52 protein-coding genes and 7 pseudogenes (2 of these 59 running past the window's edge) are annotated in these 56,595 nt (G+C 59.9%); 31 read left to right on the top strand and 28 right to left on the bottom strand.

The features are described 5' to 3' along the window. Window positions 1–266 carry the 5' portion of a hypothetical protein gene (locus NKG95_RS17010; RefSeq protein WP_353041600.1) on the bottom strand. Its footprint begins 19 nt before the window's first position, so the window shows 266 of its 285 coding nt (coding positions 1–266); its start codon is at window positions 264–266; its stop codon lies off the left edge, out of view. Between NKG95_RS17010 and NKG95_RS17005 the strand changes: the two genes are divergently transcribed. Beyond that, window positions 256–537: a hypothetical protein gene (locus NKG95_RS17005; RefSeq protein WP_352844817.1), complete on the top strand. Its 282-nt coding sequence runs from the start codon at window positions 256–258 to the stop codon at window positions 535–537. The genes NKG95_RS17010 and NKG95_RS17005 overlap by 11 nt on opposite strands. A 7-nt stretch (window positions 538–544) precedes the next feature. Here the strand turns inward: NKG95_RS17005 and NKG95_RS17000 are convergent, their stop codons facing one another. Beyond that, on the bottom strand, window positions 545–796 hold the full coding sequence (locus NKG95_RS17000) for a DUF6074 family protein (RefSeq protein WP_352449758.1): 252 nt from the start codon (window positions 794–796) through the stop codon (window positions 545–547). Window positions 797–871: 75 nt separating this feature from the next. Between NKG95_RS17000 and NKG95_RS16995 the strand changes: the two are divergent. Further along, window positions 872–1,086: pseudogene (locus NKG95_RS16995) on the top strand (transposase); the annotation flags it as partial. Window positions 1,087–1,385: 299 nt separating this feature from the next. Here the strand turns inward: NKG95_RS16995 and NKG95_RS16990 are convergent. Then, window positions 1,386–1,601: a hypothetical protein gene (locus tag NKG95_RS16990; RefSeq protein WP_353041597.1), complete on the bottom strand. Its 216-nt coding sequence runs from the start codon at window positions 1,599–1,601 to the stop codon at window positions 1,386–1,388. A gap of 101 nt (window positions 1,602–1,702) precedes the next feature. Between NKG95_RS16990 and NKG95_RS16985 the strand changes: the two genes are divergently transcribed. The 5 genes and pseudogenes from NKG95_RS16985 (at window position 1,703) to NKG95_RS16965 (ending at window position 5,844) form a co-directional block, all read left to right on the top strand. After that, the gene (locus NKG95_RS16985; protein WP_353041595.1) at window positions 1,703–1,900 is read left to right on the top strand and encodes a hypothetical protein; all 198 of its coding nucleotides are present in this window, start codon (window positions 1,703–1,705) and stop codon (window positions 1,898–1,900) included. A gap of 329 nt (window positions 1,901–2,229) precedes the next feature. Continuing rightward, window positions 2,230–2,355 (top strand): annotated as a pseudogene (locus tag NKG95_RS16980) (DUF982 domain-containing protein); the annotation flags it as partial. 652 nt (window positions 2,356–3,007) lie between these two features. Next, a pseudogene (gene ligD, locus NKG95_RS16975) lies at window positions 3,008–4,076 on the top strand (non-homologous end-joining DNA ligase). 107 nt (window positions 4,077–4,183) lie between these two features. After that, a complete protein-coding gene (locus NKG95_RS16970; RefSeq protein WP_353041593.1) occupies window positions 4,184–4,918 on the top strand; it encodes a helix-hairpin-helix domain-containing protein in 735 nt (244 codons plus the stop codon). Beyond that, entirely contained in the window at window positions 4,876–5,844 is a 969-nt protein-coding gene (locus NKG95_RS16965) for a PHP domain-containing protein (protein ID WP_353041591.1), read from the top strand. The genes NKG95_RS16970 and NKG95_RS16965 overlap by 43 nt, the downstream gene beginning before the upstream one ends. 21 nt (window positions 5,845–5,865) lie before the next feature. On the opposite strand, the gene NKG95_RS16960 is transcribed toward NKG95_RS16965, so the two are convergent. From NKG95_RS16960 to NKG95_RS16945, 3 genes are all read right to left on the bottom strand, one after another. Next, window positions 5,866–6,504 (bottom strand): hypothetical protein, encoded by a 639-nt coding sequence (locus NKG95_RS16960; protein ID WP_353041589.1) that lies wholly within the window; start codon window positions 6,502–6,504, stop codon window positions 5,866–5,868. 523 nt (window positions 6,505–7,027) lie between these two features. After that, on the bottom strand, window positions 7,028–7,591 hold the full coding sequence (locus NKG95_RS34305; RefSeq protein WP_502913964.1) for a helix-turn-helix domain-containing protein: 564 nt from the start codon (window positions 7,589–7,591) through the stop codon (window positions 7,028–7,030). Further along, on the bottom strand, window positions 7,591–8,055 hold the full coding sequence (locus NKG95_RS16945) for a cyclic nucleotide-binding domain-containing protein (RefSeq protein ID WP_353041587.1): 465 nt from the start codon (window positions 8,053–8,055) through the stop codon (window positions 7,591–7,593). Before NKG95_RS16945 ends, NKG95_RS34305 begins: the two co-directional genes overlap by 1 nt. A 412-nt stretch (window positions 8,056–8,467) precedes the next feature. Between NKG95_RS16945 and NKG95_RS16940 the strand changes: the two genes are divergently transcribed. Continuing rightward, window positions 8,468–8,644, top strand: coding sequence for a hypothetical protein (locus NKG95_RS16940; RefSeq protein ID WP_352844808.1), 177 nt, complete (start codon window positions 8,468–8,470; stop codon window positions 8,642–8,644). 53 nt (window positions 8,645–8,697) lie between these two features. Here NKG95_RS16940 and NKG95_RS16935 read toward each other — a convergent pair whose 3' ends face one another. Together NKG95_RS16935 and NKG95_RS16930 are read right to left on the bottom strand one after the other, a co-directional pair. Continuing rightward, complete coding sequence (locus NKG95_RS16935) at window positions 8,698–9,042, bottom strand: hypothetical protein (protein WP_352844807.1); 345 nt, start codon at window positions 9,040–9,042, stop codon at window positions 8,698–8,700. A gap of 463 nt (window positions 9,043–9,505) precedes the next feature. Then, window positions 9,506–9,859 (bottom strand): hypothetical protein, encoded by a 354-nt coding sequence (locus NKG95_RS16930; RefSeq protein ID WP_353041585.1) that lies wholly within the window; start codon window positions 9,857–9,859, stop codon window positions 9,506–9,508. 176 nt (window positions 9,860–10,035) lie between these two features. Between NKG95_RS16930 and NKG95_RS16925 the strand changes: the two genes are divergently transcribed. Then, window positions 10,036–10,338, top strand: a complete 303-nt coding sequence (locus NKG95_RS16925) for a hypothetical protein (RefSeq protein ID WP_353041583.1) — start codon at window positions 10,036–10,038, stop codon at window positions 10,336–10,338. Between the two features lie 484 nt (window positions 10,339–10,822). Here NKG95_RS16925 and NKG95_RS16920 read toward each other — a convergent pair whose 3' ends face one another. Continuing rightward, entirely contained in the window at window positions 10,823–11,140 is a 318-nt protein-coding gene (locus tag NKG95_RS16920; protein WP_353010301.1) for a KTSC domain-containing protein, read from the bottom strand. Between the two features lie 174 nt (window positions 11,141–11,314). On the opposite strand from NKG95_RS16920, the gene NKG95_RS16915 reads away from it, so the two are divergent. The 13 genes from NKG95_RS16915 (at window position 11,315) to NKG95_RS16850 (ending at window position 24,429) form a co-directional block, all read left to right on the top strand. Then, complete coding sequence (locus tag NKG95_RS16915; protein WP_352838351.1) at window positions 11,315–11,548, top strand: hypothetical protein; 234 nt, start codon at window positions 11,315–11,317, stop codon at window positions 11,546–11,548. A 975-nt stretch (window positions 11,549–12,523) separates the two neighbouring features. Further along, the gene (locus NKG95_RS16905) at window positions 12,524–14,551 is read left to right on the top strand and encodes a conjugal transfer protein TraG (protein ID WP_353041580.1); all 2,028 of its coding nucleotides are present in this window, start codon (window positions 12,524–12,526) and stop codon (window positions 14,549–14,551) included. 120 nt (window positions 14,552–14,671) lie between these two features. Further along, the gene (locus NKG95_RS16900; protein ID WP_352458763.1) at window positions 14,672–15,085 is read left to right on the top strand and encodes a CopG family transcriptional regulator; all 414 of its coding nucleotides are present in this window, start codon (window positions 14,672–14,674) and stop codon (window positions 15,083–15,085) included. After that, window positions 15,082–16,050, top strand: a complete 969-nt coding sequence (gene trbB, locus NKG95_RS16895) for a P-type conjugative transfer ATPase TrbB (RefSeq protein ID WP_353041578.1) — start codon at window positions 15,082–15,084, stop codon at window positions 16,048–16,050. Before NKG95_RS16900 ends, trbB begins: the two co-directional genes overlap by 4 nt. Window positions 16,051–16,061: 11 nt before the next feature. Further along, window positions 16,062–16,370: a TrbC/VirB2 family type IV secretion system protein gene (locus NKG95_RS16890; protein ID WP_023680310.1), complete on the top strand. Its 309-nt coding sequence runs from the start codon at window positions 16,062–16,064 to the stop codon at window positions 16,368–16,370. Next, on the top strand, window positions 16,370–16,642 hold the full coding sequence (locus NKG95_RS16885; protein WP_023680309.1) for a VirB3 family type IV secretion system protein: 273 nt from the start codon (window positions 16,370–16,372) through the stop codon (window positions 16,640–16,642). Before NKG95_RS16890 ends, NKG95_RS16885 begins: the two co-directional genes overlap by 1 nt. Then, entirely contained in the window at window positions 16,636–19,086 is a 2,451-nt protein-coding gene (trbE, locus tag NKG95_RS16880; protein ID WP_353041576.1) for a conjugal transfer protein TrbE, read from the top strand. Before NKG95_RS16885 ends, trbE begins: the two co-directional genes overlap by 7 nt. Then, on the top strand, window positions 19,083–19,808 hold the full coding sequence (gene trbJ, locus NKG95_RS16875; RefSeq protein WP_353041574.1) for a P-type conjugative transfer protein TrbJ: 726 nt from the start codon (window positions 19,083–19,085) through the stop codon (window positions 19,806–19,808). Before trbE ends, trbJ begins: the two co-directional genes overlap by 4 nt. Before the next feature lie 36 nt (window positions 19,809–19,844). Further along, complete coding sequence (gene trbL, locus NKG95_RS16870; protein ID WP_353041572.1) at window positions 19,845–21,167, top strand: P-type conjugative transfer protein TrbL; 1,323 nt, start codon at window positions 19,845–19,847, stop codon at window positions 21,165–21,167. After that, window positions 21,168–21,899 carry a conjugal transfer protein TrbF gene (gene trbF / locus NKG95_RS16865; protein ID WP_352637540.1) on the top strand — a complete coding sequence of 244 codons (732 nt, stop codon included), beginning with the start codon at window positions 21,168–21,170 and terminating at the stop codon, window positions 21,897–21,899. Further along, window positions 21,889–22,917 carry a P-type conjugative transfer protein TrbG gene (gene trbG, locus NKG95_RS16860; protein ID WP_353041569.1) on the top strand — a complete coding sequence of 343 codons (1,029 nt, stop codon included), beginning with the start codon at window positions 21,889–21,891 and terminating at the stop codon, window positions 22,915–22,917. Before trbF ends, trbG begins: the two co-directional genes overlap by 11 nt. A 10-nt stretch (window positions 22,918–22,927) precedes the next feature. Further along, window positions 22,928–24,145: a TraB/TrbI/VirB10 family type IV secretion system protein gene (locus tag NKG95_RS16855; protein ID WP_353041653.1), complete on the top strand. Its 1,218-nt coding sequence runs from the start codon at window positions 22,928–22,930 to the stop codon at window positions 24,143–24,145. Window positions 24,146–24,156: 11 nt separating this feature from the next. Further along, the gene (locus NKG95_RS16850; RefSeq protein WP_352517831.1) at window positions 24,157–24,429 is read left to right on the top strand and encodes a DUF2274 domain-containing protein; all 273 of its coding nucleotides are present in this window, start codon (window positions 24,157–24,159) and stop codon (window positions 24,427–24,429) included. A gap of 245 nt (window positions 24,430–24,674) precedes the next feature. Here the strand turns inward: NKG95_RS16850 and NKG95_RS16845 are convergent, their stop codons facing one another. The 8 genes from NKG95_RS16845 to NKG95_RS16810 form a co-directional block, all read right to left on the bottom strand. Further along, complete coding sequence (locus NKG95_RS16845; protein ID WP_352810630.1) at window positions 24,675–25,562, bottom strand: hypothetical protein; 888 nt, start codon at window positions 25,560–25,562, stop codon at window positions 24,675–24,677. A gap of 9 nt (window positions 25,563–25,571) precedes the next feature. Continuing rightward, a complete protein-coding gene (locus NKG95_RS16840) occupies window positions 25,572–27,815 on the bottom strand; it encodes a S8 family peptidase (protein ID WP_353041567.1) in 2,244 nt (747 codons plus the stop codon). 223 nt (window positions 27,816–28,038) lie between these two features. Beyond that, entirely contained in the window at window positions 28,039–29,127 is a 1,089-nt protein-coding gene (locus NKG95_RS16835) for an AAA family ATPase (RefSeq protein WP_352810635.1), read from the bottom strand. A gap of 647 nt (window positions 29,128–29,774) precedes the next feature. Next, window positions 29,775–31,253: a protein adenylyltransferase SelO gene (locus tag NKG95_RS16830; RefSeq protein ID WP_353041564.1), complete on the bottom strand. Its 1,479-nt coding sequence runs from the start codon at window positions 31,251–31,253 to the stop codon at window positions 29,775–29,777. Window positions 31,254–31,735: 482 nt separating this feature from the next. Next, window positions 31,736–32,938 carry a PAN domain-containing protein gene (locus NKG95_RS16825; protein ID WP_023680065.1) on the bottom strand — a complete coding sequence of 401 codons (1,203 nt, stop codon included), beginning with the start codon at window positions 32,936–32,938 and terminating at the stop codon, window positions 31,736–31,738. Further along, window positions 32,922–34,508: a hypothetical protein gene (locus tag NKG95_RS16820; RefSeq protein WP_353041562.1), complete on the bottom strand. Its 1,587-nt coding sequence runs from the start codon at window positions 34,506–34,508 to the stop codon at window positions 32,922–32,924. Before NKG95_RS16820 ends, NKG95_RS16825 begins: the two co-directional genes overlap by 17 nt. A 237-nt stretch (window positions 34,509–34,745) precedes the next feature. Continuing rightward, window positions 34,746–35,444 carry a thermonuclease family protein gene (locus NKG95_RS16815; RefSeq protein WP_352810641.1) on the bottom strand — a complete coding sequence of 233 codons (699 nt, stop codon included), beginning with the start codon at window positions 35,442–35,444 and terminating at the stop codon, window positions 34,746–34,748. Window positions 35,445–35,567: 123 nt separating this feature from the next. Continuing rightward, window positions 35,568–35,840, bottom strand: a complete 273-nt coding sequence (locus NKG95_RS16810) for a hypothetical protein (RefSeq protein WP_352517225.1) — start codon at window positions 35,838–35,840, stop codon at window positions 35,568–35,570. 923 nt (window positions 35,841–36,763) lie between these two features. Between NKG95_RS16810 and NKG95_RS16805 the strand changes: the two are divergent. Further along, a pseudogene (locus NKG95_RS16805) lies at window positions 36,764–37,042 on the top strand (integrase core domain-containing protein); the annotation flags it as partial. A gap of 124 nt (window positions 37,043–37,166) precedes the next feature. On the opposite strand, the gene gmd reads toward NKG95_RS16805, so the two are convergent. From gmd to NKG95_RS16790, 3 genes and pseudogenes are all read right to left on the bottom strand, one after another. Continuing rightward, window positions 37,167–38,237 (bottom strand): GDP-mannose 4,6-dehydratase, encoded by a 1,071-nt coding sequence (gmd, locus tag NKG95_RS16800; protein WP_352479096.1) that lies wholly within the window; start codon window positions 38,235–38,237, stop codon window positions 37,167–37,169. Between the two features lie 131 nt (window positions 38,238–38,368). Further along, a pseudogene (locus NKG95_RS16795) lies at window positions 38,369–38,685 on the bottom strand (nodulation factor ABC transporter ATP-binding protein NodI); the annotation flags it as partial. A gap of 367 nt (window positions 38,686–39,052) precedes the next feature. Beyond that, on the bottom strand, window positions 39,053–39,526 hold the full coding sequence (locus tag NKG95_RS16790) for a hypothetical protein (protein WP_352810644.1): 474 nt from the start codon (window positions 39,524–39,526) through the stop codon (window positions 39,053–39,055). 247 nt (window positions 39,527–39,773) lie between these two features. On the opposite strand from NKG95_RS16790, the gene NKG95_RS16785 reads away from it, so the two are divergent. The 7 genes from NKG95_RS16785 (at window position 39,774) to NKG95_RS16755 (ending at window position 46,594) form a co-directional block, all read left to right on the top strand. Further along, complete coding sequence (locus NKG95_RS16785) at window positions 39,774–39,929, top strand: hypothetical protein (protein ID WP_352483792.1); 156 nt, start codon at window positions 39,774–39,776, stop codon at window positions 39,927–39,929. Between the two features lie 393 nt (window positions 39,930–40,322). Continuing rightward, window positions 40,323–41,312, top strand: coding sequence for a nodulation protein NodZ (locus NKG95_RS16780; RefSeq protein WP_352517223.1), 990 nt, complete (start codon window positions 40,323–40,325; stop codon window positions 41,310–41,312). Between the two features lie 110 nt (window positions 41,313–41,422). Further along, window positions 41,423–41,626, top strand: a complete 204-nt coding sequence (locus tag NKG95_RS16775; RefSeq protein WP_348633214.1) for a hypothetical protein — start codon at window positions 41,423–41,425, stop codon at window positions 41,624–41,626. A 55-nt stretch (window positions 41,627–41,681) separates the two neighbouring features. Next, window positions 41,682–43,097 carry a mannose-1-phosphate guanylyltransferase/mannose-6-phosphate isomerase gene (locus NKG95_RS16770; RefSeq protein ID WP_352810648.1) on the top strand — a complete coding sequence of 472 codons (1,416 nt, stop codon included), beginning with the start codon at window positions 41,682–41,684 and terminating at the stop codon, window positions 43,095–43,097. A gap of 294 nt (window positions 43,098–43,391) precedes the next feature. Then, window positions 43,392–43,583, top strand: a complete 192-nt coding sequence (locus NKG95_RS16765; RefSeq protein WP_352517228.1) for a hypothetical protein — start codon at window positions 43,392–43,394, stop codon at window positions 43,581–43,583. Between the two features lie 347 nt (window positions 43,584–43,930). Continuing rightward, complete coding sequence (locus NKG95_RS16760; RefSeq protein WP_352467057.1) at window positions 43,931–44,389, top strand: (2Fe-2S)-binding protein; 459 nt, start codon at window positions 43,931–43,933, stop codon at window positions 44,387–44,389. A 3-nt stretch (window positions 44,390–44,392) separates the two neighbouring features. Next, window positions 44,393–46,594, top strand: a complete 2,202-nt coding sequence (locus NKG95_RS16755; RefSeq protein WP_353041559.1) for a xanthine dehydrogenase family protein molybdopterin-binding subunit — start codon at window positions 44,393–44,395, stop codon at window positions 46,592–46,594. Between the two features lie 611 nt (window positions 46,595–47,205). On the opposite strand, the gene NKG95_RS16750 is transcribed toward NKG95_RS16755, so the two are convergent. The 4 genes from NKG95_RS16750 to NKG95_RS16735 all read right to left on the bottom strand — a co-directional run bounded on the left by NKG95_RS16750 (window position 47,206) and on the right by NKG95_RS16735 (window position 53,346). Continuing rightward, window positions 47,206–48,423: a tyrosine-type recombinase/integrase gene (locus tag NKG95_RS16750; protein WP_352457555.1), complete on the bottom strand. Its 1,218-nt coding sequence runs from the start codon at window positions 48,421–48,423 to the stop codon at window positions 47,206–47,208. A gap of 670 nt (window positions 48,424–49,093) precedes the next feature. Continuing rightward, window positions 49,094–50,407 carry an HlyD family type I secretion periplasmic adaptor subunit gene (locus tag NKG95_RS16745; protein ID WP_352548197.1) on the bottom strand — a complete coding sequence of 438 codons (1,314 nt, stop codon included), beginning with the start codon at window positions 50,405–50,407 and terminating at the stop codon, window positions 49,094–49,096. Then, on the bottom strand, window positions 50,382–52,151 hold the full coding sequence (locus NKG95_RS16740; RefSeq protein ID WP_352910286.1) for a type I secretion system permease/ATPase: 1,770 nt from the start codon (window positions 52,149–52,151) through the stop codon (window positions 50,382–50,384). Before NKG95_RS16740 ends, NKG95_RS16745 begins: the two co-directional genes overlap by 26 nt. A gap of 394 nt (window positions 52,152–52,545) precedes the next feature. Further along, window positions 52,546–53,346, bottom strand: a complete 801-nt coding sequence (locus NKG95_RS16735) for a M10 family metallopeptidase C-terminal domain-containing protein (protein WP_352548198.1) — start codon at window positions 53,344–53,346, stop codon at window positions 52,546–52,548. A gap of 439 nt (window positions 53,347–53,785) precedes the next feature. Here NKG95_RS16735 and NKG95_RS16730 point away from each other — a divergent pair. After that, a pseudogene (locus NKG95_RS16730) lies at window positions 53,786–54,166 on the top strand (transposase domain-containing protein); the annotation flags it as partial. A 77-nt stretch (window positions 54,167–54,243) separates the two neighbouring features. Here the strand turns inward: NKG95_RS16730 and NKG95_RS16725 are convergent. The 4 genes and pseudogenes from NKG95_RS16725 to nodI form a co-directional block, all read right to left on the bottom strand. Beyond that, window positions 54,244–54,510, bottom strand: a pseudogene (locus tag NKG95_RS16725) (hypothetical protein); the annotation flags it as partial. Window positions 54,511–54,541: 31 nt separating this feature from the next. Continuing rightward, a complete protein-coding gene (locus tag NKG95_RS16720) occupies window positions 54,542–55,492 on the bottom strand; it encodes a LysR family transcriptional regulator (protein ID WP_352548199.1) in 951 nt (316 codons plus the stop codon). Window positions 55,493–55,559: 67 nt separating this feature from the next. Then, on the bottom strand, window positions 55,560–56,348 hold the full coding sequence (locus NKG95_RS16715; RefSeq protein ID WP_353041557.1) for an ABC transporter permease: 789 nt from the start codon (window positions 56,346–56,348) through the stop codon (window positions 55,560–55,562). A gap of 3 nt (window positions 56,349–56,351) precedes the next feature. Further along, on the bottom strand, window positions 56,352–56,595 hold the 3' portion of the coding sequence (nodI, locus tag NKG95_RS16710; protein ID WP_023719311.1) for a nodulation factor ABC transporter ATP-binding protein NodI. The gene runs 668 nt beyond the window's last position; 244 of the gene's 912 nt are visible here — the last part of the coding sequence; its start codon lies beyond the right edge, outside the window — the gene reads right to left on this strand; the stop codon is at window positions 56,352–56,354.

Here is a 56,595-nt window from a genome sequence, read left to right as displayed (position 1 = left end):
TCGTCTCCGCCCGCGATATACGCGGCGCCGGCACCCGTCGGTGCCGTCATCCGCTGATCCGTTGCCGGCAGCCCGTCCAGAATCCCGCTAGATTGAGTCCGGTATCTTGGATTTGCAGCTACAAGCGGTCGTTTCGCTTCCGGCCAGTTGCGGCCATTTCTCAACTCCCGCATTTTGGCTTTTTCCAGCGCGAAACTGGCCTTAGGCGCCGAAGGTGTTCCTGGTTTGTGCTCGAAAAGTCGCAGAAAAGGCAGTGTGGAACTCAACGGCGGCTCATTAGTTTTGCGGGTTCAGCTCGTGGAAAAGGTCCGTCGGCCTTCCATGAATGCGGGTTTCCGCATCGCCTACCTCGATTTGGTCGATGACCGCCGGACAGGCGAGGCGGAACCGTATCTCGCCCGAGAGCACATTCGCGCGCATGATTTCGACGAACGCGGCTATCTTTTCATCCGCAGTGAGAAACTTGCGTTTGACGGATGCAGTGGTGCTACGCTTGTGGAGCCCGGGGCGTCTCTATGCGGCAATCTCTCATCGTGAGCCGATGCTATTGTGCAAGTTTCGCAGCACTGCGGGTGGCGATATCGCCCAAGACAGCATGAAGAAGCGTTCCAACTTCCTGTTCGGCGACCCCGGGTGCAATTCCTGATTCGGACAGTTGAACGAGAATTGCCTTGGCGGTGTTGCGCCAGAAGGCGTTCGCGTCCTCCCCGTTCTTGGATTCCAGGACCCGGGCGATCCCTTCGACCAACTTCCGCCGCCGATGCAGCGGAAACGCGCTTATGTTTGAATCACACATCGATCACCTCACCCCTTCAGTCGCGCGAATAAGCATTGGCGGGTGAGAAAATTTGGTTAACAGCGCTTTTGGACAATGGTCAGCAATGGAATAAACCGTCTACCCAACAAGCCAAGAGGTGTGGCGCGTGTTGATGATCGGCGCGTGCTGAACGGCATCTTCTGGGTGCTGCGCTCCGGTGCTCCATGGCGCGACCTGCCTCAGCGCTATGGCCCGCGCACCACCTGTTGCAACCGCTTCGTCCGATGGCGAAAGCAGGTGTGTGGCTGCGCAGTAACGAGTCTATGGCCTAAGGTTTGCGGAGCCTCACGCCGGCGCGGCTGCCGTTCTCCGGGATGAACTCGACGCCGGCGGCCTAGAGGGCGATGCGCAAGGCAGCAACGGTTCGCTCTTGTGTGGGCTCTGTCGGGCCGCGACATTTACTTAATGTCTACTCGAGACAGTCGCCGCGACCATAACTTTTGATAGCAAGTCAGGGTCGCGGGATGCCGAGCCGCTTGAAATACCGAGTTAGGTCCGGGTGCTCGCGATCGTCCTGCCTCAACCGCGTCATCATCGCCGGCGAGCGCCATAACCAAACCGGGAGCGCTTATTCTCCACGGAGCACCGGCATTGTCTGGTTGTGAAGACGGTGCTTGATCACCAGCCGCCTGAGTGTGTCTTCGTTTGCGTTGTAGTCGTGCCTGAACAGATCAATGGCCCTCTGGACCGTGATCGCCTCTGCCCGTGGGATGTAGAGCTGCCGAAGCCGTTCGCCTGTTTCTGGCGCTGTTTTGATAAGGCGCGCATTGGTCATGCGGCCCATCGCGCTTTTCTGTGGCCCGCCGTTTCGCCCGACATCAGGGAACGATATCGCCCCCCATGTATTAGAAACCCATGGACACTATGGAACCTCACGGCCACGGGATGGCGGCTGATATTTTGACATCGGAAGTTGCCAATGCCAGGCAGCGCATCCACCGGACCGAGCTCGCGCTTCAACGCACTGAAGAAATGCTGGCCGAAAATCTCGCGCTGTGCAGCAGGATACGAACTGCGGTCGAGGCCGCAGACCGCTTGGTGAAGATCGATCTCCCCAGCTTTGAAGGACGTCGCGCGGGTTGAACTGGGCCGGCGTTTCATTCGTCGCGATCTTGCGGCACCCTGCCGCAAGAGCCTGCCCTATTGGGATCACAGCGTGAGACGAAGGCGGCACGCGGGGGTCTTCGCGCGAGCCAGTTATCCGATCTCCCGCTCAGAAATTTATACTTAATATTCCGACCTCCTGACGGAACCCATTCGTTGCGGGCGAGTTGCGGCTCATTGGGACGGACTTCCCGAACATGACAACCAGCAACAAAGCAGACCATCAGTCTGTCCCCGAAGCGTTTCGGAAACTGATCGGTTCCGAAGGCTATCGTCATCACGTACAAACGTAGCGTGGCCCTTGGTGGGACCTCGCGGTGCGTGTTTGCATGGCCGTGATTTTCGACGAGATGGAACCTGAGGAGGCTCGCAAGGCGTTCCTGGCTGCTGCAAAAGAGGAGGGGACATCACTCCCCCCAATGACAAGTAGCTAAATTGGTATAAGGTTCTAGGTGTGTCTTACCAACACTGCCTTCGCGAAAGGAGCCCGCTGCCGGTGAGGGAGAGGCGACGGCCCCCCTACAGCGGCTGCACATCCACGAAGAATCCCGCTGCCACCTCTAAACCCGCGAGGGCCTACATCGTTCCCTTAGCTGCGGCTAAAGCGGGGTTGGTCGGCGGGCTCTTGCCGCTCTAAGTTCCCCCTTATGGGTCCTCTCTGGTTCTCTCCACCGGTCTACGTGAAGACGAAACATCCGGGCATTCGCAATGGGGTCAGCCACGTCGCCACGTCGAGGGAGCCGCCGAGGAACTCATGGGGTGGGACACAAAGGGCCCGAAGTGTACGAAGGCGGTCCATCCTGCGTCGACGCGTTCGAGGGCAGGGTGTCCCCCAAGAGGTCCGTGAAGCCTTTGAGGCGGCTGCCAGGGAGGCCAACGTGTATCTCTCCCCTGAGTAGGAGTTGTCGTGGCAACCCATTGGTTCTCCCCTCCGGTGTACGTCAAGACCGACCGACCTGGGGTGACCTACGGGTGCAACAACGTCGAGGGTGCCGCCGAGGAACTCATGAAGTGGACCAAGATGGGACCTAAGTGGAGGAAGGCTGTGCAACTGTGCGCCGACGCCTTTCAGGACCGCGTGACATAATGGCGCCGCTTGAGCAGAAGGCCGCGACCGTCGACGCACCACGCGCCGAAGTGCGCGGCGCACACTGGCTCCGTCCGAAACTGGTCGCTGAGATTGCCTTCACGGAAATGACAAATGAAGGGACGTTACGACATCCGAGCTATCTTGGTCTTCGCGAAGACAAGAAGCCGGAGGCGGTCGTGCTCGAGACGGAACGTCATGCAGCCGATCTCGCCGCGTCTGCGACAACCGCCATCGCGATAAGTAACCGTGATCGCGTCATCTATCCGGAGTCCAACATCACCAAGGGACAGCTCGCCGACCATTACGCAGCGGTCGCGGCGATCATGCTTGCTTGGGTTGGCAGCCGGCCGATCAGTCTGGTTCGATGCCCACAGGGCCGCGCGAAGAAGTGCTTCTTCCAAAAACACGACGCCGGCAGCTTTGGCGACAAAGTCCACCACGTCGGCATCACGGAGAAGGAAGGGCACGAGGAACCATATCTCTATGTCGACGATGCGGATGGACTCATGACTTGCGTCCAGATGGGAACGATCGAGCTGCATGGATGGGGAGCTCGGATCGAGGATGTCGAAAAGGCCGACCGCCTCGTGTTCGACCTCGACCCCGATGAAGGCCTCGATTTTGAGGCCGTCCGCGCCGCTCCTTAAATCGCTGGGACTTACGACTTTCCCGATGTTGACGGGAGGCAAAGGAGTGCACGTCATCGCGCCGCTCACCCCTGGCGCCGAGTGGCCACAGGTGAAGGACTTTGCGTCTCGCCTGGCGCAGGGGGTCGCCCGGAGCGATCCGGCCCATTTCACGGCAGTGTTGCCAAAGGCGCGCCGCAAGGGTCGCATCTTTGTGGACTATCTACGCAATCAGCGCGGGGCGACCGGGATCATGCCTTACAGCGCGAGATCACGTCCGGGCGCTCCTGTCGCGGCACCGATCACGTGGGCGGAGATGAAGACAATAGATGCGCCCTCTCATTTCCACGTGGGCGATGCTCCTGAATTAAATAAACGCGCAGCCTCCAAAGCTCTGGCGGGGTGGGGTCGCGCTGACCAATCCTTGCCCAATCTGTAGCGTTCGACGCGGGAAAAGGCAGTAAAGCCGGGATTTAAAGGGCAACGCGGCGCTCATGGTCTTGCCTGATTGGAACCTGCGGAGATCGGCCTCGTTTGGCTGAAGCCATGGCAAAAATCGATCCGAGGGCCGTCGCCAGTCTTTTGAGGGAATACGCGCAACGGGCGTCTATGCGCGGCGATAATCCCTATCGCACAAAGGCATACTTGCGCGCGGCAGAAAGTCTGACGGCGCTGTCGCAGCCGCTTGATCGGATCATCGCCGCCGGCGCCCTCACCAAGATCCCGGGGATCGGTGATGCGATCGCAGACATCGTGACCAAGCTTTACCAAACCGGCACGCACCCGAGCCTTGAAAAGCTGCGCGAGGATGTTCCAGCGGGCGTGATGGAGCTGTTTGCCATACCCGGGCTTCGTCCCGATCAGATACTGAAGCTTCATCAGGCGCTCGGCGTGAACTCGCTGGCGGAGCTCGAGGCCGCAGCAAGAGAGGACCGCATACGCCCAGTCAAAGGCCTCGGCGCCGCGCTTCAGACAAAGCTGCTGCAGAACCTGGCCATCGTGCGAAGCGGCGAAACGCAACTTCACCTGCACAAGGCCGCCGCCCTTCTCGAACATGCGGTCATATCGGTGAAGCAAGAGCATCCAGAGTTTTCGCGCGTCGAAATTGCAGGTGACTTCCGACGCGGTTGCGAGCTTGTTTCCGACCTCGCCCTGGTAGCGCAGGCCAGAAAGTCGACTGGAATCGAGGATACGACCTCAGGCTTGTCGTCACGGACAGGAAGCACTTTGGCGCGAGCTTGCTCCAAGCAACCGGGTCGGCAGACCATCTTGGCCAACTGAAGACGTTCGCGGCCGTCAAGGGATTCACCCTAAACGCCGACGGGCTTCATCGCGGGAGAAAGCTGATCGCGTCAGCCACAGAAGAAGAAATCTACCAAGCTCTGGACTTGCAGTTTATCGAGCCTGAATTGCGCGAAGGCAGGGACGAGATTGAGCGAGCGGCAAAGCAGAAGCTCCCCGCCCTCATTCGGGATGAAGATCTGCATGGCATCCTGCATTCTCACACGACCGCATCCGATGGCACCGAAACGCTTGAGGCAATGGCTGAAGCCACGCGTAGGCGCGGTTTCGAATACTATGGTGTCGCCGATCATTCGCAGTCCGCTCACTACGCAGGCGGCCTTTCGTTGCAGGAGATTGCTGAACAGCACCGCGAAGCTGACCGGCTGAACAAGGCATACAATGGAAAATTTCGCATACTGAAGGGCATCGAGGCGGACATCCTGGCGGATGGCTCGCTCGATTACCCGAATCATATCTTGGAGCAGTTCGATTTCGTCGTCGCGAGCGTGCACAGCCGCTTCAAGTTGCCGAAGAAAGAGCAGACGGAGCGTATCATTGAGGCTATCGGAAATCCTCGGACGATAATCATCGGGCACATGACCGGTCGCCAGCTGTTGCGGCGGCCCGGTTATGATCTCGACGTCGACAAAGTCCTCAAAGCGTGTGCGAAACACGGCGTCGCTGTCGAAATCAACGCACATCCGTGGCGACTCGACCTCGATTGGCGCTGGCATCAAAAGGCACTCGATCAGGGCTGCATGTTCAGCATCAATCCGGACGCTCATTCGATCCGCGAGCTCGACCACATGCATTGGGGTGTCGAGATGGCGCGCAAGGGCGGTGTCCCTGCGAAGCGGGTCCTGAACGCGATGCGTTTGACGGCCCTCCTTGCGCATCTCGCACGGCGCAGGCAAACGTCCTAACCTGCTTGTGCGCCCGCCCTATCAGCGCAGGAGTCCGTCCTTCTCAAAATCTTCCCAGCCGCGCAAACTGGAGTGCGAGTTCTCATCGGGGCCATAGCCAGCTGAAGCTGCAGTTCCGCGATCGTTTCTTTGGGCGCGCTTCATAGCGGCCTTCCCCGCGGCTCGCCGCCTATTCTCTGCAGCTGTCGCTGCGTCCTGTTCGCGCCAGACCGTAACCAGGTCGCGGTCAAGCACATCCTCCACGTGCTGCGGGTCGAACACGTGAAAGGTGATGCTCCTTGCTCGCCCGCGAAGTTTCACCGTTTTCGTCCCGGCGCTCTGCAAGCGACCATCTTTCAACCAGCGGTGCCGTTCGGCCGTCGAGATCGTCAGAATGTCCTCGATTTCACGGGGGATTACGGGCAGGTCTTCGATATTCTGCAGTGCTTTGGCTACGATCCCGAATACCACCTGCACATCATTCTCGGCGCCCTCAGACAGGCGCAGGGTAAGCACGCGGGACTCGATATTGAGCAATTTCCTGAACTCCGTTGGAAGGCGGGCGCGTATTTCGAGAAAAATACCCCTCGCTCTGACGGACGATCCAAACGTTGCAGCCGGGGTTAAAGGCCACTCTCCAATCAGCTTCGCTGTTGCATTGATTTTTCGGCGCGTGGACATGCCCCTTTATATAGGTCACCGATTGTCGGCAGCGACGAGCCGATCGCAAAGCCAACATGAGTTCTAATCCGCCAGCGGTCTGAACCACGATGCCCTAAAGGGGCAACCACGATTGTTAGCGGGGCCGCTTGCAACTTCGGCTAACAGGAAGCGGCAGAGTTGATCTCAAAGTGCGATATCAGGCGCGTTGCCGCCTGGCGGCTTTTTGGGGGCCACAACCTGACCGTCTGTGATTGGGAGCCACATGGCTAAAGCAGCTGTTCCGCTATTGAGCCTCGACATGCGTTTTCGGGACCCACCCCGTCGGATTCAATCGCGAATCCCGCATCGATCGCGCTTCGCGCAATGAGATCGCCAAGTTGCCAGTCCGTGAGTTCCCAAAAGGGAAGCATTCTCCTCACGGTGTGGCTAACCTCGGATATCGAAATGCTCGGGCTGCCGATGTTGTCGATCAGGTGGCGGACAATCGCTTGGCGAACGTCCGATAAGGTAGGCGTCTGCGCGAGCGCAGGCATCACCGGCCCTATGAATGGAGCCGTGGTTCTGCGGCCACGGCTGTTTTTAAGTCGAACGCGACTGGCACACCGTGAATAATGGATGCTGCCGCCAAGAGCTCCTCCAGCTCGCGGTCGGTGGCCCCGCATGCAGGCATGAGTGTTCGGATGGCGCGGATTGCCTGTGCTATCGAAAGGAAGTGGGCCTTGCCTCTGGAGAGAACATAGGCTTCGGCGGCTCTTTCAACCGTGACTGTGTCAAAAGTGGTGGTCATCGAGAATTCCTCCCTGAACCCTGACCCACACGATTTACGGCACGAATTCGGTAGCTTGCAAGGGTTTGTCTGATCCAGGACAATTAGACGGAGGCTAGGCTGAAGTGACTTTGCTCCTCCTCCCCGTAAGCACCATGCGTGAGTTGTATCACCAATGCGATCGATAATCGTGATCTCGCCGCGCTTGGCGTGAACCAGCCCCCGATATTCAAGCATTTGGAAGGCCGTGGTAACGCCGGGGCGCCGGGCACCAAGCATGGTCGCCAGAAATTCATGCGTCAGGTAGATCTTGTTTCCGTCGGCGCGGTCTTGGACCATCAGTAGCCAGCGGGCCAAGCGCTCCTCGATTTTGGAGTGGCCGTTGACCAGTGCCGTCCGGGACGACTGGATGAGGAACGCGTGGGGCAGCGAAGCAGTGACTCGCGAAGGGATTGGCTCTCTGCAATCGCAGAGCGAAGAGCTTCAACCGGGAGGATCCAGCCATTAGCTGCGACTTGGATATAGGTTTCATTGGGCGACTTGTCCTGGCCGAGAATAACGGCAACTCCTGTCATGCCGTCGTGGCCGACGATGCCGACCTCGCTTTGCCGCCCTCCGGTCATCGTGGCGACCACCGACGCGATGCCCATCTCTGGAAAATACACACGCTCGATCGGATGATATGCGACCTCCAGCTGGTCCTTGATGCCCAGTTCGACGTGATGCAGTGACGGCCTCAAAAGCGCGAAATCCTCCGAGGAGAGGGTTTTCAATACATGGTTGCGAAGAAGGGATTGGGGCATGGCTCTCTCTCCCATGCGGGCAAGAGCACGTACCTCTTACTGTCGGCTGCGTCCGACGCGCTGGCGGCCGATGTGGGAAGCATAGGCTTCAAATGTGCGGTTGGCAAAGAGTCCGTGCCTGGCGAAAGGCTCGGGGAATGTCGGCTTGAGTCCCGTAGGTGGTGGGCGCTTCTTATGACTTATGAGGCCGGTCACGAATGTCCGGAACCGGCCTAAGCAGATCGGCAGGTTTCGAGCATCGAGTTGGCAAAAGCAGTCGTTCAGCTCACGTGATGAGTTTCGGGCGCCGTCGCCTTGCGCTTACCGACATTGTGCTTCACCCGTTCCGGCCCTCTTCTTAAGCGCAGTAACTTTGAAACAAATCCTGCCGGCAGGCGTTCCAGCATGGCGGGCGGCGTTGCCGGAGGACCCAATGCCCGACGAATACAATGACATCGTCATCCCCCAAGACCACGATGCATCGCCACTTCGGGAGGAGGAGTATTTCGTCCTCTGCCCGGCGTGCGGCCAAGCGTTCGACATCAGGTGTATGGCAGAGGCGCTTCATCACAACGAGCTAGGCCACGAGCCATACAACCTCGACTCGTAGTCGGCAGTGATCGACGACCGTCGATGAGCGTTTGGAGATCTCCCTTCAGGCCTCTATACGAGCCGGGTCGAGACCAGCACCGAGGGTAAGCTCTCGCTCATCTGGCCGGTCGCGTTGCCGACCGATCGGCCTGACGAATCCCTGTCGCGAGGGCGGATCTTCGCCGGCACGCTATGTCTTGACGATACCTTGCGGGCTTTCAGCAGCGACTTGATGCCGTTGTGGTCGTCGTCGATGCGGCCGCGGCCGACCGAAAGCTTCGACAATGTATGCACCGCATGCGACAGTTGTTGTTCATCCAGGGCGACGGCGCCTACTCCACCGCAACCATGTCGCCCAGTTCTGTCACGACGCTCCGAAGCAGACCTGTTGCCGGCATCGGGTGCCGGGACCAACATGTGATCTCCATAATGCGTAAGAGCCGAAGGCCGATCGCCGGCAACAAGGCGCTCATTGCAGAGAAAGGTTAACGATCGATCGGATGCCCGCGTTGCCTTCACGCGCAATGTTGCTGGGCGCCTCCTTCGACAGCGCGCACATGCGACACGTCCTGGCCGCGCGCGCCGCCTGTTGCCGAGAGCGACGATCGCGAATGCGCGAACGGCTGGACGGCAGGTGAAGCGGGGTCGCGATAGGCGCACATCGGACTTGCTTCACCGGTAGTCCGAAGACGCCAGCGACGCTATCTGACCGAAAGCAAACAGAAGCGAGGCGTGCCGCGCTGAAGCACAAGCAAGCGCAAAGGTTCCTGGAGTGATGCTCGGCTGGCGGCAATTTGATCGCCAGCCGAGTGATTTTGGCCGGTGGTCGGGGGAGTCAGCCAGCCACCGCTAGTGATTCCAACCTGAGCCGATGTGCCAATCAGCAACCTTCACCGGTCTTTTTCACCTGGCCCGGCGCGGCGGTCTTGGCTGTCGTGTCCTGCTGACCTGGCGCAGCCTGCTGAGCGCTGCCAGTCTGCTGGCCGGGCGCGCAGTCTCTGGCCGAGTTCGAATTTGTGGTGCCGCTGGTGGTGGTCGTGTCGGTGCCTTGATCGCCGGACATGTTGGTGCCGCTGCTCGTCGTGCCGGTGCCCTGATCCGTCGTGCTGGGCATGGTTGTCGTGGTCGAGGTGCCGCTCGTCGAGGTGCCGCTCGAAGTTCCACTGGTCGTCTGGGCAACGAAAAGCCCGGCCGACACCGCCAGCACGGCCGAAGCCAAAAGGATGCGTTTCATCTTCTTTCTCCTTTCTGAATGCGCGGGATGCGCCTGGCAAATCGAACAGGCAGACAGAAGGAGTGTTCTCCGATGAAGTTCAACTTTTGTAACTCTGGTAGTAGGTCAGCCTTAGGATGGCTGGCGTATATTAGAAGCCTCTTGAAGAAGACGCTGCCCGCACCAGAATCCATGGCATGGCTCGGGGAATAGACATTGGTGACCAGGTGGCCATTACGGCCAGGGTTCGAAAGCGGATAACAGAGGACCGCGTTAGCGTCTCGATCCCAGGTTACGACTTTCCACATTCTATCATCAACCACACCAAGGTGAACCGAGGCCAGCAAATCGACCTGAAAGGGGAGGTCACGCGCATCGACGAGGACACCGTGACGATCGACCTCGGGCCGCTGGTCACGGTCGACCGTGACAAGGTCCGGCTAATGGAGAAATATCGGCCGCCAAACCGACGAAAGGCACTTGTCGTTGCCCCGGATTAGAACCGACAACATCGCGACGGGCTATGAGGGCAGGCCGCATGACGGGCCGGTAGAGGACGAGTCGAAGCACTTGGTCTACTGCCCAGTCTGCGGCCAAACGTTCGACGCGCGCGATCTTGGACAGGTGTTCCACCACGCTGAGCCGCAGCACGAGCCGCTTCCGGTCGAGCAATAGTCCAGCTAGCTGAGCTCCGGCGGCAGACCGACGTTGAGACCCTTCAGCGCGCCAGCGACGTACGTTGGATGAGAAAAGGGGTGCTGCGTGCACCGCGCCTTCCCCGCGCGCCGATGCTCCACCTGGACCGCAAAAAAGTCCCGCCGCGCTGCCAGAACGGCGGGACCGATCAAACGCTTTGCACCAGGCGGGGGGATGCGGGGGGTGGGCTTGCCAAGTGAGCGCGGACCGTAACCAACCCTAAGCGCCACAGCGGCAACGCGTCCACCAACCGCCGCGACAGGACGATTGAGCCGCCGGCAGGTCAGGTCATCCCGGGTCGCTATCGCTCGCAACCAGACGGTAGCGGAAATTGTTGCGGATGTGGTCGTTGAAATAGCGGCCCTTGGCGAACGCGGCCCGGAACGCGGCAAAGGTTTCCGGCGGTACCCCCTCAAACTCGTACCGTTTACCGCTGGCGACGAACCACACCGAGAGGGTCCTTCTATCCAGATCATATTCCATCTTGCGGATCGAAGTAGATGGCATGAGCACCACAGGCCGAGGCCCGCGCCCTTGCAGGGAGCGCGGGCCGATCGGGATACCGATCTGCAGCAATACCTGGAGGGGAGGGTTCGCTGCGTGCACCGAACTTTCGCGGCGGTCCCGTGTTCCCAATCGAGATACACAAAAAGCTGGCTGCACCTTTCGGCATCACGCGGACGTTGGATTTCTGAGAAAGCGCGAGCGTCAATACTAACTTCTGGTGATGGAATTTTCCCGTGAGATAGGCACGCTCCACGGCGAAAGGAGTGCCCCGCCATGACCGTCCTCGCCTACAACCTTGCCAATGACATCGAAGGATTGTGGAGGGTCGTCTTCGTGCCGGACGAACTGCATCTGTATGTGGAATTCAGCGAGCCAGACGCCGACACAAACCCGGCTGATTGGATGAGCGTTGATGATTTCCTTGCATGGCGGCCGAAAGGCGCACTCCACGAGCGAGCGCGCGACAGCTTGGTTTCGCTCATTTGCAAGGCGCTGACAGGGCGATGAGACAAGGGAAACCCGCACCGAGATCCAGTGCGAGCGCCGCGAGTGGGCCTAGGGCCCTACAAGCCAGTGCCACCCCGCCGCCGGCAAACCGCGGCGGGCGAGTGCCTCGGGGACACGATGGTAGATTGCTAATGCGTTCGCGCGTGTGGCCTTAAGTCGCAAACTATTGGCTTCAGAAGCAGGGCGTAGGGCTTCATTGATGGTGCTACCAACACCATATGGTGACCCATAGCCCTCCAAAACGAGAGAAGCTCGTCCCGACGGGTCGCACTGCGGCCGTCAGCTGGTAACTGCTACGAACTAGGAAACCATCATGCCTGAAAATATCAGACCAACTTCGAGAGATGTCCCCCTCATTCAGCTAGGCCTCTATCAGTGCCGCTTCCCGGTGAGCGAAGACGCTTCTGTACCCGGCGGTTATCGTTTTTGTGCTGGGCCAACTTCGCCGGATCGCGTCTACTGCGATCACCACCACCACATTGTGACCGCCGTGGACCCTCGTCGAGCCCGTTCGGGTCTTCACCTCGCTCAACGACGCGCCGCGTAAGCCTGGCTGGCGGCGGCCTCCCGGCCAGGCGCTATGCGCTCCAAGGCCGCCTTGGCTACGACCTTTCCGTCGGCTCGGTCTGGCCCATCCTCCCTTATGCCGTCTTCGCCGATGTATCCCCCGTCGCCCGATTGAGAACGACGACTTCTCGCCGAGCCCTTCAGCTCGCTACTCGCACAAACGCGTCGGCTCCAAAGGTTTGTCTGTCAGCACATCTTCAATGTGCCCGCGCCTGAAGCCCCAACATCTTCTGCGACCTAACCGCGTACCTGGCACCGCCGACAGGTTGCTGCGGCGGATTTTCGCTTTCGCAGGTGAACAATGCCTATCAACCTTGTCATCGCACCTGGTCGCACGTAGAGGCCGTTCGAATTCTCATCGCTCGGCGCGATGTTTGGTCCGTCTGCCCAGAAGAGCGGAGCAAGCCATTGACACCCACGAAGTTGCTGATTGGGCAGATCGCTGTCGTATTCGCAATTGTCATTCTTGGCGTGTGGACTGCAACCCAATGGTGCGCCTACATGCTCTCATATCAGCCGCCACTCGGCGCGCCATGGTTTGTGACAGTCGGCTGGCCGATCTACCAGCCGTGGAAACTGTTCGAATGGTGGTTCCAATTTGACGCCTATGCGCCTGAAGTCTTCGACAAGGCTGGCATACTTGCCGGAGCCAGCGGGTTCCTGGGCTGTGCCGCCGCGATAGCTGGGTCCCTCTGGCGCGCACGGCAGCGGGGGTTGGTCACCACCTATGGGTCCTCACGATGGGCCATGAAGCTGGAGATCGAGAAGGCGGGGCTGTTTCAGCCGGCCGGCGTTTTCCTTGGCGGACTGAATTATCGCTATCTGCGCCATGACGGACCGGAACACGTCATGGCCTTTGCGCCGACACGTTCGGGCAAGGGCGTCGGACTCGTTGTTCCAACCCTTCTTTCCTGGACCGGCTCGGCCGTTATTCACGACATCAAAGGCGAGAACTGGCAGCTGACCTCTGGCTGGAGGTCGAAGTTCTCGTACTGCCTTTTGTTCAATCCTACCGATCCGAGATCGGCGCACTACAACCCGCTGCTGGAAGTGCGCAAAGGTCCGGATGAGGTCCGGGACGTTCAGAACATCGCAGACATTCTCGTCGATCCGGAAGGCGCGCTGGAGCGGCGGAACCATTGGGAGAAGACCAGTCATTCACTCCTAGTTGGCGCCATCTTGCACGTGCTCTACGCCGAAGAGGAAAAGACACTCGCCCGTGTCGCCACCTTCCTGTCGGACCCGCAACGCTCATTCGCTGCGACACTGCAGCGGATGATGACCACAAACCACCTCGGCACGGTGGACAAGCCCCAGGTCCATCCGGTCGTGGCCTCGGCGGCTCGTGAGGTGCTGAACAAGTCAGAGAACGAGCGCTCAGGCGTTCTCTCGACCGCCATGTCGTTTCTCGGGCTCTATCGTGATCCAACGGTGGCCGCGGCAACATCGGCCTGCGACTGGCGCATTGCCGACCTTGTGGATGCCGAGCGACCGATGTCGCTGTATCTGGTCGTGCCGCCGTCGGATATCTCGCGCACTAAGCCCCTGGTGCGATTGGTGCTCAATCAAATCGGCCGGCGGCTGACCGAGCGCCTGGAGGGCGATCCAAAGAAGAGCCGCAAGCATCAGCTCCTGATGATGCTGGATGAATTTCCGGCGCTCGGTCGGCTCGATTTCTTCGAGACCGCGCTGGCCTTCATGGCGGGTTACGGCATCCGCGCCTATCTCATCGCGCAATCGTTGAACCAAATCTCCAAGGCCTATGGCGAGAACAACGCCATTCTCGACAATTGCCATGTGCGGATTGCCTTTTCCTCAAATGACGAGCGCACGGCCAAACGCATCTCGGACGCGCTCGGTACCGCGACGGAACTCAGATCGATGCGCAACTATGCCGGCCATCGGTTGGCGCCCTGGTTGTCCCACGTCATGGTAAGCCGCCAAGAGACTGCTCGCCCCCTGCTGACGCCGGGTGAGGTGATGCAGTTGCCGCAGGCTGACGAACTAATCCTGGTTTCGGGATTGCCGCCGATTCGCGCCAAGAAGTTGCGTTATTACCAGGATCCGAATTTCACGGAGCGAGTGCTGCCTTCGCCGGTGCTGCGCGACGGTGCCTACGCGGATCGGCCCACGTCGCGCCCGGACGATTGGAGCGGACAGGTGCGCGGCGTGGATCGGCGTCTTGCTGGCGACGACGACAGTGCCGGCGCGGCAATCGAAGACGGAGGTGTCCAGCAGCAGCGCCATCCGGGCCTGCCCGAAGAACGGACCCTCGTCGCCCAGGAGCCCGATCATGGCGATCTGTTCACGCCCGCAGACGATGACTGCGAGACGCTCGCCGACAAGCGCGTCATGGATCGGATTTCCACCGCAGCACGTGCGTACGGCCTCAATGAGGGAATGGGCGACGACAAGGACATCGTGCCCGGCTTCTGAACGGCGCGCCATACGCGGGCGCATCTCAGCGTAGATAACGGCCGTAAGCGATTTCGAGGATCTCGACGATGCTCGTTCCCGTCGCCGGTGCATCAGCGCCGGTCAGAGGGAACAAGCAGCATGAAGCCCCACCGCATTCGTCACCAGTTTTTGCTTGGACCCGAGTTGAGCGAGAAGCTGGAGAACCTCAGCCGCAATCCATCGACCACCAAATCGGCCATTGTGGCGCACGCGGTCGAGGCCTTTATCGAGCGGCGTGGGGAGAATGAACTCGACCACCGCTACGGCAAGAGGCTCGACCGTCTTTCCCGTGACCTCGGACATGTCAGGCGCGATGTCGAGATGATCCTGGAGAGCCTGGCGCTCTTCATCCGCTTTTCGATCACGCTTCATGCTCACACGCCGGTGCCGGACAAGGCGACGCAAGCGATTGCCCAGGAGCGCTTCGAGAAGTTCGTCGAACAAGTCGGCCGCCAAATCGCTTCCGGGAAACGGTCACTTGGCACCGACGATCGCAGGGGAGGGGAAGGATGAGTTCTCATCCGGAAGCCGACCATCGCCGCCGCGCCATGCTGCGCACCGCCATGGGTCCGGCGATCACCGAAGCCCTTGCCGATCCGACCGTCATTGAGGTGATGGTCAATCCCGACGGTGCGCTGCGGCTCGACCGGTTGGGTGAAGGCCGGGTCGACACCGGCGTGCACATGCATCCTTCTGAGGCCGAACGCATCATCCGCCTGGTCGCCTCCCACGTGCGCGCCGAGGCGCATGCGGACAATCCGATTGTCAGCGCCGAATTGCCATCGGGCGAGCGCTTCGAGGGTCTGCTGCCGCCTGTCGTGCTGGGGCCATGCTTCGCCATCCGAAAGCCTGTGGCGAAACTCTACACGTTGGCCGACTATGTCGCCGATCGGGTCATGCTGCCGCTGCAGGCCGATGCGCTGAAGAAGGCGGTCCGCGAGCGGCGCAACATCCTGGTCGCCGGCGGCACGTCGTCGGGCAAGACAACACTTGCCAATGCGCTGCTGGCACAAGCCGCCGATTGCGACGAGCGGGTGATCCTGATCGAGGACACGCGCGAACTGCAATGCGCGGCGAAGGATTGCGTTGCCTTGAGGACGAGGCGGGGGTCGGTCACGCTCGCCGATCTCGTGCGCTCGACCCTGCGGCTCAGACCCGACCGCATCATCGTGGGCGAAGTCAGGGGCGCGGAAGCCCTGGACATGCTGAAGGCATGGAACACCGGGCATCCCGGCGGCATCGCGACGGTTCACGCCAATTCGGCGCGCTCCGCTCTCTACCGTATCGAGCAGCTCGCCCAGGAAGCCGTCGTCACCGTTCCCCGCCGCCTCATCGCTGATGCGGTAGATCTGATCGTCTTCATCGCTGGGCGCGGATCCTCGCGCCGCATTGACGCGATCGCGGAGGTCACCGGTCTCGACAGCAGCGGTGATTACGCCGTCACCCCGCTCACGCTTCCGCAACTCCAGCAGTTTTGAAAGGTCACCTCATGCTCAAGAAGCTTCGCTTCCTTTCGTCCACCGCGCTCGCGTTTCTTCTCACCGTCCCGGCCCACGCAGCGGGCTCCGGCATGCCTTGGGAACAGCCGCTGCAGCAGATCCTTGAGTCGGTGCAGGGACCGGTCGCCAAGATCGTCGCGGTGATCATCATCATCACCACCGGCCTGACCCTTGCTTTCGGTGACACAGCAGGCGGTTTTCGCCGGCTGATCCAGATTGTCTTCGGCCTGTCGATCGCCTTCGCGGCATCGAGCTTCTTTCTCTCCTTCTTCTCCTTCGGCGGCGGGGCACTCGTTTGATGGCCACCGGAGAGCAGCATATCGAGGGTTTCGAAGTCCCCGTTCACAGGGCATTGACTGAGCCGATCCTGCTGGGCGGCGCGCCGCGAGCGGTGGCGATCCTCAACGGCACGGTGGCCGCCGCCATCGGACTTGGCCTGCAGCAGTGGATCGCCGGACTGGCGCTCTGGATCGCCGGCCACACGCTCGCGGTCTTTGCCGCTCGCCGCGATCCGGACTTCGCCAGCGTGCTTGTCCGTCATCTTCGCCTGAAAGGGTGGCTTGCATGCTGAACCTTTCGGAGTATCGCGGCAAAGCCGATCGGCTGGCCGATCATCTGCCCTGGGCCGCTTTGGTGGCGCCCGGCATCGTGCTCAATAGAGACGGTAGCTTCCAGCGAACCTTCCGGTTCCGTGGCCCCGACCTTGAAAGCGCGACCGAAGCCGAATTGGTCGGCATCTGCGCACGAGCCAACAATGCGCTACGAAGGTTGGGCTCCGGATGGGGGTTGTTTTTCGAGGCCGAGCGCGTTGAAGCGCTGGGCTATCCGAGCTCGGCTTTTCCCGATGCTGCCTCATGGCTGGTCGATGAGGAACGGCGCGCGGCCTTCGAGGGCAAGGTCGCGCACTTCGAGAGTCGCTATCATCTGACCTTGGTCTTCATGCCGGCGCCAGATGGCCAGGCGCGGGCGGAAAGCGCTCTGGTCGACTCGCATCACTCGGGAGGGGCTAGAGACTGGCGCCAGGAGCTGGCGTGGTTTCGCGACGGGACCGACCGCGTCCTGGATTTGCTGTCCGGCTTCATGCCGGAAGTGCGCGCCCTCGATGATGCCGAGACGCTAACCTATCTGCACGGCACAATCTCGACCTACCGCCATCCGGTCGCCATGCCGGAAACGCCAATGTATCTCGACGGTGTTCTGGTTGACGCGCCGCTTACCGGCGGCCTGGAGCCGATGCTGGGTGAGCAGCATCTGTGCACCCTCACCATCCTTGGTTTCCCGAACGTCACCCGGCCAGGGATCCTCGACGCGCTCAACCATCAGGATTTCGCCTACCGCTGGATGACGCGCTTCATCCCGCTCGACAAGACGGAAGCCACAAAGACACTGACCCGGTTGCGCCGTCAGTGGTTTGCCAAGCGCAAATCGGTCGCAGCCATCCTGCGCGAGGTCGTGACCAACGAACCCGTCCCTCTCGTCGATAGTGACGCCGACAACAAGGCGCTCGATGCGGATGCCGCCCTTCAGGCATTGGGCGGCGATCACGTCGGCTTCGGCTATCTCACCACAACGGTGACGGTATGGGACCAGGACCGGCAGACCGCCGCGGAAAAGCTCCGAGCGGTTGAGCGCATAGTCAATGGGCTCGGCTTCACCACGATCCGTGAAAGCATCAATGCGGTCGAGGCGTGGCTCGGCTCGTTGCCCGGTCATGTCTACGCTAACGTTCGCCAGCCGCTCGTTCACACGCTGAATCTTGCCCATGTCATGCCGCTGTCGTCGGCGTGGGCCGGTCCGGTGGATAACGAGCATCTCACCAACGTGACTGGGACCGAATCCCCGCCGCTTTTCTTCGCAGAGACCAACGGGTCGACACCGTTTCGGCTTTCCACCCACGTCGGCGATGTCGGCCACATGCTGGTCGTTGGTCCGACCGGTGCCGGCAAGTCGGTTCTGCTTGCGCTAGTCGCTCTGCAGTTTCGACGCTATGCCGGGGCGCAGGTCTATGTCTTCGACAACGGCAATTCGGCTCGTGCGGCAACACTGGCCATGGGCGGAGAACACCACGCTCTGGGCGCGGATGGTGCGCTTGCCTTCCAGCCACTGAGCAATATCGGCGACCAGGCTACTCGCAGCTGGGCGGCGGAATGGATCGCCGGCCTCGTTGCCCATGAGAATGTCACCGTTACGCCGGAGGTAAAGGAGGCGATCTGGTCGGCACTCATCAGCCTTGCCACTGCGCCGGTGCGGGAACGCACGCTGACGGGCCTGTCGGTTCTGCTTCAGTCCAATGGACTCAAGGCCGCGTTGATGCCCTACACGCTCGACGGTCCCTTCGGCCGGCTGCTCGATGCCGATGAAGATCGGCTGGCTTTGTCGGATGTGCAGTGTTTCGAGACCGAAGAGCTGATGCACCAGGAAGGCGCCGCGCTGCCGGTGCTCACCTATCTCTTCCATCGCCTCGAGGAGCGGCTCGACGGCCGGCCAACACTGCTCATGCTCGACGAGGCCTGGGTCTATCTCGACAACCCGCTCTTTGCCGCCCGCATCCGCGAATGGCTGAAGGTGCTGCGAAAGAAGAACGTCTCCGTCATTTTCGCCACGCAGTCACTTGCAGACATCGCTGGCTCTTCCATCGCGCCGGCGATCATCGAGAGCTGCCCACAGCGCATTTTTCTCCCCAATGACCGTGCCGTGGAACCGCAGGTGCGGGCAGCCTATGAGTGCTTCGGCCTGAACGAGCGGCAAATCGAATTGGTCGCCCGTGCCACACCGAAGCGCCAGTATTATCTGCAGTCGCGCCGCGGCAACCGCCTCTTCGAGCTCGGGCTCGGCCCGATCGCTCTTGCGCTCTGCGGCGCCTCTGATCCGGCCACGCAAGCTTTGATCGACAGCGTCCTGTCAGAGCACGGGCAGGACAGCTTTGCTTCCCGGTTCCTGAGTGCGCGCGGCCTCGATTGGGCTGCCGAGCTTCTCCAGCAATTCCCTCAACCAGACAAGGAGCAATCGTCATGATGCGGCGCCGCCTTCTCACCAGCCTGATCACCGTTTCCCTGATCGCAAAACCAATGGCCGACTACGTCCAGCCGGCCCACGCCCTAATCGTGTTCGATCCGTCGAATTATGCGCAGAACGTGCTGACAGCGGCACGTTCCCTGGAGCAGATAAACAACCAGATCCAGTCGCTTCAGAACCAGGCGACGATGCTGCAGAACATGGCGCGCAACCTTCAGCGCCTGGATTTTTCTTCCGTCGGCCAGCTCACAGGTTCGCTCCAACGGATCGACGGCCTGATGACCCAGGCCAGCGGCCTGAGCTTCGATCTCGACAAGCTTCAGAACCAGTGGCGTGTGCAATATCCGGAAAGCTACGACGCCACAATCAAGGTCAGCGATGTGGCGAGCGCCGCGCGCGAGCGCTGGCAAAACGCCATGCAGGCGTTCCGCCAAACCATGAGCGCGCAGTCGCAGATCGTGGAGAACGTGCGGGCCGACGGCGACCTGCTTACCGATCTCGTCAACCGCAGTCAGGGCGCGGCAGGTGCCCTTGAGGCAAGCCAGGCCACCAATCAGCTGATCGCGCTTTCGACCAAGCAGCAGATTCAGATCCAGACGCTGCTCGCGACCCAGTTCCGGGCTGAAGCCGAAGATGCTGCCCGCAAGGCGCAGTCCGAGGAAGCCGCCCGCGAGACGACGAAGCGTTTCCTGGGCACCGGAACGGCCTATCCCGCCAACTGATCAGCAGTTCTTCAAGACAACGAGGAAGGCGGCGACATGAACGACCTCGGCGTCATTGATCGCTTCATGGAAACTTTTACCCGCTATATTGATAGCGGGTTCGGTCTGCTTTCGGGCGACGTCGCCTTTCTCACCACCATCCTGATCGGCATCGACATCACGCTGGCAGGCCTGGTCGGGGCGTTCGGCGGCGAGCCCAATGTTCTTGGCCGGCTTGTCCGAAAAGTGCTCTATGTCGGCGCCTTCGCCTTCATCCTGAACAATTTTAAGAACCTCGCCGACATCATCTACCATTCCTTTGCCGGGCTCGGCATCAACGCATCGGCCGGCAATCTGTCCGCCGACAGTCTCCTGCGGCCAGGCCGCATTGCCGCGGCCGGCTTCGAGGGCGCCTGGCCGCTGCTCAATCAAGCGAGCCAGCTAGTCGGCTTCCCCGAGATCTTCGGCAACGCGCTGACCATCTTCGTGCTGCTCCTCGCCTGGTTCCTGGTCCTCATCGCCTTCTTCATTCTTTCAATTCAGCTCTTCATCACCATCCTGGAGTTCAAACTCACCACATTGGCCGGTTTTGTTCTGGTGCCCTTCGCGCTCTGGAACCGCTCGGCGTTTCTGGCGGAGCGCGTGCTCGGCAATGTGATCTCGTCGGGCATTAAGGTGATGGTGCTTGCTGTCATCGTCGGCATCGGCTCCACGCTCTTCGGCGAGTTCGCTTCCGCGCTGCAAGGCAAGGAGCCGGATTTGGCCGCGGCCATGTCTCAGGTGCTGGGTGCGCTGGCGCTGCTTGGGCTCGGCGTTTTCGGTCCAGGGATCGCCTCGGGTCTTGTTTCCGGCGCGCCGCAGCTGGGCGCCGGCGCCGCACTCGGAACCACCGCGGCGGCCGCCGGATCAACACTCGTTGCCGGAGGTGCGGCGCTTGCCGGCGCGCGCATGGCAGCCGGCGGCGGTCTCGCCGCCGTTCGAGCCGGCACGGCCATGGGATCGGCTGCTTCCACAGCTTGGCAGATGGGGCGTGCAACATCGCCCGAGTCCGGGCTCTCCGGCGTAGCTGCTGGACTGCAGGGCGTTGCCGGCGCAGCTGGCGGCGCCGCGATGCGGGGAATGCGATCTGCAAAAGAACCATTCCGGCGCAGCGCCGATGCCGGCCGCGATGCCGCCTGGGCCGCGACGGGCGGCACGCCGACCGCATCAATCATCGGAAACCCTGCCGCGTCAGGTGCCAATGCCGCGCCGGCGTGGGCGAGGCGCTTGCGTTCCGAACAGACCGCGCGCGCCCATCGCCACGCCGCCACGCAGGCCGTCCGCGATGGCGATCGGGGTGGAAGCGGCGCCAACCCCTCTCTCAACGATAAGGAAGACTAGATGCTCTTCAAGCGACCTGTTCAGCGTTACGGGAAGACGCCCCACCCCGTCACACCATACCAGAAGGCCGCCCAACTTTGGGACGAGCGCATCGGCACTGCGCGCGTGCAGGCAAGGAACTGGCGCCTGATGGCCTTTGGCTGCCTCGCTCTGGCCACCGGGCTCTCTGGTGGACTCTTGTGGCAGTCGATGCAGGGCCGCGTCGTGCCCTATGTCGTCGAGGTTGATCGTTTCGGCGAGGCGCGCGCCGTCGCTCCAGCAATCCGGGACTACGAGCCCACCGATGCCCAGATCGCCTGGCATCTCGGCCGCTTCATCCAGAATGTCCGCTCTGTTTCCACCGATGCGGTGCTGGTGCGGCAGAATTGGCTCTCGGCCTACGACTTTGCCACCGACCGTGGAGCCCTCTTTCTCAACGAGTACGCTAAGGCCAACGACCCGTTCGGCAAGATCGGCACGCGCAGCGTCTCGGTGCAGGTGACGAGCGTGGTTCGAGCATCCGACAGCTCCTATCAAGTCAAATGGACCGAGCAGGTCTTTGAGCGCAGCAGCCTCGCCAGCACAACGCGTTGGACCGGGATCCTCACCATTGTGATCCGGCCGCCGAACAATACCGATCAGCTGCGCAAAAACCCGCTCGGCCTCTTCATCAACGCGATCGACTGGTCGCGCGAGCTCGACAGTGCCGCGCAAACTTCCGTTCCCCCAAAGGAGCCTGCGAATGATAAATAAACTCTCGTCGCTCCGCACTGCGCTAATCCTGTCTGCGTCGGCTGCGGTCATTTCCGCCTGTGCCTCGAAGCCGGTGCCGCCAGCTCAGATTTCCTATGATGCTGCCAAGTTCGAACCGGCGGCAATCGAGAAGGCGCCGGAGAAGCCCGTCAAGGTCGTGGAAGTGCCGAAACCGCTGCCGCTGCCCGGCCAGTTGCAGCCCGAGCCGAGCAGGGCTGCTGAAGACAAGCGCTCGCCTGAAGAACGTGTCGCCGATGCCAACAAGGCGGCGACGCAGCAACCCACCAAATATGGCTATGTGAATGCGGTGCAGGTTTACCCCTTTGCCGAAGGCGCGCTCTACCAGCTCTATGCCGCACCGGAGCGCGTCAGCGATATCGCTCTGCAATCAGGGGAGAAACTCCAATCCGTGTCGGCCGGCGACACAGTGCGCTGGGTAATTGGCGACACCGTCAGTGGCTCCGGCGATGACCAGCGCACCCATGTGCTGGTGAAGCCCTTCGCGCCAGGACTTGCCACCAATTTGGTGATCACCACGGACCGGCGAAGCTATCACCTGCAGCTTCAAAGCACGGATAAGACCGCCATGGCGGCAATCTCCTGGACCTACAGCGAGGACCAGATCATCGCGCTACGCCGGCGCAATGCGCAGGCCGAGGCTGCTATGCCAGTGGCGTCGAATGTGGCTCTCGAAAATATTCGCTTCCGCTATTCGATTACCGGGGACATGCCGCCCTGGAGGCCCACGCGCGCGTTCGATGATGGCAGCAAAGTCTACATCGAGTTTCCGCGCCGCATCGATCAGGGCGAGGCCCCGCCGCTCTTCATCGTCGGTGCTGACGGGGACAACCAGCTCGTCAACTACCGCATACGCGGCAACTATTACATTGTCGATCGCCTCTTCGCCGCGGCCGAACTGCGCCTCGGCGCCAAGCAGCAACAGGTGGTGCGCATCACGAGGACCGACGGCAGGCAAGCGCCGCTGCGGAAATTGCTCTTTTCGCGTTCCAGCAGGTGAGGGACGGCCCATGACGGATACTTCCCGCTCCGATGCTTCACCGAAACTCGATCCAGAACAGCTGCAGCTGCGGGCCTCGCCTCGCCGCGCTGTGCGCTTCAAGCGCGGCATTATTGTCGCCATTGCTGCTGTTGGTTCCGGGACCGTTCTAGGCGTCACCATGATGGCGCTGCAGGGACCGGCGCTGCGCATCAAAGAGCAGGCTGAAGAGCTTTACAACACTGAGCGGAAGCCAACCGCGGAGGCAATTGAAAGGCTGCCTAAGGACTATTCCGGGATCAAGCCCAAGCCTCCGGTGCTTGGACCACGGCTGCCCGGCGACCTCGGCCGCCCCATCCTTGAGCACCAACGCCAGCTGGGCATCGCGCCGGGCCAGGAGGTTTCGGCGGAGGAGCAGCGCCTTGCACAGCAGGCGATCGAGGCGCGCGAATCGCAAGTCTTCTTCCGGATCGAAAATCGACCCCGGCAAGCAGATGCCGCCGGCAACGGGCAGGGCGGGCGTCCACCCTTTGAGGCAACGGCTCCACAATCCGATGCCGCACGCGATTCAGCTTCCGTTGCACCGGCCGAGGGCGACCAAAACAATCAACAGCGCAAGCTCGATTTTGTCAGCCAGCGGAACACAAGTGGAATCTACAATCTGCATGCACTGCAGACGCCGGCTTCGCCCTATCAGCTGATGGCCGGCAGCGTCATCGCAGCGAGCCTGATCACTGGCATCAATTCCGACTTGCCCGGCCTCGTCGTCGCACAGGTCACCGAGAATGTGCACGACACAGTCACCGGCAGCACCTTGCTCATTCCGCAAGGCTCTCGCCTGATTGGCACCTATGACAGCGTTGTTGCCTTTGGACAAAGGCGCGCGCTGCTGGTCTGGCAACGGATACTGCTGCCCGACGGCTCTTCGATCGAAATCGACAATCTGCCGGCGACGGACACCGCCGGCTATGCCGGGCTTGAGGACAAGGTGGATTTCCACACCTGGCAGCTGATCAAAGGCGTTGCGCTGGCCACGTTGCTAGGGGTCGGCACGGAGCTGAGCCTCGGGGAAGAGGAAAGCGACCTGGTCAAAGCAATCCGCGAATCCGCTCAGCAGAACGTCAGTCGAGCTGGCCAGCGCATCACCGAGAAGAACCTCAATATTCAGCCCACGATCACCGTCCGCCCTGGTTGGCCACTGCGCGTCATCGTGCACAAGGATCTTGTGCTACTGCCGTACCCGAATTGACTGGAGTCATCATGACCAATCTGAAACTCGGCAAACTTCCGGATCGGACACCTTCGAAGATCACCATAAGCGTAAGTGCAGACCTGAACCAAGCACTGAAGGACTATGCGGCGCTTTATCGTCAGACCTATGGCGAGTCCGAATCGGTAGCGGAACTGATCCCGTTCATGCTGGCGGAGTTCCTGGAAAGCGATCGAGCGTTTGCCAAGGCCAGAAAGGAAGGGCTCCCTGTCGTCGACATGTCAGAGAAATCGCGGCGGCAGGCAATTTCAGGGTCCGAATAAGTGACAGCGACCAGTGAATCCGAGGGGGCACCTTTCTAGGCGGGCAAATGCATTGAAGCAATTTGCCGGCGGCAAGCCGAAACATAGGGCACAATAGACGAGCTGATCTGCCCCGAACCAATGCCGGCTCTGCGCCCAATCTCGGTCATAGCAGGGTGGCTTTGCCGCCCCCGAAAGCGGACCTCTGTGTGCCCTTGGCTCCGCCCGACCACAGGGAGAACGTTCTGTTTGCCTTTGGAATCTCGTCAGCCGCCCGCGCGCGTGACCCCGAAGATCAGGTAGTTGAGCTCGATCGGACCCGATCCGTTCAGCTTGGGGACGATTGCATTGCTCTGGCGATTGAGGACGAATTCATCCCAGTTCCAGTCAACATCATTGGTCTGGACGACCACGTAGGAACCGAGGCCAAGTTTTGCCGAAGTCGCGGTGCTGGAGAAATCTAGGCCCAGGCTGAACTGCAGGACCTGCTTGTTCTCTCCCTGCTTCTCAATTGTCGAGACCACACCTTTGGCGAGTTGGACGAACGGCACAAGAGCGGGTTGAGCCGTCGTCAGGAGGCCGAGTCCTTCTTTGAAGGCGGAATTGTCGAGGGCTTCCACCAACATGTCCATTCCACCGCTCCGGATGTTTATGGTGCGGCCTTCAAAGCTGAGACCATCCTTGCCGACGTTCACCCCGACGAAGATCGGCAGGCTCATGAGCGGCGCCGCGCTCCTGTCGGTCGCCGAGGTCTTCAACGCGAACCTCATTTCTTCAGACTTGCTACCTGCCTGGTTCTTTCCCATGAATTCGCACAATATCTCGTGCCGGCCGGTGCCCGGGTAGTTATGGACGTAGAAGCGATCGAGAGTGATTTTCAGGCTTGCGTCCTGAAGCGCGTTATCCGGCTGCATCGAAGTGGCGTTGACGATCTGTACTTCGCCGCTGGAGGCAGTTCCCTCCGGGATGAATCCCACCACCGCTCCAGAATAAGCCCAGTGGTCATTCGTAAAGTACGGAATGCGCACGCCTTGGCTTCGCTGTCCCATCTCATAGAAGCGGGCCGCAGCCTCCGTATCGCCTATCAGCTCGAGATAGGCAGCAATTTCCGTCGGATGTTTCGAGCCGATGCTGTTAGACTTGCTGAATTCCATGAGACCTCCTTAGGCGCGAACGCGCGGCCTTGGCCGGATGGCATTCCGAACCGATGCATAGATGTCCTCCTGGACGGTGGGCGCGACTTCGAGCGTGACGGCCAGCGCGTACGGCACCGAACTCTGGTGGAAGTGGGCGTTGAGAGCTCTCGCCTGCACACCGATGAACAGGCCGTTGGAATCGACGAAGGCGGTGCTGTTGTTCCCTTCAAGGATGAAATGGGCGCACGTGCCTCTGCGCATGTCGTCGGGATGAGGCTGCATGATCGTCTTCACTCCGCGCCAGAACTTGCGCTGTCCCGCCTGATCCACCACGTCCAACGTCACTCCGCGATAGGCGATGGAGGTCGGATGCATCGGAGGCATCCAGGAGAGCGTCATCGTGATTCTGCGGATTTCCCGTGACCGGACCATGCTCGTCGGAATCGGTACGCGATACTCGTGAAGCTGTTCATGCCTGATCTCGTCATCGGCAAGTAGCGTGACCCTGTTGCTCGCGCCTTCGATCACTTGATCGTAGCTCGGCCTGCCATATCCCAGGAACTTCGTGATGATACCCCTGCGCCTCCGCCACTGGCCCAATCCCGGGGGTGGATATGCGGCCTCCAGCAAGGTCCCGGCGTCGCCCCACCTCGCGCCGTGCACCAGGAGGGTTCTCGTCGCAAGGGATGCCCGACTGAAATCCCGGAGCGCTGTCCCGTCTTCGGCCAGCACTTCTTCCAGCGCATCGATGATCCGCACGCCGGCTCTGGTAACGAGCGCGGCCGCGTTGCTGGTTCCTGTTGAACGCCTCGTCTTGGAGGAGGATCCGGTGAAGGGATCGGGTGCGGCGGCTTTCAGGCCTATGTGGCCAATCTCGCTGGGCCATATATGATGCCCGGCCGGCTGGTTAGAAGCGTTCGCAACCTGTCTTCCTCCCGCTTCCACGATGTCGGGTTTTAGCGCGCGGTTGATCCCCGGACCGATAGCGGAGCCTATGTTGGTGACGCCAACGGCAGAAAAAGGGTCCATCGCTTCAGACGGGCAGTCTCCTGCTCCGTCCGCGTGGACGGCGCCAACGCTGAGGGCGGTCATGGCTTCAGCCGGACTGAGAAGGCTGCGCATCCCCTTACTGGCTTCGACCGCGCGGAGGAGAGCGATCTGCCGTTCGAGCGGGGCGGCGGAGTTGAACGAGGCGTGGTCGGAATAGCCCGAAGGGAACTGTCCCGTGATGTTCCCGGCGCTGACTACGAAAAGGATCCCATACTTCTCGGAGAGCCAGTCAAGCAGCTTTGCCCATGGGGTGGGCCGCCGGACGAATGGCCCTTCGGCGTCACAAAGCGAATGGTTGATGATCAGGACATCGGGACCGGATGGTCCAAAAAGGCCATCGTCCTCTTTGAGCGCCACTACCGCCCGGTAGATGACGCCGAGGGGAAGCAGATCCTCGCGGGTGCGTTCGTCATTCAGGTGTTGCGGTGCGGCCAAGACAGGGACCACCTTAAGCCTCCGTGTCAGAGGGTCCTCGCCGTTCGCGAGGTCGCCGTGAAGCACGAGCGATGCGATCGCGGTCCCGTGGAAGCGACGCTCGACAGGGACCGAGTCGCCCGTGATGTCCACTTCGACGACGTCGACCCTGCCGGCCAGCAGGGCGTGGTTCTGCATAGGATAACCGTCGAGGATCGCCGCGACCGCGGGGCGGAGTTCTTGCACCGGCCCCTGTGCAGAATTTTGTTCGGACTCTATCGGTTCACTCAGCGGAGCCGCGGAATACAGAGACTGCGGCCGGATCGACATAACTTGGTCGGCATTGGCCAGGGCGCCTGTCCGGGAGCGGACATCCACGGCCTGCTGGGCTGGAACCTCGATCAGCGCGACCTGGTAGCGGATTGGCTCAATGGTGACGAAGTCGACAATCCTGCCGCCAATCGCGGCAAGGATTCCTTCCAGCGACTCCTTGGCGTTCATGCGAACGCTTTCGTCCTCGTGGAACCAGAGGTCGAGTTCAAGCCGGACAGATTCCGCGGCGTCACGGGCCATGCGGCGGTCGATGAACAACTGCGTCGCCGGTTCAATGCGGTCCGTTGCGTTCCAGACGCGGATCTTCGACAGGTAACCGAATATCTTCCACCAATCCTTCTCGTCCTCCCTGGGTGCGAGCTTCGTCTCGAATCTCCGCCACATTGCCAGCAGTTGGCGCATGCCGTTCTCAGTTGGCATGGTGAGGTAAAGACGAGCCATCGCCGGATCGTCCGCCGGAAGGTCGTCCAGCACTGTGTTGTCGTCGCTAACTGTATCAGGCTCCGAGCCAGCGTAGTCTTCCGTCAGCCATTCGAATCCCAGCTGAGATGCGGCGGCGACGAACCTGTCTACGGGACCTATGGTCTCGAAAACCAGGGCGCGTTCGGGCGATGCGAAGACGGGATTCGTCGAAGCCTGGGCCGCAAGCGAATCCCTAATGAGGGCTATGCCCGGGGCAAGGCGCCTCGATTGCTCCTCAGATGAGCGTGCCCTCGGGAAGCGGGCCTTCCGGCGGCCTTTTATCCGCCTTAATACGTCGTCTCTTCGACGGATCCTTATTATCGGTCTGTCTGCTATGATCCGTCTCCCCCGGCGTTGACCGCTTCTGCCGTAGCTTCGCCAACCCTTCAGCCAGTGCTTGATCGGCCGCAAGCTTTCCTCGGGACAGAACGATCTTTCGCCTAACATCCAAGGTAAAGGCTTCGATATCCGAGAAATTCATTCCATTCAACGTGCTGACGAATTCTTTCTCAACTGATGCGATGGCGGCACCGAAGTCCTTGCGTAGTCTGTTAAACCATTGCGAAATTTCCTGCGACCCTGGCAGGGGTACGTCCACCCGGAGTTCGAACCGCCGCCACACAGCGCGGTCGAGAAGTTCGGGGTGGTTCGTGGCACATACGATCACGCAGTTCGTTGGGATCGAGTCCATCTGAAGGAGGAGCGAACTGACGACGCGCTTGATCTCGCCGGTCTCCTGAGTGTCACCCCGTTCCTTGCCGACGGTGTCGAATTCGTCGAAGAACACGACGCATCGCTGGCTGGCCACGAAATCGGTGAGCTTGCGGAGGCGAGTGGCCGTCTCACCAAGGAAGCTGCCGATCAGGCCGTCGTATCTCACGACATAGAACGGCATCCTCAGCTCATGGGCAAAGACTTCGGCCAGACTCGTCTTGCCCGTCCCGGGCGGGCCTACGAGCAGCACTTTGTGTCGCGGCTCGAGGCCATGCGACCTCAGCAACGCCATGTCGGCGTACTCGCTGATGAATTCCTGCACCTCTGTCGAGACCTCGGGAGACAGGATCAGGTCCTTGAGCCTGCGATCTGCCTTGAGCTCAACGAGCATTTCGCTCAGTTCCAGCGGGACATGATAACTTTGCGGGCGGGCCACGCTTCTTCGTTTCCTGCTGTCGGAGGCCATCGCGTCGACGATACGCTCGGCGATCCCGTTCTGCTGCTGGGCACGCGCCTCAGCCACCAGGGCCTGCAGGGAAAACTGCGAGGACGTACGGTCACCGGAATAGCCAGTGTCTTCTGTCCTACGTATCGCTCCGGTTCTTGTCATCTCCAATCTCGCTACTTCCACCAACGACTCGCGCCGCAGGCGTCCTCTCTCTCTCTCACAATGATAAGCCAAAAGGAGGCCGCCGCCAGAGGCTCCGATAAAAATGCCGCAGTCTACTGACTGTGCAATTTTAGGTTGTCTTCCTTAATGCCCAGTTTTCATAAGGGTACTTCCGGTAGCCAAATGCATAACCAGCCCCTCGTTCACACGCAACTTCCTGTGAAAACTCGGAGATCGAGGCCGAGAGCAACCGTCCGCCCCTTCGGTGGCCGCGTCTTCGGCCTACGAGGGCCTCCCAGCAGAACCCGCTTCTATCACTACCACCCCTTTGGGAAAAGGATTGGCGATGGCTGGCTCGATGAGATTGAACTTTCGTTTTCATTCCAACTAGGACAGCCGATTGAAATGGCGGCTATCCGCTGCCGTCGACCCAGAACCGGAAGGTCGGCAAACGGCCCCGCTGCCGACTGGTCCCCTTTCGCTTCCCTTCCGGCCGATAGTGCCCGAAGGAGAAGCACGATGGGACATTTCCAGCACGATCCTGCGATGCCGGAGCGCAAAGCTTGGAATGCTAGCCGGAACGTCGCTCGCGCGATCGAGCGCTCTTTTTCGTCATCCAACGCATCTCTTCGCAACGAACCTCAGGTTCAGGTCCCACAAAAGGTCTTATAGACGCGGCCATCGCGCGGTGGTGGCTCGGCATAGCTCGCGAAGCCTGGCTGGACTTCGTATGGCTTGCCGAGCACGGTCAGAAGGTCCTCGAACGGTCCGAACTCCTGTTTCTCCACGGCGGCCGCGATGACCGCCTCAACGCGGTGGTTGCGGGGGATAACGGCCGGATTGACGCGCTGCATGGAAGCCCGGCGCGCTGAACCTTCCTGCGGCTCTTGCCCGAGCCGTTTGCGCCAGCGCTCGGCCCAGTCGTCATATGGGGCAGGGTCTTCGAAGAGGCTGCGCACCGCGACGTCGCCTTCGGGTCCCATAGCGGCCTCGCTCAGGCGTCGGAAAGTCAGGGTGAAGTCCGCCTTGCCAGCGACCATCCGATCGAGAAGATCCTGCGTCAGCGCAAGATCGCCCTCCCGCTCCGACAAAAGTCCCAACTTGCTACGCAAGCCACTATTATACGCGTCGCTGAACCGTGCTGCGAAGGCAGAAAGCGCCTCTTGGGCCTGCTCCACGGATTTGTCCTGATCCTCAGCCAGGAGGGGCAGCAGACACTCCGCCAGCCGCGTCAGGTTCCACTGGGCGATCGCAGGCTGATTGGCATAAGCGTAGCGACCTAACTGGTCGATCGAGCTGAATACGGTCTTGGGATTGTAGATGTCCAGAAAAGCGCAGGGGCCATAGTCAATCGTCTCGCCGGCGATAGACATGTTGTCGGTGTTCATAACCCCGTGAATGAAGCCGACGAGCAGCCACTGCGCTACGAGGTTCGCTTGGCGCGCAATCACACTTTCCAGCAGTGCCAGGTAGGGGCGAGCAGCACCCGCGGCATCCGGGTAGTGCCGGGCGATCGCGTGATCAGAGAGAGCCCTCACCGCATCCACGTCCCCGCGCGCCGCGAAGAATTCGAAGGTTCCGATCCGCATGTGGCTGGATGCGACCCGTGTCAGCACTGCGCCTGGCAGGTAGGTTTCTCGTATCACCTCATCACCCGTCATGACCGCAGCAAGCGCCCGAGTGGTCGGAATGCCAAGAGCCGCCATGGCCTCGCTGACAATGTACTCGCGCAGAACGGGGCCAAGCGCCGCCCGCCCGTCGCCGCCGCGGGAAAACGGTGTTCGGCCGGAGCCCTTTAGCTGGATATCCCGGCGCACTCCTTCCTGATCGACGATCTCGCCTAGCAGGATTGCCCTTCCGTCGCCGAGCTGCGGCACGAACTGGCCGAACTGGTGTCCGGCATAGGCGGTAGCGATCGGCTCGGCACCTTCGGGAATCCGTTTGCCGGCAAGAATCGCAACACCCGCCTGCGTGGCGAGTTCTACCGGGTTGAGCCCGAGCTGGACGGCCAGCTCCTGGTTAAGCTTGAGGAGGTGCGGTGCGGAGACCGGGGTCGGGGAAACACGCGCATAAAACGAGCTCGGCAGCCGAGCATAGCTGTTGTCAAATGCAAAGCGTACCGTCATTCACACTCCTCAAACATCAACGGCAGTCGCGAGACGCTTCGTCGGTCGCAAAGATTGTTATCAATGACAATAGTGCCATCAGACTGCCGGTCCGTATGCTGATGTGGCGATGCTCGAACTTCATTTCCAGCTACGTCCAGAAATGGATGTGTCGGTGCCTTCGGGCAAGTAGCCTCTTCGAGCGGAACGGCTACGACGCTTCTCGCGCCAGCGAACGTCTGGTCTTCGCGAATCGGTAGCCTTAAGCCGCCTGACTGCTTTCGGCCCCATTTTTGACATTAAGTCAGACGGTCCCGCAATGCGCCGACGACAATTCTTTCTCTGAGATGCCTCAGTTGGCTCCACTTTGCATTCTGCTGGAGCTTCGTCGAAGAACATTCCTGCCGCTAACCCAAAGGTTATCGTGGAATTTTGCTAGCCACTCTCTTTGACAAGCAGCTTGGTTTCCATCGCTCCTTGAGGATAGGTTCTTCGCTTCAACTTTAGTTGGCGACGCTCTTGATGCCAGACGCGACCGCTGCGTTATCAGCGGATTGGGTTATGCTGTTGAAAAGGACACACGCACTTTCTTTTTTGCGGAAATTGAACCCTAAGCAGGATTTGTCGTTTGCACATTGCAGTATGCAGTCTGGATATCGGAGCGGAGAGGTCCAATAGGCGTTGCCAGAAATTTCCGTTTTTGTGGCGAACACCAAATTCGAGTAGCGCAAATTGCTCTCGACCACTTTTTTTGCGGCCATGATCGACTCTTCGCTTTTGACCAGTAGCGATGCGTCCCCTTTCATGAAACAAGCTCGAAATTTTGTGTTATAAGTAACCGCTAGACACCTGAAGTCGGTGTCGCAGGCGGTTTGACACTGCTCAGAACTCACGTTCCTAATTGGCATATCCGGCAGGTCGTTTCCGATCGCGTCCCACCCGGACACGACAACAAATCCACTATCTGGATCGACCTCTGTCGCAGGAGTTTCTGCGGGGACAGTTGCGGCCTGCTCTCGTGACGAGTCAGGAATGATGTCTGAAGACGCAAATGTGCGACCATCCAACCACGCGCATCTTGTTGCAAGATCGACGGCGGATGAATCATTAAGGCCGACCAACTGAAGCGTCTGAGCAGCAGCGCCAGGCCCGGCTGGTGGCGCTGTCGGGGCAGAACGAGCTGCCAATGATACATTTACGTCTACGCCGTTCACACTCCGCCGAGAGTAACACCACGCTCGGTCCCAGGTTTGGTCGTTCTCATCCTTGAAGTGGTGACCTGTGATTAACTCCCAAGTGGTGCCTTGGAACTCGACGTTCTTGGTGGCGAACTTGTTGAAGTCGACGGTCACCACGTCAGGCTTGGTAGGGACGTCAGCCTGAGGCGCCTGCTCCTGAGTTGGCTTTGGAGTTGGAACAGGAATAGGCGGCTCATCTTTTGGGGAGGTGAGATCGCTTGGCTGCTCTATGGTCGGCAAAGCCGCCGGCTCCGGCAAGGTTTTGTCCCATAGACCAAGATTGATGCCTAGCCCAATCCCGACCGCCGCCACTGCAATGGCTCCGCCAGTCGCCATTCGGCGAAAGGCGGTCGCCCGGGCTGTCTTCTCTTGGGCCGCGGCTTGAGCCTGCAAGGTTGGAATCGCTGACCTTTTGACGGCGAGATCGACGGCTTGCTCGAGCAGGGTGGTGTTATGCCGGACGAGCACTTTTGCGACCCTTCATTGATACCGTCACGAGGTCTGAGACCTCAGGCGGCAAATCCTGGTCGAGGGCCTTGCGAAGGACTTCGGGATCATCGGTGAAGAGCGGAACATAGAGGATCTCTTTGACCACCTTTTCCACAGGCACCTGAACCCGCTTCTCAACCTCTTTCTCGACCATAACTTCGACTGGTACCTTAATCGTTCGAATTCGGCGCCACCGCCAACTCAGAAGCATTCTGCGGAGCAGCCTGGAAGCCTTGCTGTCTGAATTGTCCTCTTCTCGGGCGGCAATGCGCTGGAGCGCTAGAGCGACCATTGCCGTAATTGGTCCCGCGAGCGCGGCAATGAGCGCGAGCGAGCCGAACCAAATCACAGAGATTATTCCGGCCTGTGCCTCAGTCACCAGTTCAGGTTTGCTGCCGTACCACCGTGAGGCAATACGGCGGACCTGATCTGTCCGCGCCATTGGGATCCGCTCCTTGGCCAAGGCGCTGAGGGCTTTGGCAATCTGGTCCTGTCTGACCTGGTTTTGCGCCGAGGTGTTTGCCTTGTTGGCTTCTGCCGCCTGGGCATCTGCGAGCCGTTTGCCCGCTTCATCCAATCGACGCTGCCAAGCCGCGGCATCACTATCGCGCGTTTGCTCCAGAGACGAACGCCTATCGACAAGCTTCTGCCTCTGGTCAGTAGTCATAGGAGGGCTATTTGCCCGCAAACGATCGAAATTTTCGCGCAGCGCAGCAATCTCTTGATCGAGCGGGTCAATCTGAGTGTCGAACTTGGTGATAATTTTCGTGCGGGGGTTGGCAAGTTTAGCCACTTCCGATTCTAGCCTGCGTGCCGAGTCGCTGTCCCCTGAATCGCGCGCCATCTTGATACGTTCAACAAAGCTGTCGCGTTGGCGCTCAAACTGATCGACAGCCTCTTTAACTTCGCGATCACGCTGTTGAATCAGCGCCGATCGAACCGCGTTTTTCTCCTCCACTTGATCGCGAACACGCGAGGCTTCTGGGGTAAGGGCTGTCGTTCCCTCCAATTCCGCATTGGCCTCGGCAATTTGCGACTGAAAGGTCGCACGCGATTTTTCCGCAAGAGAAGTCAGCTGCTCAATTTCGGAACGGGCTTGATCGACCTGATCGGCTCTTCGACCAAGTTCGTCAGCAGAGGCGAGCTTTGTCGCTTCCTGCTCAAGGGCATCAATCTTGTTTACGAGCTCCTCATAACGCAGCTGACGCAATGCGCCTGCCCTCTCCATCCCCATAAAGACAGTTTCGAAAGTGATGCCTGCAAGAACCAGGAGGAAGACCAAGATTATGGGCTTCCAGAGCCAAGACGCGCTGAAAAGCAGTGTAGCTATCGGTATCTTGGTGAGCTCCGCGATTGCCACCATGAGAAAGGGTGCACTGGCGAGCGTCAAATCCATTGCAGTGACAGACTCGCTTGCAGAAAACGCTTGTACGCCTAATGCTACACCTGTCGTAAGACCAATCGCTGCGGCCGCAATCTCTAGGGCCCAGGCACCACGGTAGGTCCACTGGCCATAGCTTGCCAGCTTTTGACTCATCACAGTCTGCATTTTACTCGCCCCCCCCGACAGGGCGACATCACGCCTTGATCGCCTGGCAGCATACACTTAACGGTTTTGAAAGTCTTAGTTAAGGCGTCTTCTCTCTATTGTCGCAATAACTTTTTCTGCCCTTCAGATATAGAATACCTCGTCAAAAAATGGGGTTAGCAGACCGCGCCGCCCATGCATGGTCTTCGTTAGATCGGTGTAAGCGGAAAGCCGAACAGGCCGTAGCGCGCATTTCAGCTAGCAGAGTGTTTCGCATGGGATCCCATCCTTGTCGCGATCGAGTTTTCCGCCCCATGAGCAGTTTTGCAGGTACCAGTTGGCTTCGTCGCAGGAACCGATCTGCTTGCACGTTCTCCGCGGCTCGCAAGAATAGCCGCTCTGCGCGACCAGCTTACGGCTGATGATGCCCAGTGGGCGGCTCGACGGCGCCGCGCCGTCGGCGTGCGCAGCGCGCCATTCCCAGGGTGCCTGAAACGTCCCGGCCCACAGGCCGATCTTTGAGGCTTGGGCTTGCGCCTGCTGCCCCGCATAGGCGCCCTGGCTGTAGTGAGGCCAATCCAGCGCCTGGCCGTGCTGGACCATCCAGGCGGCCACGCCCGCGCCGTCGGCGCGCCGACAATCGCCGACAAAGCGGTGATAGCGATCCCACGTCACGAATGTGCATTCGAGCGGCCTCGACGCGGCCAGGAAAGTGTCCAGCGCTTCGGCCGATCGCCGGCCGCAAGGATACTCGGCGCCATTCGCATCGCGGCACAGCTGTCGGCTCTCTGGCGCGTCGATGCCGTTGAAGCGGACGCGCTGGCCGTGGATTTCGATCGTATCGCCGTCAATGACGGATGCGACACCGGTAAGCAAGGCGGGCGCCGCCCTTCGTGGGCTGGCCTTTGATGCATCGTCGCTGCGTTGCGCGCCCGACGGCGCCAGGAAGGCAGCCACTGCCGCCGCTGCCGTAAGACTGAGCATTGCCGGCACGCTCGCAAGTTGGCGCCGCCACAGCTTGGCACCGGTGGGTCTCTGCCACCGATTGGATCGATATTTGCGGTATGGCCTGCTCATCCGCTACGCCGACCAGCCCGGCCATGCGCTGTCGACCATGGGCAGGCCGGCGCAATAGTAATCGTCAACGAACCGCCCGGTGGACCGGTCGCGGCAGCGCCAGATAACGCTGTAGTTCTGGCCATAGAATTGGTCCCACGCGACGCCATAGATTTGTGGTGGCGGTGGCCGGTAATATGTTCCGCCTCCATAGCCGTTGTTGGCAGCGACACCCACAGCTGCGCCGCCGACAGCCGCGACCGCTATTCCTGTCGCGACAGCATTGTCGGTTTTCACAAGCCTGGTGCACTTCTCTGCTGTTGCGCGCCTGCGCACTAGAAGGGCCGCTACCCGACTACGATACTGTTCGTCCGTGCTGCTGGCGAGAACGTGACATAGCGCAACGGTATTCATTGCCGTGAGATCGCTGTCCGACACGACAGTGCTCGTAGAGCAGCCGCTGACGCACAGGGCTGCACTTGCGATGAGTGCTCCAATTTTCATGTGAATTCCCCCAAACAAATATTGGGGCGAGTCCGACCTAGAAGTCCAGAGTTTTGTTTTTCACATTGCTACGATTCACAGCATGCTGCGGCTAGCTGGCATCCACTGCAACCAACTCTTCCGCCGGTCGTTGACTGATGCTGGGTTGATCTCAGCCACTCCAGAACTTGCCCGCTGGCTCAAAACCGGCGGGCTTTTTTTCCGCGACGCCGGAAGGCTCTATCTCGCCGCATGTTGTGGTACATCGGCACGCCGTCATCGGGCCGTGCCGTTGACCAAGGTGGTCCCTCCGCCATGGTCGGCCGGCGCAGCCTTGACCGTCCGCGCGGGCCATCCCAATCAAGCCCGCTGGCTTCGGTCGGCGGCTTTTTATTTGATCCCCGGCGCCGTCGGCTTGGATCTAGATCCTCGCCAGTGCCGGATTTGAAGGTAAGCTGCGGCGGTATGATCGCACTTCGCGCGGGACGGACCATTGGTGTGCAGCAAGAGCGCCGAGTTCATTCGGCCAAGATTCTGCACTAGGCCGAGGTAGGTGAAGGCAGATAGCTATCCGGTAATCGCTGAGATATTGGAGATAATGTTCCCCCATGGAGGTGTGTACCAGTATTATAAGTTTCCAAACTTCATGTACGAACGCCGTGGACGAGCTGCTGTGTGCGCTTGCCGTAAATCGCTTCCGCGAGTTCACAGTCGGAGGTTGGCTAGGACCCTAACGCGAGAGCTTCAACGGCCCCCTTCGCGATGAACTCCTCAACGAGACGCGGTTCACGTCCCTGGCCCAGGCCCGCGCGAGGCTCAATGTATGGCGCGCCGATTACAACGGCGCGCGTCCGCACTCGCACATCGGATGGCAGACACCCAACGAATGTGCATCGACCTTCAACCCGCGACGGTCGCTCGCGCTGCGCAACGTGAAACGCTCCGCGCCAGCACCCGTCGCGTCCACTGGCCATCAGGGCAAATCCACCCGCGGAAACGAACTCAAGACTGGATAAAATTTGGGGGAAACGTCAGGGCGGCCATAACTTTGCAGTCTTCAGACGCGAGGCGGCCTACAACAGCGCTGCCCACCATGCTTGTGGCCCGCGACCCACACGGCTTTTCCCTTCAGATCGTACATTATGCTTCCTTCATGATTACCGATGTCTGCATGACCTTGAGGTCTTCCCGCACCATTTCCGCGGCGAGCTCGCGCACGGATGTCTCATGCACCCAGCCGAGCTTCTCCTTCGCCTTGGTGGCATCGCCCAGGAGAAGATCGACTTCCGTGGGGCGGAAGTAGCGTGGGTCTACCTGGACTAGGCATCTGCCGGTCTCGACATCATAGCCCTTTTCGTCGACTCCCTCACCACGCCATTCGAGCTCGACGCCGACATCTTTGAAAACCCATTCGACGAATTGGCGGACAGGGGTCGTCTTGCCCGTCGCCAGCACGTAATCATCCGGTTGATCCTGCTGCATCATCATCCACATACCACGCACGTACTCACGCGCATGGCCCCAATCGCGTTGAGCATCGAGATTGCCGAGATAAAGCTTGTCCTGCTTGCCGAGGTAGATAGCAGCGGCGGCGCGGGTGATCTTGCGCGTCACAAAAGTTTCGCCGCGCAGTGGGCTTTCATGATTGAAGAGAATGCCGTTGGAAGCATGGATACCATAGGCCTCGCGATAGTTGACCACGATCCAGTAGGCGTAGAGCTTGGCGGCGGCGTAAGGGCTGCGCGGATAAAAGGGCGTTGTTTCGTTCTGCGGTACGGATTGCACGAGGCCGTAGAGCTCTGAAGTCGAGGCCTGATAGAAGCGGGTCTTGTCCTTCAGACCGAGAAGGCGGATCGCCTCAAGAAGTCGCAATGTTCCGATACCGTCGGCGTTTGCTGTGTATTCCGGCGTTTCGAACGACACCTGGACATGGCTCTGAGCGGCCAAGTTGTAAATCTCGTCTGGCTGGGATTCCTGAACTACTCGGATGAGATTAGTCGCATCAGTGAGGTCACCGTAATGCAAAATTAGGCGCGGATCGGGATCGTGCGGGTCTTGGTAGATGTCTTCGATGCGACCCGTGTTGAAGGAAGAGGAACGTCGCTTAATCCCATGAACGACGTAGCCTTTTTCCAGCAGAAGACGCGTGAGATAGGCACCATCCTGTCCCGTTATGCCCGTAACCAGAGCAACTTTCCTGTTCTCGCCCATTTTCTTCCTGCTCTATGGTAGTTGAAGTTTCGAATCTGGCTCGCCACACCGGCGGCCCGCCTCATACCCTATGGTAGGATTTCGACAGATGCGGCGCGGAGCTCGTCATTGACAGTGTCAGCCAGCGAGCACACCTGCTCCTGCTTCGAGGCATAGCAAAACAGAGTCTCGCCGCTAACCTGCCTAAGTCGCACATGCGGCCTGAGTGCCGAACTCAGCTCACGGGGTGAGCGACATAGATTTCAATCACGTCGCACCCGATTTGCTCATCAATCAGCGAGTTAGGACGCCCTTCTGGGATTCTACATCCGTTCTCAAGCACGCACAGTCGGTTGCCCAGCCGCTCCGCTTCTTCCACGAAGTGGGTGGCCAGTGGAATCGTATTGCCCTGCGCCAACAGGGCACGTAGCAGTTCCCAGATAAAATGGCGAGCATGTGGGTCCAACCCACACTAGAACTCCACCATCCCTCTTTTGCGCTGACCAAGTAATCTTTGCCTGCTTCAGCGTCTTCTAATGGAAATTGTTTTGATCAGTGAAATCGATTGTTTGGATGAGGTGCATCCATAAAACGGATTGTTTGACAGGGCAGCGCGGCACCATCGGCGGCACAAAGTCGTGGGCGCGAGGTTTCGCTCCGCGCGAAGACAAAGTTCGTGGCAGTCGGGGGCTTGGGCGAACCGCACATCTGAGACGGCGGCGAAAAGCCGGGTAGGGCATTACGTATTGACCTCCAAGGAATTTCGGGCGCGCTAGCCCGAAAACGGTGGCTGGGCTTCAACGATGGGCGGGACGAGGCGACCATCAAACTGTGATTCATACTGTAGGCGATCGCAGTGCGGCGAATTTGAACGGCCGCCTTTGCCAGCCCTCGCCATCGCATCCGGCTACAGGTGCCGAAGATCTTCTCGATCCGAGTACAAATTCTGTGGATCGGTTGGTTCCAGGCGTCGAGCTTTCGGCCTCGTCGCGCCCCCACATAGCGGTTGCGACGATGCGCGGCCTTCCACCCTTGGCGCGCACCGCGTCGCCGAGATGATTGCCTCGGTAGGCGCTGTCGGCAAACACTTCGCCGGGATTGTCGGGCAGAGCATCAGGAACGGCGTTGCCGTCCTCGGTGTGGGCGCCGTGGGCGATCTCCTCGACAAGGGCCGTATCGGCGTAGGCACCGAAATGGGCTTTGAAGCAATGAAACGCTGGTCGGCGCTTGTACTTGACCCAATGGCCCTCTTCATCATCTTCGCTGGCCGAGGCGATGATCGCCGCATCGACAGGCGTGCCGATCTTCACCTAGATCGCTGAACTGGCGGGTGATCTCGGCGAACAACAGGGTCATGAACCTCAAGGGCCTGTCGAAAACGGACGAGAGCGGGTTCGCACAGATGTCCGCTCTGACACCGAGAACCCGCAGAACCGTCGGAACGATCCTCCACATGGCTGCAGACGCCAAAATTCCTCTCCCGGCCATCGTCGCACAGCATCGCGTGCCAGTCGCTCAGTCCAGCCGGCTCGAAAGCTATCCGGCAGGAGTTGCGCCATGTTGGCGCACTTGAAAGCGTCAGAGGGCGCCGTGTCGCATCTTTCGATGGGACCGGACGCCATGATGGCCATAAATGACGTGGATGGCCTGCGCCTGACATTCGACGGCTGGCGGGTCCTGCACATCCGTCCTTCAGGAAACGCCCGCAAATGACATGTTACGTTGAGGCAGTTAAGAATTGGACTTGAAAAAGGGACTTTGTGGACTGCCTCGACCGGCTGTTTCGCTTAGCAAAGCGCGGCCCCACGTCAGCAGAGGCTCATGGTCAAGGAACGCCTTAGTATCCATCACATGGATGGGCCACATTCACGCAATCAATTTTACACATCTCGCCGGGCGCATTAGAGAACGCTGAATTTAAACCGGAAGCGAGTGTACCCGGCGTCAAGATTTGCGAGCGTCACAGAGATAAGGATAGGCAGTGCTGAGGAGCTCTTCTGCCCCACGCGCAGCCTCTACCAAATCGCCCGGCGTAACGGTCGACTAGTATCGATTAAGAGATCCCAAGTCAGATGCAACCTCGTCTCTGAAACGAGATTTCCGAAAATGCAGGTCAGTGGATTGGTAAAGCGCAGGTTCGTCGTCTCTCAGAGGCGTACGGGGTTCGGTGATTGTCTGTGGTCGCTGGCGGCCGCTTGGCGCTACGCTCAGCGGTCGGGACGAACGCTAGCCGTCGACTGGCGCGGGTCCTGCTATCTCGACCAACCCTTCACAAATGCCTTTCCGGTGTTCTTCCAACCGATCAATGACATCGCTGGCGTACCGGCTATTTGCGACGACCGGATCAACGACTTTTCCTTCCCGGGTCCATTCTTCCCGGAGTGGTGGAATAGGCCAGCGATCGACTGCCTTTACCGCCCAGATGAGCAGATTTTCCAAGAGCGCGACGAGTTGGGCGAGCTCTTTCAGGCCGAACACGATGTCGAAGCGAACACAGTAGTGTGTGACGCTTGCTTGATGTGGCGCTGCGATGAGGATGCCGAGCGGCAGGTCTTCCAGAGTGTCAAGCCTCGGTCTGAAATTCAAACACGCATAGATGCCATTTACCAAGAATGTTTTGAGGGGCACAGCATCATCGGGGTTCATGTTCGACATGGTAACGGTGAAGACATCATGGACCATGCGCCCTACTGGGCCGATCCGGAGTTCGCCGTTCGACAAGTGTGCACTGCGGTTGATAAGGCTAAAGCGTTGCCGCACCCCAAGCCTGTGCGGCTGTTCTTGTGCACGGACAGCGCGCAAATCCTGGATCATCTGTCGGCCAAGTTTCCCGATCTTCTCACCGTCCCCAAGCATTTCCGATCCGATCAAGACGGCCCCTTACACACTGCAGCACTTGGGATGGACGGCGCAATTTCCGCCCTCGTTGAGATGTATCTTCTCGGGCGCTGCGATACTGTAGTTCGGTTTCCTCCGACGAGCGCCTTTACACGATATGCACGCCTTTTCGTACCGCGGGTAATTGAGTTCGATCTGAAGGACCCAAGTCGTTTGATTTTGATAGAAGGCAGCCAAAGAGTCTCTCATCTTGATTAAGACCGCTACCTGGGCAATTCGGCAAATGGAACGAACAGGCATAGAGACATCGACCGCAATCCACGAGAGGCGGGCCATGGCATACGCTAAATGTCCCGCAGCTGCTCAGCTTGATCCGCAGGCTTGAGGATCCGGACACACTGCAGCAGTTCTTGGCTCCATTCGGGACTGTTGCCGACGTCGATGAAACCAACGGCCTTAGGGCACGAATACAGAATGACGAGATCATTCATCTGCGGCCGTCCGGCAACGCGCCAGAACTTCGCTGTTACTCGGAGCGCCGCAAGACCATCCTAGAGCGACGGCGGTCGTGACGCTGACGCTAAGGGCGCGGGCAATGACGTCCAGAGACGAAATCGAGGTTGTTTAATGAAAGTGGTTCCCGTCATCATCAGCGGTGGAGCCGGATCGCGGCTATGGCCCGCTTCGAGGCAATCGCACCCCAAACCTTTCCTTAAAGTAGCAGATGGACATTCTCTCATTCAGCACACTGTGCTGCGCGTCGGTTCGATAAAGGGCGTAGTGGAACTCGTCGCCGTGACATCTGGGGAACACCTCTTCCTTACCAAGGACGAGTTCGACGAACTAGATTCCGTGGTCCTGCCACGCACCTTTTTGCTCGAGCCTGAAGGCCGGGATACGGCCGCAGCCGTTGCGGCAGCCGCCATCCATGCCAAGGCAACGCAAGGCCCTGACGCGATTCTATGCGTCTTCCCAGCCGATCACATGGTTGGCAACCTGCCTGCATTTTTAGACGTCATGTGCCGGGCCATCGAACATGCGAAGCTCGGGCGGATCGCCACATTGGGCATCACCCCAACCAGACCGGACACGGCATTCGGCTATATCGAAGCGGATGGTGAGAAAGTCGTCCGTTTCGTTGAAAAACCGGATCTGGACACAGCCAAAGCCTATGTCGCGTCCAAGCGCTTCTTCTGGAACGCCGGCATTTTCTGCTTTAGCGCACAAACCATGCTCGACGAGATGGCATCGCATTGCCCCGCGGTGATCCAGGCCGCCTCCGACAGCTACGAGAACGGGCGCTTCAGTCAAGGCGAAGGCTTTGCCAAAATCGAACTCGCGCCTGAGCATTTCGGCTCCGCCCCGCGAATCTCGCTCGACCACGCTGTCATGGAGAAGACGAACAAACTTGCCGTGGTTGCCTGCGACATGGATTGGAACGACATCGGATCCTGGAACGCAATGGCCGATTTGATCGCCCCCGACGAAAGCGGGAACAGGATACGCGGCGATGTGCATATGGTCGACACGACCGGCAGCTATGTGAGCTCCGACAAGCGCGTCATCGGCACGGTCGGTGTCAGCGATCTGGTGATCGTCGATTCCCCGGACGCTTTGCTTGTCGCATCCCGCGACCGCGTTCAGGACGTCAAGAAGCTGTTCGAGGGCCTCAAGGCTTCAGGACATGAAGCTCACCTGGTCCATAGCACGGTACACCGGCCGTGGGGTACCTACACGGTTCTTGAGCAAGGCGAGCGCTTCAAGATCAAACGCATCGAGGTGAAGCCCGGTCGGCGGCTGAGCCTGCAGATGCACTATCATCGTTCGGAGCACTGGGTCGTGGTCAGCGGCTCCGCGAAAATCGTCAATGGCGAGCAGGAGTTGTTCCTGGCGACAAACCAATCAGCCTACATCCCCTGCGGCCATAAGCATCGGCTGGAGAACCCAGGCAGAATTGACCTGGTGATCATTGAAGTGCAGAGCGGCGATTATCTCGGCGAGGATGATATCGTTCGCTTCGACGACGTATATGGTCGAACGTAGATTTCACCCGCATGACGAGAACGGTCAACGTGTCGCTGACTAATTACCACTAGGAAGGCCGTCTGCCCACTCAGGACCGGATGCTTGTGGAATCGGGAATTGACCAAGGCAGCGGCGAATGACCGCGAACGGCGGCAACGAGGTGCGAATAGGATGGCTGAGCGTATGATCGAGAATACCGCAGTTGCGGTCTAGCGCGAAATGCAGCGTCTGTGACTCATCGGTCATTGCAGCGGGAAATCATGACCCTAAGCCGCCCTTCATCAGCCCACCAGCGCCCAGAAGAAGGCGAAGATCCGTCACAATGCCTACCTGTACCAAGGCTTCAAGCAGTTCACCGCGAATGTGAAGACCGCCAGCCATTGCTTCTTCATTTTCGGCCATTCGCTCGCTACGAATGACGACCACATCCTTAACCGCATAGCGCGTGGCAAGTTTCTGGCATCTATGGTGAACCAGCATCCGCGGATAACCAGCGGATCATGAACCACGCGAACGAGCTAGCGGTGCAGCGCAACGAAAAACCGCCGCTTGATGTCGTCTTTTATGATGCTGCTACAGTTCATGTCTGGGGTTTAGGCTTAGAAGCGGAATGACTGCCAACCAGGTCATCGAGCCGGAAACTGACCGGCCGGTCGGCCCAAAAATGACATTCAGTTGCCTCCAGCCTTTCGACACGAGCCACTTCACGATCTCGCGATTGCCAGCTAGCGGCTTGTTGCTCGAGCTGCGCGATCCTAGTCTGTGGTCGCTATGCCTCAGCAAGAAGAGTCCGGTTCCTAGCCGGGCGGAGGCGCAACGAGATAGCCAGCTCAGGACAAGGAGAGCAAGCCATGGTCGCTTTTACCCTCAATGGCGAGGCGCGAACACTCGACGTCGATCCAGAGATGCCGCTGCTCTGGGCGATCCGTGACGGCATCGGACTCACAGGAACGAAATTCGGTTGCGGCCTTGCCCAGTGCGGCGCTTGCACGGTTCACGTTAACGGCATGCCGACGCGCTCGTGCCAGACCGCAGTCGGCGACATCGAAGGAGCCTCGATCACCACCATTGAGGGCGTGTCGGGCAAGATCGGCGAAACGGTCCAGGCCGTGTGGGCCGAGTTCGACGTACCTCAATGCGGCTATTGCCAGTCTGGCCAGATCATGTCGGCCGTGGCCCTCCTGACAGAGACGCCGAAGCCGACGGACGATGATATTGATTCGGCGATGAGCGGCAATCTCTGCCGCTGCGCCACCTATCATCGCATCCGCGCGGCCATCCACGAGACCGCCAACCGGCTGGAGACTTGAGGCATGTTGCAGTTTCTCCCGAAGCATAATGCCGTGGGGCCCACGCGCCGCCAGTTCGTCCTCGGCACGGCCGTCACCACCGCGGGCCTCGCCGTGGGCTACCGGCTAATGATGGCCGCGCCCGCCAACGCACAAACGACGCCTGCAGCGGTCCAGGCGAACCCCTTCCAAACCTATGTCGAGATCACACCGGAGAACCGAATCGTCATCCACTCGTCGCAGTTCGAGATGGGACAAGGCTCCTATTTCGGCATCGCCACCCTGGTTATGGAAGAGCTCGACGGCGCCTGGGCGCAGGTCCACGTGGTCGGCGGATATGGCAATACCGCGCTCTACGGCAATCTCGCCTGGGGCGGGGCCGCGCAGGGAACCGGTGGCTCCACGTCGATGAGCTCGTCGTGGGAGCGCTACCGCAAGGCGGGTGCTGCCGCACGGGCCATGCTGGTGGCGGCCGCGGCGCAGCGGTGGGACGTGCCAGCCGGCGAGATCACAGTGGCTTCCGGGGTCGTGTCGCACGCCTCAGGGATGCAGGCGCGCTTCGGTGACCTGGCTGAAGCCGCAGCGGGAATGCCGGTTCCCGACGACGTGCCGCTAAAGCCGCGCGACAAGTGGGCCCAGATCGGATCGGACAGCCTCAAGCGCTACGATTCCGCCGGCAAGACCAATGGCGCGCAGACCTACACGATCGACCTCAAGATGGATGGACTCAATACGGCCGTTATGATCCATCCGCCGAAGTTCGGCGCTGAGATCGAGAGCTTCGACGCCTCCAAGGCCAAGGCACTCGACGGCATTGTCGATGTCGTCCAGACGCCGCGCGGCATTGCCGTGGTCGGCAGGGACATGTGGACGGCGCTCAAGGGCCGCGATCTCGTGGAGGTGACCTGGAACGAAGAGAAGGCCGAAAGGCGCGGCACGGCCGAGATCATGGCCGAATACACTAAGGCAGCAGACGATCCGGGCGCGGCCACCGCGCGCGACGACGGTAACACTCCCGCAGCGTTGGCCAGTGCTGAGAAAGTCATCCAAGGGCACTACGAATTCCCCTATCTTGTCCATGCTTCGATCGAGCCACTCAACGCGGCCGCCCGAATCAACGAAGACGGCACCATCGACGTCTGGGGCGGACACCAGATGCCCGACCTTTATCAGGCGGCTGCCGCTCAAGTAGGCGGCACCACGCCGGACAAGGTGAGGCTGCACGTGATGAAGACCGGCGGCAGCTTCGGCCGCCGAGCGGTCTCGGACGCAGATCTCATTATCGAAGCTGTTTCCACAGCGCGTGCACTGGGACCCGGCAAGCCAGTGAAGGTGCAGTGGACCCGCGAGAACGACATGCGGGGTGGGCGGTACCGGCCGGCCTATGTGCACGCAGTCAAGGCGGGGCTCGACAAGGAAGGCAATGTCGTCGCTCTCCATGACCACATCGTGGGCCAATCGATCGCGGGCGGTTCGCCCTTTGCGGCGATGATCGAGAACGGCATCGATCCGACCTCCGTGGAGGGCGCCACCAACCTGCCCTATGCGATCCCGAACCTGAAGGTCGAGCTGACCACCACGGACGTGAACATCCCAGTGCTGTGGTGGCGTTCGGTAGGCTCCACCCACACCGCTTACGCAATGGAAACCCTGATTGATGAGCTCGCCGCCGCTGCGAACCGTGATCCGGTCGACTTCCGCTTGTCGATGCTCGGTCACCATTCACGGCATGCCGGCGTGCTGAAATTGGCTGCTGAGAAGGCAGGCTGGGACAAGCCTCTGCCGGAAGGCCATTTCCGCGGCGTGGCCCTGCATGAAAGCCTCTCGACCTATGTCGCCGAGGTGGTGGAGATCACCTTCAACGATGGAAATGATTTCAAAGTCGACCGCGTCGTCTGCGCGGTAGATTGCGGCACCGCGATAAATCCTGACCAGATCCGCGCTCAGATGGAGGGCGGTATCGGCTTCGGGCTAGGCGCGATCCTCCAGGAGGAGCTGACCCTGACGGGCGGTGTCGTAGACCAAGAGAACTACGACACCTATATGCCGCTCAGGATCGAGCAGATGCCGCGCGTCGAGGTGCACATTGTGCCGTCCGACGAGCCGCCCACGGGCGTTGGCGAGCCGGGTGTGCCGCCGATCGGCCCGGCCGTCGCCAACGCGCTACGGGCGGCGACGGGCAAGACGATCCGCAAGCTGCCGATCATAAAGAACTTGTCAGCATAGCCGGGAATGACACCATGAAAACGGCCGGATGAAGATCGCGGTCGTAGGTCGTTTTTGAACGCCTCCTGACAGGCGATCACCTCCATTCGCAATTTCCGGCGGCTGCCCGGTCCAATATCCGGTTTAGAGACGGTAACCCGTGTTCTGAACGACCGCAGACGGTCGTTGGTGCTGGTAGCACTAAAGAACCGCTTTCGAGACGCAAACGCCGCACGCAAATGTCTCGAAAGGGTCACGCTAGAGACTTTGTACCACCTAGTTGCATGTCTGCTATCGCTTTCTGGGCGCGAGAAGCGGCCGGTCCTCTGACGGCCCCATAACAGGACATTGATGTCTTCGCGCTGAGCGTCAGCAGTTGGCGCTACCGCGACCCTTCTCAGGAAGGCTGCACACCGACGCGATCTTCCTTTCGCCTTGCGCAAACCTCCCTTCCGAGTGAGGCGTTCAGTGCGTCGGCTTGGTGGACTGAGGCACTTCTGAGTGGGACAACAACATTGAAAAACATTGGAAAAGATTTGAATGCTCTGAAGTCCCACTGATCTCTTACCAATTGATTTTTATGGCTTTCGGAATACCCTCCGGGCCCACCATTGGCTTTTGTGGCCGTTGATTTAATTGGATTTTTTGGCCATTTTTGTCCCACCTCTTTCAACCCCCTCAGAAAGTGGGACAATTTTGTTCTCTTTTCGATCGATAACCAGCAGGTATTTCGCCGCTCTCGCTACCTTCCGGCGACGCGCTTTCTTGATGTAGTGGTCGGGCTGCTGGTACGTAGTCCACCCATATATCGCCTTCAGCTGCTCGTGCGTCGCGCCGTTCTCAGCGGCGATCGTCGCGCCGGCCTTGCGAATTCCATGAGCACTGCAGTGCGGCAGCTCAGCTTGATCACACCACTGGCGCATCTTGTTGCCCAGACCGTTCTCCGAGAACGGGCGACCATACTCATTGACCAGGAAGGTCATCTGGTCGGAGGGCGTGTGCTCAAGTTCCGCCTCTAGTTCGGGCAGAAGCGGGAGCTCCACCAACACCGCATCCTTGTTACGACTGGTCTTCCCAGGCTTAATTCTGATCCACTTCTCCCACTGCTCGGTCTCCTCGTTGTAGACGAGCGTGATGTGCTGTCGACCGAAGATCGCGACGTCGGACAACCGCAGGCCAGTAAACATGAAGATCGAGAGCGCACGTCTGGCTGCGGTACCCAGCGGATGCCGCTTCTCATATTGAACGATCTCCGACACGTCCCATGGGTGCCAGCCGTCGCCGCTCTTTAGCCGTCTGATGCCGCGGGCGGGATTGGAGTCGACGCCCGGAATCTCTGTGTCCTTTGCCCACTCAAACATCGCGCTGATGGCTTTTACGATATTGTTTGCCGCGCCAAGGGCGTCGAGCCTGGTGTCCCTGATCTCCTTAACATGAGACCGTTTCATACCGGCGAATGGCAGAGATCCCTTGGTGGGATACTGAGGATCCGGGTCACCTTCGAGGGGATGAGGTAATTCGCATACGCGCTCCAGAATTGCTCGTCGGCGCGCCATAGTGTCTTGGGTGATTTCCGTGCCGCCCCGACGGTAATACTCCTGGCAAAGCCACAGCAACGTGCCTTTCTTCGCTGGCTCGGAAGGCTTGGGGAGGCGCCGGCAAATCTCGGGAAGAGTGCCGGGCCGAACATAAGTGACCTCGGCGCGCGCGCACCGCAGTTCCTCGAGGAACTCGTCGCTGCCGGTCGGTTCACGGAGCCGGACCTTCTTCCGACCCGGTGCGCGAAAATAGTACCGATCATTGCCGTGGCGATCAGTGTCCTTCACTACGCCCTTAAGATCGATTTTCACGGGCTCATCCGTCATGTTCGTGGTTTTCGATCCCAAGGATTGTCTAGTGGCGGCGAATCTTCGTCAAGCTTTGGTGCTCCTCCGATTTGGCGGTGAGGGAGCTTTCGAAAGGCCAATACAAGTTCCTCGACGTCCCAAACAATGCGCCCCTTGCTCGGCATTCGTGGCTGGGGCATCCGGCCGTCCTGGACCATTTCATCAAAGGTCGTTGAGCTTACGCCGATGAACGTCGCAGCCTGCTCGCGATTGATTCCTACCGGCGGGAGCGAGGGCGGCAAGACGCTCGGGGTGCGTAGCATCGGTTTAGCGCGTTGAAAGCGCGTTTTTGACGCCTGCCTGTCTTCCTATGTACCTGTCCGAATATTGCAGACGCTCAATCATGTCCTAGCCCTGTGCTTGCAGGCTCACCCTAGGTCTCCAGACCTCAGGATCGCTCAAGACACCGGACTCTTTTCCAGCCTTTGTGTACGATGATGGGTATCTTAATGCGCTCGAGGCCAAGAACTGAATGGTCGGCGACTTGGAAGGGCAAAATGACCGTGGAACCACGAATCTGAGTCAGAGGCGGAATCCAACTGAGGAAAGTATGGCTGTGTTTTCAGACGGTTATGACTCTCATGCATGCGTAACAACCAACAAGAATACCAACAAAATGTTTCTGTGGTTACTTTCATTCCTCATGGAATGCGCGACTGATTTGGTCCGACAGCGGCTTCACAAAATAAGAAAGCGCCGTACGCTCGCCCGTCTGGATCATCGCTTCGGCCGGCATGCCGGGCACGAGCGTCAGGTCCTTGAGCTTCGTCAGTTCCGCATGCGGAACCGACAGACGCACCAGGTAATACGAAACGCCGTTTTTTTCGTCCGTCGCCAGATCGGCTGCGATCCGGCTGACATATCCGTTCAATACCGGCGTGGTCCTCAGATTGAAGGCTGACATCCGCAGCACGGCCTTGTGACCAAGCTGGATTTGGTCGATGTCCTTCGGGGTGATTCGTGCTTCAAGCGCAAGATCGTCGCCTTCCGGCACGATTAGCATAATCGGATCGGCGGGCGTGATCACTCCTCCGACCGTATGAACTGCGAGTTGTTGAATGGCGCCTGACTGCGGCGCGACAATATCGATCCGTCGCAGTTCCTGTTCAGCCGCCACCTTGCGCTCAACATACTCCCCAACCTGCGCCTGAACCTCTCTGAGCTCCTGGCCGACTTCCGTCTTGAAATCCGGATCGATCTGCAGGATCTGCAGGCGCGTTTCGGCTATGCGGGCTGCCGTCTGTGCCTGATGTGCAATCTTCTCACCGCGTTCGCCGCCGAAAGTGGCAACCTGCGTCTTCAGACTGTTCAAGCGTTGGTCCGAGACAATGCCTTGGTCGCGCAGCCCACTCAGGGCAGCAATTTCCTTTTGAAGGATCTCGGTGCTTTTCTCACAAGCGATTGCCTGCGCCTTGAGCCCCTCGATCTCGTGCTCATATTGAGTGATGCGTTCCGCTAGCTGCGCCTGCCTTCCGTCGCGGGATTGTCTGCGGAATTCGAACAGCCGCGTCTCGCCATGTACTGCCGAAGCTACGTCCGGAACATCTCTGCGGGCGAGCAGCCAGTCCGGGAAGGCGATCTCCGCCAGATCGTCACGCTCAGCTTCGAGTCGTGCCAGGTTGGCGGCCAGCTCATCGAGCCGCTTGGTGACTACAGCGAGAGTGGCGCGCGTCTGGGTGGCGTCGAGCCGCATGAGGATGTCGCCGGCTTTTACTTTATCACCTTCGCTCACCAGGATTTCTCCCACCACCCCGCCGGTCGGGTGCTGCACCTTCTTCACATAGGAATCGACGACAAAGTGTCCGGACGCGACAACCGCGCCGGAGAGATTCGTGAAGGCCGCCCAGGCTCCGGCTCCTCCCACAAAGATCACGCTCGCCAGCAGGCCCGCCACCAGGTGCCGGCGAATGGACCTGGAAACGTCATTGTTCTGATGAATGCCGGACACCGGGATCCTCCATGTCAGCGCGCTCGTTATCCTGTGTAGACTCGATGGCCTTGACCCCAGCGCCTGATGCCATCGCTGCCCCCTTAAGGACTTTGGAAAGCGCCTCATCACGCGCACCGAATGCTCGCTGCCGTCCACCTTCCATCACCAACACCAAATCCACGGCGCGGATGGCGCTCGGCCGATGGGCAACGACAACCGCAATGCCCTTGCGCTCGCGCACGGAGGCGATCGCCTTGACAACCGCAGCCTCGCCTTCCGCATCGAGATTGGCATTGGGTTCATCCAGCACAACAAGGAAAGGGTCTCGATAAAGAGCACGGGCAAGACCGATACGCTGGCGCTGCCCGGCGGAAAGTGCCGATCCGGCCTCACCAATCGGAGTTTCGTAGCCGTGCTCAAATCGGAGGATCAGTTCGTGCGTGCCCGCTGCTTTCGCCGCGGTGACAATAGCCTCAGGGTCAGGATTATCTTCAAAACGAGCGATGTTTTCGGCAATGGTGCCGTCGAATAGTTCAACACCTTGCGGCAAATAGCCGATATGACGGCCTAGCGCTTCCCGGTCCCATTGATCGAGGCTTGCGCTGTCGATGCGAACCTTTCCGGCGACCGGCGCCCATGCGCCGACGATGGCGCGCGAGAGTGTCGACTTGCCCGAACCCGATGCACCGATGATCCCGAGTGCGCTTCCCGCCTGAACGGCAAACGCAAGGCCGGTCACGGTCGGCTTCCTTTCGCCGGGCGGAACGATTGTCACGCCTTCGAGGCGGAGTTCGCGTTCAGGTGCAGGCATTGGCATAACAGGAGCGGTTTCAGGAACCTTTCCCAAGAGGTCCTCCAGCCGCGCCCAACCCTGGCGCGCCATGAGGAAGGGTTTCCAGCTTGAAATGGCCAGATCGACCGGAGCCAGCGCACGCCCCATCGTGATCGAACTGGCAATCATGACCCCGGCCGTAGTCTCCTGCCTGATGACAAGGTACGCGCCGACGGCAAGAATGGCCGATTGCAGCAGCACGCGCAGCGACTTTGAAATGCCACCCAGCCCACCTGCCAGGTCCCCGACTTTCCGGTTGGCGGCCAGATACTTGGCATTGGCCTTGTGCCATCGGGCAGCGATCCGCTTTGCGAGACCGAGAGCTTGCACGACCTCGGCATTGCGGCGCGCTGCTTCCAGTAGACCATTGCGTACCATGTTGTGGTCAATGGTATCGCGTATCGGCCCTTGCGAGAGAGTGTTGGTAAGGAGTGTCAGAGATGTGAGACCGATCGCCCCGATAAGTGCCGTCATGCCGATCCAGAAATGAAAGAGGAAGCAAATGCCAAGATAAAGCAGCATCCATGGCAGATCGAAGAACGCTGTCGGGCCGTTTCCACCTAAGAATCCGCGAACATTGTCGAGATCGCGTAGCGGCTGCAAGCCGTCGCCCGGCATGCGCGTTAAAAGCGGAAGGCGAACGATCGCATCGTGAACGCGTCCGGAAAACTGTTCATCGAAACGCTCGCCAATCCGCAGCAGCACGCGGGCGCGCAAAACGTCGAGCAGGCATTGGAACGCATAAAGCCCTGCAGCAAGCACGACGAGCCCCACTAGCGTCGATACGCTGCCACTTGCCAGAACGCGGTCGTAGACCTGAAGCATGAACAGCGGCGAGATCAGCGCAAGCACGTTGACCACGCCGCTGATCAACAGAATTCCCCAAATAGCGGAAGTCAGAGGGAAAGGTCTCAAAGCTGAATCCTTCAAGGAATGGTTACTCACGTAGGTCTCCGTGAGGATCTGGCGACCCAGCTCCCTATATTGCTCCCCGAGCGGCAACCGACTGCATCCGCTCGCTGATTCAGGATCAGTGCTCCCGCCGAATGTGTTTGGTTTGGCATCTAATGGAGCGGGTCAACAACAACACCGTCCGGCTGAAGGTTTGGAAGGGCAACGTCATCGTGGCCGGCCGCAAGGGCCCGAACAGGCTTCCGCCTCCACGCCTTCAGGGAGATTTCGGTGTACGACCAGCGCGACGTGCAGGGCTTCGTCAAGCTGTACACGCTGCGACTGCTCCCGGCGCCCCGGCCCATCGCAAGTAGCGGAAACGGAAAGCGCCCGCCCAGGGGGGCGGGGCGCTGTTCCGTATGGGTTTTCTGGATCAAACGAAGGTGAAGTCCGACGCGGTCAGGCCTAGGTCGGCCACGGTGACCACACCGCCCAGGTGGGCGAACTCATGCGCGCTGTCGTCGGCGGTGACATAGGCCAGAGTTGCGACTCTGTCGGTGTAGCTGCTTTGGTAGACAATGATGTCGCCGGCGTGCTCGCCGGAGATCGCACTCGCGGCTTCAGAAGCAGAGTTGAAAGATTCGCCAGTGATTACCACGACGTGTTCGCCGTTCGCACCCGAGGCCGCACCACTGTAGAAGCTGCTCACCGGGTAGCCGGACTGTATGCTGGCGTTGTTGACGAAGTTCGCGCCAAAACCGTCGTTGTAGAGGCCCACCGCATCGAAGGCGAACTTGTCCTCCGCCGGGTTGAAATCGGTGATAGTGGTAATGTCCGGCTTCGACCCGACACTCGGGTCGACCCCAGGCACCGGATTGTGGAACTGGAACACGAACGTGTCATTGTCGGTGCCCCCGGTCAACCTATCCTGGCCGTCACCCACGTAGAGGACATCCTGGCCGGGACCGCCGCTGAGCCTGTCATTGTCCTCACCGGAGATGCGCGCGTTGAAGCGGCCGTTGTCGCCGGAGAGATCGTCCCAGCCATCTCCGCCGAAGATGCGGTCGTTACCCTTGCCGCCAATGGCTCGGTCACTGCCCTGGCCAGCCGAGATCTCGTCGTTGCCGGCACGACCGTCAATCCAGTCATTGCCCTGGAAACCCTCCATCCAATCTTCAAGCTCGGTGCCGAGGAGTGTTTCGGAATCCGGGCCACCCTCGATAATCTTTGCCATCAAAAATACTCCTAATGATGCACCCTGCCTGACGCGTTTCATATTCCTCATCGGATAATTAGAGAAATCGATTGCTTGGATAGACACACATTTACGAGATGGATGCACTCACGTTCACTTCGCCCTTCTGCTGAGCAGTTGCGGGCTCGCTGGCGGCCGGGAAGCTGGTCGCCCAAGCAATCGATCTGAAGATTCGACACTCAAACCGGACCAGGACAACACTTCGTAACGGGGCCGTCCTGGTTGGGCCCCAAACGTCTCTCTGTTTGCTCGACGCCGGCATACCCGCACCGTGAGCGCTGGACGAGGACAAGTTCCGCTGGCGGAGAACGGCGTGATCGGCTTGCCGCGCCGAAACTGATGGCGCTCGTCGAAGGCATGGACTGGACACGCGTTCGAGCCGAACGGCGACGGCGTCCGGCCGGAAGGCGGTGGCGAAGTGACTCAGGCGCAAAAGGCGGGCTTCAGGCCGTGCACAATAAGCTTCTGTCGGCGTCATGACGAGAAGCGCTTCGGCCCGTCCCCACGAAATCGATACGCTCAAGGCGATGTTCGTCGCCATGGCGGCGGAGAAGGCCGAACTGCAACAACTCCGGAGCGAAACACTCAAGGCCGAGATCGTCCGGATGGCGACACTCAACGAGCCTGCCCAGGAGCGGATCGCCGACCTTCATGGGATCGTCAAGCAGCTGGAGCGCGCCGCTTCGGTCGCAGCTCCGAGAAGCTCGAACGTGACCAGCAGGCCTTCGCCTTCGACGAAATCCAGACCGGGCTCGGCGCGATTGAGTCCGAGCTCGAGGCCGCAAGACCGACAGGCGAGCCGCGACGTGCTGCGCGACCGCGCAAGGCGTTCCCGGCGCATCTGGAGCGGGTCGAGATCGTCATCCAGCCCGAGCCATGGGGGAAGAAGCGCTCCCGCAGCCAATGGTCCAGTCCGTCAAACGCGGTCGGCCGCACAGGCTTGCGAAACGGAACAGTCCCGCCCTCGCTTAGATACCGAGGCACCGTGTTGCGCGCGCACCCGAATTCTTTCGCCCGTCGGTTCATTCCCCAGCCAAGCTCATGCAGCCGCAGCATCGCTGCCACCTCTTCATGCTGAAGGATCTGCTCTCCCTGCATCGTTCTCGACAATGCAGGAATCGCCCAATCCCAATCGCCATCCATTCCTCCTCTCATAACCGAGGGGGTCAGTTTCTCAATTCGACCGACAACTGAGACGTCCGGTGCTCTTAGGCGGGGTAATCATACGAGATGCCTCCTGCAACATCATTTCCCGCATCCATAGGCTTGCCGGATCATTATTGTGAAGCGCAGGCCATTGGACGGCCTCCGTGAATGCGGCAGGAAGTGGCGGCGGAAGTTCGACAATCCGCAGGGGTGTTAATTTTGCGAAATGCTGCGCCAGCCGTAAGGGCATTGTCCCGATGCGGTTGGTGCCTGATAGAAGGGGCGGGATCATGCTAAAGCCCTGTACGACGACCTCGATACGTCTCTCGAAACCGTTCTCGAGCAAATACCATTCCTCGATGGAGGGCTGCCGGGTGTCCCCGAATTTAAGCACAACCTGCCCCATCGACAAGTATCGGTCGAATGTAAGTGGCTCTGACAGCTGCTTGTTCGTGCCGCAGCCTACGCATACGAGCATATCTTCGAACAGGGCTGCGCGAGGATGTTTCGACATGAACACTTCCGGCATAATCAGAAAATCAACGTCGCCGCGCCGGAGAAGCTCCTCGGGGTCGTCGGAAATAAGCAGACATTCGAAGCGGACGGCGGGAGCTTCCCGCGCAGCACGCTTTACGATCTTCTTAAAAAATACGAGCGTGAGGTAATCGGAAAGGATGATGCGGAAGCGACGATCCGATCGGGCCGGGTTAAAGGCGTCCCAGGAAATAATCGACAGCTGGATGTGCAGCAATGCCTCCCGGACTGCTGTGGCGAGCCCCTCCGCGCGCGGTGTCAAAATGAGTTCGCGGCCGTTCATCGTAAATAGCTCATCGCTGAAATAGGCGCGTAACCGACCGACGGCGGCGCTCATGGCCGGCTGGCTCAGGTTAATACTGCGGGCCGCGGCGGTGACTTTACGCTCCCTGATCAAAGCGTCCAGCACAACCAGGAGATTTAGATCGAGTCCCTTAAAACGCATGTATTGACCTATCCGACGCGTGGATGGGTATCGCCCAAAGAATCAATTTTACGAATGGTGAGTAGCGTCAACGCATCAGCCGACGACGAAATAGAGCAACCGATAGGAAGAACGGCAAAACCGTGTATATGCAAAGCGCGCCGATATGCAGGCCTATGCTGCCGGCCGGACGGCCAAGCATCGCCGGACGAATGAGGTCAATTGCATGTGCGAGCGGCAACAAGGAGGCGACGTCCTGAAAAGCGCCGGGCAATTGGTTGACCGGAAACATCGCGCCGCAAAGGAACAGCATGGGTGTTATAACAAGCGTATTATAAAATATGAAATATTCATAACTGGGCGCAAGCGCCGTGACGACCATCGCTAGACTCGCGAAGGCGAGGCCACTGAGAGCGATGACTGGCAGCAAGCAGAGGATGGATGGCCACGATGTGTAGCCGAGCGTGGTGGCAACAATAGTGATTGCTGTGCCCGCCATCAGGGCCTTGGTGGCTGCCCACGCCAATTCGCCGAGTAAGATATCGCCGAGCGTCAGCTGAGTGCATAGCATTCCTTCCCAGGTGCGCTGGTTGTCCATGCGGCCGAAACTCCCGTAAACCGTTTCAGCAGTCGCCGATGCCATCGCGCTTGTGGCAACCATGCCAGCCGCGAGAAACGCAATGTACGAAGTGCCCTCAACAGGACCTATCATTGTTCCGATGCCAAAGCCGAGACCGAACAGATAGATCATCGGATCGGCGAGGTTGCCGAGAACCGATGCAAGCCCGATTTTCTTCCATCCAAGATAGTTGCGGCGCCAAACCGCGACCCAATTCCACGCATTGGCGGGCATGGCCGCCGCATAACGTTCGCCCATTGTTCAGTCCTCCATCTCGCGCCCGGTTAGCCGCAAGAACACATCCTCGAGATTGGGGGGACGCTGCAGAAGGCGCAGACCCGCGCGCCCGCGTAGCTGCACCAGCACCTGCTCCGGATCGGGTGCATAGCAAAAAAGCGTCTCACCGCTCACCTCGATGCGCTGTGCGTACGGCCGGATCAGCGCACCCAGTTCATGCGGATTGCCGCCGTAGACCTCGACCACGTCACAGCCGATCTGCTCGTCA

The sequence above is a fragment of the Mesorhizobium sp. M1423 genome, assembly GCF_040317575.1.
Classification (GTDB): domain Bacteria; phylum Pseudomonadota; class Alphaproteobacteria; order Rhizobiales; family Rhizobiaceae; genus Mesorhizobium.
This window is presented reverse-complemented; position numbering and strand designations above follow the sequence as displayed.

What these genes read in the sequence shown, in the direction of transcription:
- NKG95_RS16935 (WP_352844807.1), bottom strand. Translation starts at nt 9,042, where the DNA reads ATGTTGGTCCCGGCACCCGATGCCGGCAACAGGTCTGCTTCGGAGCGT.
- trbL (WP_353041572.1), top strand. Translation starts at nt 19,845, where the DNA reads ATGAACGACCTCGGCGTCATTGATCGCTTCATGGAAACTTTTACCCGC.
- NKG95_RS16835 (WP_352810635.1), bottom strand. Translation starts at nt 29,127, where the DNA reads ATGACAAGAACCGGAGCGATACGTAGGACAGAAGACACTGGCTATTCC.
- NKG95_RS16830 (WP_353041564.1), bottom strand. Translation starts at nt 31,253, where the DNA reads ATGACGGTACGCTTTGCATTTGACAACAGCTATGCTCGGCTGCCGAGC.
- NKG95_RS16820 (WP_353041562.1), bottom strand. Translation starts at nt 34,508, where the DNA reads ATGCAGACTGTGATGAGTCAAAAGCTGGCAAGCTATGGCCAGTGGACC.
- trbE (WP_353041576.1), top strand. Translation starts at nt 16,636, where the DNA reads ATGCTGAACCTTTCGGAGTATCGCGGCAAAGCCGATCGGCTGGCCGAT.
- NKG95_RS16850 (WP_352517831.1), top strand. Translation starts at nt 24,157, where the DNA reads ATGACCAATCTGAAACTCGGCAAACTTCCGGATCGGACACCTTCGAAG.
- NKG95_RS16960 (WP_353041589.1), bottom strand. Translation starts at nt 6,504, where the DNA reads ATGTCCACGCGCCGAAAAATCAATGCAACAGCGAAGCTGATTGGAGAG.
- NKG95_RS16925 (WP_353041583.1), top strand. Translation starts at nt 10,036, where the DNA reads ATGGCTCGGGGAATAGACATTGGTGACCAGGTGGCCATTACGGCCAGG.
- trbB (WP_353041578.1), top strand. Translation starts at nt 15,082, where the DNA reads ATGAGTTCTCATCCGGAAGCCGACCATCGCCGCCGCGCCATGCTGCGC.
- NKG95_RS16845 (WP_352810630.1), bottom strand. Translation starts at nt 25,562, where the DNA reads ATGGAATTCAGCAAGTCTAACAGCATCGGCTCGAAACATCCGACGGAA.
- NKG95_RS16985 (WP_353041595.1), top strand. Translation starts at nt 1,703, where the DNA reads ATGGCGGCTGATATTTTGACATCGGAAGTTGCCAATGCCAGGCAGCGC.
- NKG95_RS34305 (WP_502913964.1), bottom strand. Translation starts at nt 7,591, where the DNA reads ATGGTCCAAGACCGCGCCGACGGAAACAAGATCTACCTGACGCATGAA.
- NKG95_RS16755 (WP_353041559.1), top strand. Translation starts at nt 44,393, where the DNA reads ATGTTGCAGTTTCTCCCGAAGCATAATGCCGTGGGGCCCACGCGCCGC.
- NKG95_RS16945 (WP_353041587.1), bottom strand. Translation starts at nt 8,055, where the DNA reads ATGCCCCAATCCCTTCTTCGCAACCATGTATTGAAAACCCTCTCCTCG.
- NKG95_RS16990 (WP_353041597.1), bottom strand. Translation starts at nt 1,601, where the DNA reads ATGGGCCGCATGACCAATGCGCGCCTTATCAAAACAGCGCCAGAAACA.
- NKG95_RS16735 (WP_352548198.1), bottom strand. Translation starts at nt 53,346, where the DNA reads ATGGCAAAGATTATCGAGGGTGGCCCGGATTCCGAAACACTCCTCGGC.
- NKG95_RS16715 (WP_353041557.1), bottom strand. Translation starts at nt 56,348, where the DNA reads ATGGGCGAACGTTATGCGGCGGCCATGCCCGCCAATGCGTGGAATTGG.
- NKG95_RS16720 (WP_352548199.1), bottom strand. Translation starts at nt 55,492, where the DNA reads ATGCGTTTTAAGGGACTCGATCTAAATCTCCTGGTTGTGCTGGACGCT.
- trbJ (WP_353041574.1), top strand. Translation starts at nt 19,083, where the DNA reads ATGATGCGGCGCCGCCTTCTCACCAGCCTGATCACCGTTTCCCTGATC.
- NKG95_RS16900 (WP_352458763.1), top strand. Translation starts at nt 14,672, where the DNA reads ATGAAGCCCCACCGCATTCGTCACCAGTTTTTGCTTGGACCCGAGTTG.
- trbF (WP_352637540.1), top strand. Translation starts at nt 21,168, where the DNA reads ATGCTCTTCAAGCGACCTGTTCAGCGTTACGGGAAGACGCCCCACCCC.
- NKG95_RS16885 (WP_023680309.1), top strand. Translation starts at nt 16,370, where the DNA reads ATGGCCACCGGAGAGCAGCATATCGAGGGTTTCGAAGTCCCCGTTCAC.
- NKG95_RS16855 (WP_353041653.1), top strand. Translation starts at nt 22,928, where the DNA reads ATGACGGATACTTCCCGCTCCGATGCTTCACCGAAACTCGATCCAGAA.
- trbG (WP_353041569.1), top strand. Translation starts at nt 21,889, where the DNA reads ATGATAAATAAACTCTCGTCGCTCCGCACTGCGCTAATCCTGTCTGCG.
- NKG95_RS16930 (WP_353041585.1), bottom strand. Translation starts at nt 9,859, where the DNA reads ATGAAACGCATCCTTTTGGCTTCGGCCGTGCTGGCGGTGTCGGCCGGG.
- NKG95_RS16785 (WP_352483792.1), top strand. Translation starts at nt 39,774, where the DNA reads ATGTTGGCGCACTTGAAAGCGTCAGAGGGCGCCGTGTCGCATCTTTCG.
- NKG95_RS16940 (WP_352844808.1), top strand. Translation starts at nt 8,468, where the DNA reads ATGCCCGACGAATACAATGACATCGTCATCCCCCAAGACCACGATGCA.
- NKG95_RS16915 (WP_352838351.1), top strand. Translation starts at nt 11,315, where the DNA reads ATGACCGTCCTCGCCTACAACCTTGCCAATGACATCGAAGGATTGTGG.
- NKG95_RS16970 (WP_353041593.1), top strand. Translation starts at nt 4,184, where the DNA reads ATGGCAAAAATCGATCCGAGGGCCGTCGCCAGTCTTTTGAGGGAATAC.
- gmd (WP_352479096.1), bottom strand. Translation starts at nt 38,237, where the DNA reads ATGGGCGAGAACAGGAAAGTTGCTCTGGTTACGGGCATAACGGGACAG.
- NKG95_RS16770 (WP_352810648.1), top strand. Translation starts at nt 41,682, where the DNA reads ATGAAAGTGGTTCCCGTCATCATCAGCGGTGGAGCCGGATCGCGGCTA.
- NKG95_RS16890 (WP_023680310.1), top strand. Translation starts at nt 16,062, where the DNA reads ATGCTCAAGAAGCTTCGCTTCCTTTCGTCCACCGCGCTCGCGTTTCTT.
- NKG95_RS16760 (WP_352467057.1), top strand. Translation starts at nt 43,931, where the DNA reads ATGGTCGCTTTTACCCTCAATGGCGAGGCGCGAACACTCGACGTCGAT.
- NKG95_RS17000 (WP_352449758.1), bottom strand. Translation starts at nt 796, where the DNA reads ATGTGTGATTCAAACATAAGCGCGTTTCCGCTGCATCGGCGGCGGAAG.
- NKG95_RS16780 (WP_352517223.1), top strand. Translation starts at nt 40,323, where the DNA reads ATGCAGGTCAGTGGATTGGTAAAGCGCAGGTTCGTCGTCTCTCAGAGG.